The sequence below is a fragment of the uncultured Roseicyclus sp. genome (assembly GCF_937892565.1).
Taxonomy (GTDB): domain Bacteria; phylum Pseudomonadota; class Alphaproteobacteria; order Rhodobacterales; family Rhodobacteraceae; genus Roseicyclus.
This window is the reverse complement of sequence record NZ_CALAHQ010000010.1, coordinates 1-51,252: the sequence shown is the minus strand read 5'-3', so window position 1 is coordinate 51,252 and position 51,252 is coordinate 1. Positions and strand designations below refer to the sequence as shown.

Sequence of the window (51,252 nt, the reverse complement as noted above, 5' to 3'; positions counted from 1 at the left end):
TCGGTGGCGCCAAGTTGCTCAAATCGGGCGAAGTCTGTCTTGATATCAAGAGTGTCTCGGATGCAGATCGGTTGTGCGAGGTTCTGAACGCTCGCCTGGATCAGAAGGCCTGATGCCATGTCTCTCTTCTCCAAACTCTTCGGCGGCAGCGGCAAACCGGCCAAGGACCCCGAGATCTACAAGGATTTCCGCATCTTCCCCGAACCGCAATCGGACGCGGGCGGATTCTCCATTGCGGCCCGCATCGAGAAAGAGATCGGCGGTGAGACACAGATCCACCACCTGCTCCGCGCCGATACCGTGCAATCGGCCGAAGATGCCGAGGCCTTGTCGATCCGCAAGGCCAAGCAATTGATCGACGAACAGGGCGAACGCCTGTTTGGCTAAGGGCGCACCCTACCCCTTCAACCGATCCAGCATCGCCGCTGCTGCCGCATCGGGGGTCAGCGCGCCTGCGGCGACCTGACTGGCCATGGCGGTCATTGCCGCTTTCACCTCCGGGTCGCGATGGAGCCGCGCCAAAAGACCTTCGCGCACCTCGACCTCGAACCAATGCGCCGCCTGTTCGGCACGGCGGCGGTCCCACCAGCCGCTGTCCTTGCGCCAGCGCGCCAGCGCCTGCATCTCATCCCAGGCCTGTGCGATGCCGTCACCTGTCACCGCCGAAACGGGCAGCGCCTTGGGGAACCCCTCGGGGTCTTGCGGGCGTTTCCTGAGCAACCGCAGCGCGCCCGCGTAATCGGCGACCGTGCGGATCGCGGCCGCTTTCAGATCGCCATCGGCCTTGTTGACCAGGATCAGGTCGGCCATCTCCATGATGCCGCGCTTGACGCCCTGCAATTCGTCGCCGCCTGCGGGGGCCAGAAGCAGCACGAAAAGATCGCAGATCTCGGCCACCATGGTCTCGGACTGGCCGACGCCCACGGTCTCGACCAGCACAACGTCAAAGCCCGCCGCCTCGCACAGCGCCACCGCTTCGCGCGTGCGGCGCGCCACCCCGCCCAGATGGCTGGAAGACGGCGAAGGGCGGATGAAGGCCGCGGGTTCACGGCTGAGCAATTCCATCCGCGTCTTGTCGCCCAGGATCGAGCCGCCCGAGCGCGCCGAGGAGGGATCGACCGCCAGAACGGCCACCTTGAGGCCCGCGCCCACCAGCGCCATGCCGAAGCCTTCGATAAAGGTGGATTTGCCCACGCCCGGCGTGCCCGACAACCCGATGCGCAGCGCTTGGCGGCCGTGACCGCGCAAGGCCACGATCAGCGCGGTCGCCTGTGCGCGGTGATCGGGCCGCGTGCTTTCGACCAGCGTGACCGCACGGGCCAACGCGCGGCGTTCACCCGCCAGAATGCGGGGGGCCAGATCATCGCCGCCTTGTGCCTGTGCCGCCATCGCCAAGCTCGCTTTCTTATCCGCCACCCCGGTTGCCCGATGTTGGACTATCTGCCCCTGCAAAGCGCGGCATGTCCAGTGCAAGCGCCCGGCTTTGGTGTTGACGCTGATGGGCGCTGCACCGCATGTGGCGGCGATCAGGCCAGAACCACGGGATTGCGCGCGCCTTGCCCTTGCCCATCGACGATATCCTGCCCGCACTCTGCGCGGCCCTCGCGGCCGAGGGTCGCGCCGTGTTGCAGGCCCCGCCTGGGGCGGGCAAGACCACGGGCGTGCCGCTTGCGCTTTTGGGCCAGATCGCAGGGCGCATCGTGATGCTGGAGCCGCGCCGTCTGGCCGCGCGGGCAGCGGCCGAGCGGATGGCCCAGATGCTGGGCGAGGCCGTGGGCCAGACCGTGGGCTACCGTATCCGGGGCGAGAGCGCGGTCAGTTCTGCCACCCGGATCGAGGTGGTGACCGAGGGTATCCTGACGCGGATGCTGCAAGACGCCCCCGATCTGCCCGGCGTGGGCTGCGTGATCTTCGACGAGTTTCACGAACGCTCCCTCAATGCCGATCTGGGACTTGCGCTGGCATGGGAGGTGCGCACCGCGCTGCGCCCGGATCTGTGTCTTGTGGTGATGTCGGCCACCCTTGACGCGGCCCCCGTGGCCGCGATGCTGGGGGATGCACCCTTGCTCAGCTCCGAGGGCCGCGCCTATCGGGTCGAGACGCGGCACCTCGATCACCCCGTGCCCAGGGATCGGCGCTTCGAAGATGCCGCGTGCGACCTGATCTTGCACGCATTGCACGAGGCACAGGGCGGCTGTCTGGTATTCTTGCCCGGTGAGGGCGAGATCCGGCGCACCGCAGCGCGCGTGTCGGGGCGTCTGCCCGATGATGTGGCGCTTCACATGCTCTACGGCGCCATGCCCTTTGCCGATCAGCGCGCCGCCATCGCGCCCGCGCTGTCGGGGCGCAAGCTGGTTCTGGCCACGGCCATCGCCGAAACCTCGCTCACCATCGAGGATGTCCGCATCGTCGTCGATACGGGCCGGGCGCGGCGGGCGCGCTTTGATCCCGGATCGGGGATGTCACGGCTGGTGACCGAGCCCGTCAGCCGCGCCGAGGCCGACCAGCGGCGCGGCCGCGCAGGCCGTGTGGCGCCGGGCCTGTGTTACCGGATGTGGACCAAAGGCGCCGAGGGCGCGCTGCCCGCCTTTGCCCCGCCGGAAATCGCTGCGGCCGATCTGGCGGGGCTGGCGCTGGAACTGGCGCTCTGGGGTGGCGGCGGGGCCGAGGGGCTGGCCTTTCTGACCGCCCCGCCCGAGGGTGCGCTGACCGAGGCCCGCGCGCTTTTGGCCGATCTGGGGGCGCTCGATGCGGCGGGGCGGATCACCGATCACGGCCGCGCGCTGGCGCGTGTGCCGCTGCATCCGCGGCTGGCGCATATGCTGACCCAAGGCGGGCCGGGCAGCGCGCGGTTGGCGGCCCTGCTGGCCGAGCGCGACCCGCTGCGCGACCGGGGCGTCGATCTGGCGCTGCGACTGCGGGCGCTGAAGGATCCGGGCGGCATGGGCGCCGATCGCGGCACCATCGCCCGCATCCGGGACGAGGCCCGGCGGCTCCAGCGCCATGAAGCGGGCGCGGCACTCAGCCCCGGGGCGCAAGCGGCGCTGGCCTATCCCGACCGGGTGGGTCTGCGCCGCGACGGCGATGCGCCCCGCTATGTGCTGTCGGGCGGCAAGGGCGCGGTGATGCCCGAAGGCGACGGGCTGGCGGGCCACCGGTTGATCGTGGCCACGGATCTGGATGGCGACCCGCGCGAGGCGCGCATCCGTCAGGCCGTGGCCCTGAGCGAGGCGGAACTGCGCACGCTCTATGCCGGGCAGATCGCATGGCGCGATCTGTGCCATTGGTCGCGGCGCCATCGCCGGATCGAAGCACGCCAACAGGAATGTTTCGGCGCACTGGTGCTGGCCGAACGGCTGTGGCGGGATGCCCCGCCCGAGGCGGTGGCCGCCGCGCTGATCGAGGGGATCCGCGATCTGGGGCTCGACTGCCTTGGGTGGAATGCGCGGGCACGGCTGTTGCGGGCGCGCCTTGCGGTATCGGGTCTGGCCGATGTTGCGGATGCAGCCTTGCTGGGCCAGCTTGAGGACTGGGCCGCACCCTATCTGTCACAGGCACGCAGCGCCGCCGATCTGGGCCGCTTCGATCCGCATGATGCGCTGTTGGCTTGGATTGGGCATGGCGCCCTGCAAGAGCTGGACCGGCTTGCCCCCGCCACATGGCAAAGCCCGCTGGCGCGCGCCATCCCCATCGATTATTCTGGTACCGTGCCCGAGGTGGCGCTGCGCCTGCAAGAGGTGTTCGGCACCACGACCCACCCAAGGATCGGCCCCGATCGGGTACCGCTCAAGATGATCTTGCTGTCACCCGGCGGCCACCCCTTGCAGGTCACGACGGATTTGCCGGGGTTCTGGGACGGGTCCTATGCCGATGTCCGCAAGGAGATGCGCGCGCGCTACCCGCGCCATCCCTGGCCCGATGATCCGCGCGCGGCCGATCCCACCTTGCGGGCCAAGCCGCGGGGGCGTTAGGCCGAAAGCATGGGGGCGCTGCCCCCGCCCGTTCCGGGCCCCCCCGGAGTATTTGCGAAACGAAGAGGGACGATCGATGCACGAGGGGTCCATTCCGCTGATAAGCGAGCTGGTGCTGCTGGGCGGCGGCCATGCCCATGCGCTGGTGCTCAGGCGCTGGGGGATGGCCCCGGTGCCGGGCGTGCGGCTGACGCTGATCAACCCCGGCCCAACCGCGCCCTACACGGGCATGCTGCCCGGGCATGTGGCCGGGCATTACGCGCGCGATGCGCTGGACATTGATCTGGTGCGTTTGGCGCGCTTTGCGGGGGCGCGGCTGGTGCTGGGGGCGGTGGACCGGATCGATCCTGTCGCGCGGGCTTTGTCGGTGCCGGGGCGCGCGCCCATCGGCTATGACCTTTTGTCGATCGATATCGGCGTGACATCCGACATGGCGGGGCTGCCGGGCTTTGCCGAGCATGGCATCGCCGCCAAGCCGCTGGGGCGGTTTGCCGAGGCTTGGGATGGCTATTGCGCAAGATCGGGTCCGGCCCGCATCGCGGTGATCGGCGGCGGCGTCGCGGGTGTGGAACTGGCGCTGGCCTGTGCGCACCGGATGCACGCGCTGGGCCGCGCGGCGGAAGTGGCGGTGATCGACCGGGGCGCGATCCTTGGTGGCTGGCCGGGGCGCAAGCGGCTGTTGCGGGCAATGGCGGCCCATGGCATCGCGCGGATCGAGGGTGCCGCGCCCGTGGCGGTGACGCCCGATGCGGTGGTGCTGGCCGACGGGCGGCGCGTGGCATCGGATTTCACCATCGGGGCGGCGGGGGCGGTGCCGCATGGCTGGCTGGCCACGTGCGGCATGGCGATGCAGGATGGCTATCTGGTCGTGGATGATCAGCTCAGATCGGTCAGCCACCCCGAGGTCTATGGCGCGGGCGATTGCGTGCATCTGCGCGACAGCCCCCGCCCCAAGGCCGGGGTCTTTGCCGTGCGCGCGGCCCCGGTTCTGGCGTGGAACCTGAGGGCGGATCTGACCGGCCGGCAGCGGCGGGTCTTTCGGCCGCAACGCGATTTCCTCAAGCTCGTGTCGCTGGGCGGGCGCGATGCGCTGGCCGAAAAGGCGGGCCTGACCTGGTCGGGCCCGGCCATGTGGCGCTGGAAGGATCGCATCGATGCCCGCTTCATGGACCGGCTCAAGCATCTGCCCGCAATGGCGCAACCCCGCCCGCCCGCCGGGGCCGCGCGCGGTTTGGCCACGGAAATGGCCGGACCCGCCCCATGCGGCGGCTGCGGGGCCAAGCTGGGCGCGGGGGCGCTGGGCACCATTCTGGGCGGGCGACCGGGCGATGATGCGGCTGTGGTGACGGTGGGTGGCTTGCGCCAAGTGATGTCTACCGACCATTTGCGCGGCTTTGCGCTCGATCCGGTGCTGGTGGCGCGCGCGGCCGCCATTCATGCGATGGGCGATATCTGGGCGATGGGCGCAAGGCCGCAAGTGGCGCTGGCCACGGTTATCTTGCCGCGCATGGCCGCCCGGCTGCAAGGCGCATGGCTGGCCGAGGTGATGACGGCCGCGCGCGACATCTTCGCCGCCGAAGGCGCCGAGATCGTGGGCGGCCATTCCTCGATGGGAACAGAGGTGACGCTGGGCTTTGCGGTCACGGGCGTGCTGGACCGCGACCCCGTCACACTGGCCGGCGCAAGGCCCGGCGATGCGCTGATCCTGAGCCGGGGGATCGGCACGGGCGTGGTGCTGGCGGCCGAGATGCAGATGCGCGCCACCGGCCCCGAGGTGGCCGCGACCTGGGCGCAGATGACCACGCCCCAGGGGGCGGCTTCGGCCATCCTTGCGCCTCATGCCCATGCGATGACCGATGTGACGGGCTTTGGGCTGGCGGGCCATCTTGGCAATATCTGTGCCGCCTCGGGCGTCGGGGCCGAGGTTCGGCTGGACGCCCTGCCGCTGTTGCCCGGCGCGCTGCGGCTGTCGGCGGCGGGGCTGCGCTCGACGCTTTTTGCCCAGAACCGCGCCGCGCTGGCGGGCCGTGTCACAGCCCCCGAGACAGCGCAGGCGGCGCTGATCTTTGATCCGCAGACCGCCGGCGGCTTGCTGGCCGCGGTCCCCCGGCAAGAGGCCGAAAAGATCGTGGCGGCGCTTTGCAGGGCGGGCTTTGCTGCGGCCTGCATCGGGCATGTCACCAAAACGGCCATGATCCGCTTTGACTGATCAGGCGCCCCGGCCCGTCCGCGATGACGGCCGTCATGGCGCAAGGGTGCGATGATGGCCATCTGTCACGATGGGCCAGGTGCCGACCACAGGCATGCCCACTGGACAGCGCGGGTGTGACGCCTAGACTTGACGCAACACGGAAAACACAGATGCATAGGGTCGCGCCATGAGCAAGTTCGGAACAAGCCAGCCCATCACCCGGCTGGAGGATCGCCGCTTCCTGACCGGGCAGGGCCGCTATGTCGATGATATCGCCCCCGAGGGGTCGCTGGTTGGCTATGTGCTGCGCAGCGCCGAGGCCCATGGCACGATCACCGCGCTCGATGTCGATGCCGCGCGACAGGCGCCCGGTGTGCATCTGGTCCTGACCGCAACCGATCTGGCCCGGGCCGGGCTGACGAACGCCATGCGCTTTTCCGTGGTCAAGACAACCGACGGATCGAAACCCGCCACCCCCGCGCGTCCCGTTCTGGCCGAAGGGCGGGTGCGCTTTGTCGGCGACCCGGTGGCCTTTGTTGTGGCCGACAGCCTGACGCAGGCCAAGGATGCGGCCGAATTGATCGCGCTCGAGATCGACAGCCTGCCCGTCAAGCTGGACCTTGCGCCGGGGGGCGCAACGATCCACCCCGAGGCGCCCGACAATCTGGTCTATGATTTCACCATGGGCGAACTGGACGCGACGCGGGCCGCGCTGGCGGGTGCCGCCCATGTCGTCACCCACACCAGCCACGACAACCGCATCATCGTGGGCAGCCTCGAGCCGCGCGGCTGCTATGCCGAATGGGATGGCGCGCGGTTGCATCTGGCCTTCAACGGGCAAGGCGTCTGGGGCGCCAAGGGCGATCTGATCCTCTGGTTCGGCCTGTCGCCCGAGGCGGTGCGCGTGACCAACCCCGATGTGGGCGGCGGGTTCGGCATGAAGGCGATGGGATATCCCGAGCATTTCCTTGTCGCCCATGCCGCCCGCAGCCTGGGCCGCCCGGTGCGCTGGATGTCGGACCGGACCGAGGCGATGCTGTCGGACAATGCGGGCCGTGATCTCGATGTGACCACCACGCTGGGGTTCGACGCCGATCTGCGGCTGGTGGCGTTTCAGACCGACAGCCTTTCCAACATGGGGGCCTATGTCTCGCAATTCGGCCAGAACATCCAATCCGCGCTCTATTCCAAGGTGCTGACCGGCACCTATGACGTGCAGACCTATCATTTCCGCAATCGCGGCGTCTTTACCAACACCACTCAGGTCGATGCCTATCGCGGCGCGGGCCGCCCCGAGGCGATCTATGCGCTGGAGCGCGCGATGGATTTCGCGGCGCGGCAATTGGGTGTCGATCCGCTGGAGCTACGCCGGCGCAACTTCATCGCACGCGATGCCTTTCCCTATCGCAGCGCCACGGGCGAGCTTTACGATGTGGGCGATTTCCACCGCGTTCTGGCGCGCGCGGCCCATGAGGCCGATCTGACCGGGTTTGACGGGCGCAAGGCCGCATCGATGGCGCAGGGCAAGCTGCGGGGGCTGGGGCTGTGCTACTACATCGAAAGCATTCTGGGCGACCCGGCCGAAACCGCCACGATCGAGATCACCCAGACAGGCGCGCGCGTCTATGTCGGCACCCAGTCGAACGGACAGGGGCATGAAACGGTCTATGCCCAGCTGTTGCATGATCAGACGGGCCTGCCGCTGGATGCGATCGAGATCGTGCAAGGCGACAGCGATCAGATCGGCAATGGCGGCGGCACCGGCGGATCGCGGTCGGTCACCGTGCAGGGCATGGCGATGCGGGCCACGGCCGAGACGCTGATTGCACAGCTTTGTGCCTTTCTCGATCGGGACATGGACCAGACCGACACCATGTTCGATGCCGCAGAGGGCGTGTTCCGCGCGCCGGGGTCCAATGTGGTCGTCACGCTGCTGGAGGCCGCCGCGCGCGCCCACGCCGCCGGACAAAGCGCGCTGACAAAAGCGACCGAAACCCGCACCCTGCCCGGCCGGTCCTATCCCAATGGCTGCCACATCGCGGAAATCGAGATCGACCGCGACACCGGCGCCACCCGCGTCGCGCGCTACACGGTGGTCGATGATTTCGGCAATCTGATGAACCCCCGTCTGGCCGAGGGGCAGGTGCATGGCGGCATCGCGCAGGGCATTGGTCAGGCCATCAGCGAGCATGTCGTCTATGACGAGACGGGCCAGCTTCTGACCGCAAGCTTCATGGATTACGGCATGCCGCGCGCCGATGATGTGCCCTTCATCGCCTTTCATACCGAATCCGTGCCCTCGACCGCCAATCCGCTCGGCATGAAGGGCTGCGGCGAAGCGGGCACGGTGGGCGCGCTGGCCGCTGTCGCCAATGCGGTGCAGGATGCGCTCTGGCCACTGGGGATCCGGCAGGTCGACATGCCCTTCACGCCCGCGCGCGTCTGGTCCTATCTCCAGCAGGGGGAGGCGATTGCCGCTCAGTAGCCGCCTTGGTCGCTGGCTTTCGGGCCGTCACGGCGCGCCGCGCCGCCCGCCCCCCCATCGCGCGCCCGCCACCCATGTGGTGCTGATCGATGGCACCATGTCGACGCTGGCCCATGGGCAGGAAACCAACATCGGCCTGAGCTATCGGCTGTTGCGGGACCTTCCCGAAAGCGCGCCCGTGACGCTCTATTACGAACCGGGCATCCAGTGGCGCGGCTGGCGGCGCGGGGCCGAGGTGATCGCGGGCCGGGGGCTGAACGGCCAGATCGCGCGGGCCTATCTGTTTCTGGCGCGCAATTATCGGCCGGGCGATTGCGTGATGGCGATGGGCTATTCGCGCGGGGCCTTGGCGGTGCAGGCCCTTGTCGGGCTGATCGAACGGCAGGGCCTTTTGCGACCTGCACAGATCACGCCCGAGACACTGGAGCGGGTCCAAAAGCTTGACCGCGACGCGCCCGGCAGCCCGGCGGCCCATGCGCTGAAGGCGGCGCTGTGTCACCCCAGCGTGCCGATCGGGTTTCTGGGCGCCTATGACATGGTGCGCGCGGGGGCGGGGCATGTGCGGGGGTTTTTGCGCGGGGGGCCGACGCCCGGCCCGTCGACACGGATCGCACGGCATGCCTTGGCGCTGGATGAAACCCGCGACGCCTATGCCCCGGTTCTGTGGGAAACGCACCCGGATCAGGTCGTCACGGGCAGTGTGGAGCAAATGTGGTTTCGGGGCAGCCACGGCGATGTCGGCGGCCAGCTTGGCGCATATCGTCGGGCGCGCCCTTTGGCGAACATCCCGCTGGTCTGGATGCTGTCAGAGGCTGAATCCGCAGGCCTGCCGCTGCCGGTGCATTGGCGCCACCGCTTCGTCACCGATGCCCATGCGCCCGGGATCGGGATGAACTCGGGCCTGGGCAAGCTGTTCTGGCTGCGCCACCGCCGCCCGGTGGGAAAGGATCCATCCGAACAGTTTCACCCCAGCGTGGCGGCATCGGCCCGGCAGCGCAGCGGTCAGTCGAACACAGGCCCGGGGTAGCCGACACCGGTCAGAAACAGCCCGTCGGGCGGCGCCACCGGCCCACAGGCCGCACGGTCCGCCGCGCGGAGCGCCGCGCCGACATCCCCGGGCGCCCAGGCCCCGGCGCCCACACGTTCCAGCGTGCCCACGATCGAGCGCACCTGATTGTGCAGAAACGACCGCGCCCGCAGATGAAAGCGGATCTCGCGCCCATGGGGCAAGGCGACGTCTTCGACGCTCACCTCATCGAGGGTCTTGACCGGGCTGGCCGCTTGGCACAGCGCCGCACGAAAGGTGGTGAAATCATGGCGTCCGACCAGATGGCGGGCGGCAACACGCATGGCATCGGCATCCAGATCATGGCGCAGATGCCACGCCTGACCGCGCTGATGGACCAAGGGCGCGCGGCGGCAGATCACGCGATAGGTGTAACGCCGTTCAATGGCCGAAAAGCGCGCGTGCCACGCATCGGGCACCCGCGCACAGGCCACAACGGCCACAGGTGCAGGCTTGAGATGCCAGTTCAGCGCCTCGGACAGGCGAAACGGCGCCCAGTCGCGGGCCATGTCGCAATGGGCCACCTGGCCTGTGGCATGCACGCCCGCATCGGTGCGCCCCGCCGCCGCAACCGCAGGCAGATCAGGCTCAAGCGCGGCCAAGGCCGCCTCCAGCGCGCCCTGGACCGAAGCCTGGCCCGATTGCCGCTGCCATCCCGCAAAGGGGGCGCCGTCATATTCCAGTTTCATCGCATAGCGGGGCATGGCGGCGACATAGGCGCAAAGCCCCCTGCCCGCCAAGGGAAAACACGCGCGCCTTGCCCCTCGCAATGGATGCGCGCGATGCATAGTGTGATACCAAAGCGGCAAATAAGGACGCGGGCCTTGGTCATTGGAACGGTTGCAGACAGTGTGGGCCGCGGGATCGAAAGCGCCGCACAAGGCGTCTCGGCGCTGTTTTTCGAGCCGGTGATCCGGCTTGGCGTCACGGGATTGGCCCGGTCGGGCAAGACGGTCTTCATCACCTCGCTGGTGGCCAATCTGCTTGAGCGCGGGCGCATGCCGGGGCTGGTGGCCGCGGGTTCGGGCCGGATCGAGGCGGCCTATCTGCAACCCCAGCCCGATGACACCGTGCCGCGCTTTGATTTCGAGACACATCTGGCCGCGCTGACGGGACCCGATCCCCATTGGCCCGACAGCACACGCGCGGTATCGGAATTGCGGCTGTCGCTGCGGGTCAGGCCCAAGGGGCTTTTGGCCGGGCTGTCGGGGCCGCGCACCGTGCATCTGGATATCGTGGATTACCCCGGCGAATGGCTTTTGGATCTGGCCTTGCTGGATCAATCCTTTGCCACATGGTCAGATGCGGCGCTGGCTGCGGCCGCCACCCGGCCCGAGGGGGCCGCGTTTTGCAAGACGCTTGCCGATCTGGACCCGCGCACCGCTTTGGATGAGCCCACAGCAGCCGCGCTTGCGCGCGGCTGGACCCGCTACCTTCAGGCCGCGCGCATCGCAGGCTATGCCGATTGCACCCCGGGCCGCTTCCTGTTGCCCGGCGATCTGGACGGCAGCCCGGCCTTGACCTTTGCGCCGCTGCCACAAGGCCCTGCCCCGCGCGGATCGCTGGCGCGCGAATTCGCCCGCCGCTTCGAGGCCTACAAGGCACAGGTGGTCAAGCCGTTTTTCAAGGCGCATTTCGCCCGCATCGACCGGCAGGTCGTGCTGGTCGATGTGCTGGGCGCAATCCATTCCGGGCCCAGCGCGCTGGAGGATCTGCGCCATGCCATGGCGGGCATCCTTGGCGCGTTCAGACCGGGGCGCAAGGGCGGTTTGGCGGGGCTTTTGGGACAAAGGCGGGTAGACCGGATCTTGTTTGCCGCCACCAAGGCCGACCATCTGCACCACAGCCAGCATGACAGGCTGGCCGCGATCATGGCGGCGCTGGTGACCGAGGCACGCCGACGCGCCGATTTTGCGGGCGCAAGGACCCAAGCCATGGCGATCGCCGCCCTCAGGGCCACGGTCGAGGAAAGCCGCCGGGTCGATGGCCAGCCGCGCGATCTGGTGCGCGGGCGTCTGTTGGAAGGCGGCGCGCAAGTGGCGCTGCATCCGGGCGATCTTCCCGAAGATCCGGCGGCCTTGCTGGCGCCCGCACGGGCCGGGGCAAAAGCATGGCTCGATGGCGATTACGGCGTGATGCGGTTTGCCCCGGCGCCACTGTCGCTTAAACCCGGTGATGGCCCGCCCCATATCCGGCTTGACCGCGCGGCCGAGTTTGTGCTGGGGGACAAGCTGTGACAGCGCGACAAGGCAGAGCGACAACCCTGCCCAGTCTGGCTGTTTGGCGGGCTTTGCCCAGTCTGGAGGTTTGGGGGGCTTTGCCCCCCGGCCCCTGCGGCGCCCCTCCGGGGATGTTTCAAGACCACAAAAACAAGGGACGCCGCGATGACTGAGCGCAAGGGACCGGTGCTGATCAAGATCGACAGCCCCGATCCGGTGATGCCGCATGAGGCCCCAAGCCCCCCGGATGCGCCTTTTGCGCAAGGGGGGCCTGCCATGCAGCGGATGGCACGGCTGGGCGCGCGGCGGCCCAACCGCTTGGCGCGGATCTTCTGGGCGGCGGCGGGGGCGCTGATTGCGCTGGTGCTCAGCCTTGCCGCTTGGGATTTCGTGACAGCACTTTTGTCGGCGCGCCCGACACTGGGATGGATCGCGGCAGGTCTGGTGGCGCTGGTCCTGATCACGTTGATCGGGCTTGGCTTGCGCGAATTGGCGGCATTCGCCCGCCTTGGGCGGCTCGATGATCTGCGCCGGGCAACCGAAGGCGCGCTTGCCTCGGGCGAGCTTGCCGCCGCGCGCGCCGTGGTGGACCGGCTGGATGCCGTCTATCGCGGGCGGGCGGAATTGGCGCTGGCGCGTGCCGAACTGGCCGGGCGGCGGCACGAGGTGTTCGAAGCGCAGGCGCTCTTGGCCCTAGCCGAGGCACGGCTGCTGGCACCGCTCGATGGGGCCGCGCGCGCCGAAATCGAGGCAGCCGTGCGGCAGGTGGCAACCGTCACCGCGCTGGTGCCCATCGCGCTGGCAGATGTGGTGGTGGCGCTCAGCGCGAATATCCGCATGATCCGACGCATTGCCGAAATCTATGGCGGGCGTTCGGGCGCCCTTGGGGCTTGGCGACTGCTCAGGGCGGTGCTGACACATCTTGTGGCAACCGGGGCGCTTGCCATCGGCGATGATCTGATCGGGTCGGTGGCGGGGGGGTCGGTTTTGTCCAAGATCTCGCGGCGCTTCGGCGAGGGGGTGGTCAATGCCGCGCTGACCGCCCGCGTGGGCGTGGCCGCGATGGAGGTGTGCCGCCCCATGCCCTTTGGACCGGGACAAAAACCCGGTGTCACGGCACTGTTGCGCCGCGCGCTGACCGGGCTGTTCGGGCAAGCCACAGGCTGAGCGGCGCGTGATGTCGCGGTGACATGCCCGTGACATCCGCGCGCGGCCGGGGCACAGTCACGTCATGACACCACCCCATGCAGATCGGCCACTTCTTGGCATCGTGCTGATGCTGGGCTTTTGTCTGATGATCCCGTTTTCGGATGCGCTGGCAAAGATGCTGGGGGCCGTCTTTCCGCTGCTGCAACTGATCCTTGTGCGTTTCATCGCGCAAGCGGGGCTGTTGCTGCCCTTGGCGATATGGCGCGGCGCGGTGATTTTTCCCTCGGTCCGGGTGGTGCGGCTGGCGGCGCTGCGCAGCATGCTGCAGATCTGCGGCATCGCGATGATGTTCAGCGCGCTCAGGGTCCTGCCTCTGGCCGATGCGGTGGCGATTGCCTTTGTCATGCCCTTCATCATGCTGATCCTTGGGCATCATGTCCTGGGCGAAGAGGTGGGCCCGAGGCGCATGATCGCCTGTTCGGTGGGCTTTGCGGGAACGCTGATGGTGGTGCAACCCAGCTTTGCCGCCGTGGGGTGGCCCGCGCTTTTACCGCTGGGGGTGGCGGTGATCTTTGCCCTTTTCATGTTGGTCACCCGCCAGATCGCCAAGGATATCGACCCCATCGCCCTGCAGGGGCTGGGGGGCATCATCGGCTTGCCGATCCTTGTGCCGCTTTTGCTGTTGCCCCAGATCGGCGCAAACCCGCCGCTGACCGGCTGGATCGCCCCACCGGATCTGGGCGCGCTGTGGCTTTTGGTGGCGCTGGGGATCACCGGATCGCTGGGGCATCTGCTGATGAGTTGGTCATTGCGCTTTGCACCCGCCGCCACATTGGCCCCGATGCAATATCTGGAAATCCCGATGGCAGCGCTGGTGGGTCTGGTGCTTTTCGGCGAATTTCCCGATGGCTTGGCGCTGATGGGCATCGCCGTAACCATCGCGGCGGGGCTCTACATCGTGCTGCGCGAACGCGGATTGAGCCGCAAGGCCGCGCGCGGTTGACCAAACGCAAGGCGCGCGACGGGGCGGCACCCTAGCCTTGGGTCATGGAACACGAACATGGCCACAGCCCGGCCGAGATCGCGGCCCGGATCGGGGCGCCCGCCGGGCGCGGCCATTTGCGCGACATCGTCTATGGCGGCATCGATGGGGCGGTGACGACCTTTGCCATCGTCGCGGGTGTCGCTGGGGCGGGGTTGTCGACGGGGGTGATCCTTGCGCTGGGGGTGGCGAACCTTTTGGCCGACGGGTTTTCGATGGCGGCCGGCAATTATTCCGGCACCAAGGCCGAACGCGACGACACACGGCGGTTGGCCCGGGTCGAACGACGCCAGCTTGCCCTTGACCCACAAGGCGAGCGGCGCGAAATCCGCGAGATCTTGCGCCGAAAGGGTTTGCGCGGCGATGTGCTGGACCGGGCGGCCGACCAGATCGCAAGCGATGAGACAGCGGCCGTGGCCTTGATGCTGACCGATGAATACGGGCTTGCTCCGGTCGAGCCGCGGCCCTTGCGGGCGGCGATGGCGACATTCGGGGCCTTTGTCGCGGCAGGATCGGTGCCGCTTGCGCCCTTTGTTCTGGCGCTACCCGGGGCCTTTGGCCTGGCGGCCGGCATGACATGTGCGGTGTTTTTCGGCATCGGTGCCGCAAAAAGCCTTTGGTCCGAGGCACCGTGGTGGCGGTCGGGGCTGGAAACGCTGGCCATCGGCGGGGCGGCGGCGGGGGTGGCTTATGGGGTTGGCGTGTTTTTCGCGGTTTAGCGCCCCCTTTACCCGGCTGGGGCGCAGGCCTATACCCCCGGGCATGACGCATCACATCGCCATCGTCATTCGAATTACGGGCCCGGCGCTCTGATCCAATGAGCCGCCGGGTTGACAGGTGCTTGAGCCATCGCACCGCCACCGCTATTGCCCCCATGAGCCGACAGATAGGGAGCGCCGGATATGTGCGCCGATACGCCTAACGTTGATTACAAAGACACGCTGAACCTGCCGCGGACCGAGTTTCCGATGCGCGCGGGCTTGCCGCAGCGCGAACCGGGCTGGCTGGCCCGCTGGGAAGCGCTGGGCATCTACGAACGCCTGCGCGAAAAGCAGGGCCGCCCACCCTTTACGCTCCATGACGGCCCCCCCTACGCCAACGGGCATCTTCACATCGGGCATGCGCTGAACAAGATCCTCAAGGACATGGTCGTGCGATCCCAGCAGATGTCGGGCTTTGATGCGCGCTACATCCCGGGTTGGGATTGTCACGGTCTGCCCATCGAATGGAAGATCGAGGAACAGTATCGCGCGGCGGGCAAGAACAAGGACGCGGTCGATGTGGTGGCCTTTCGGCAGGAATGCCGGAAATTCGCCGAAGGCTGGATCGACGTGCAGCGCGCCGAATTCAAGCGACTGGGCATCACCGGCACATGGGACAGGCCCTATCTGACCATGGATTTCCACGCCGAGCGCGTGATCGCGGCGGAATTCATGACCTTTTTGATGAATGGCGCGCTCTATCAGGGATCAAAACCCGTGATGTGGTCGCCCGTCGAAAAGACCGCGCTGGCCGAGGCCGAGGTGGAATATCACGACCGTCAGACCGATGCGGTCTGGGTGCCGTTCCGCGTGGTGCCTGCCAGCGAAAAGATGGCGCTTCTGGATGGCGAGCCCACGGCCTTCAACGACGCGCTGCACATGATGGCGGCAAGCGATCTGGACCGTGCCAAGGTGGTGATCTGGACCACCACGCCCTGGACCCTGCCGCAAAACCGCGCGATCTGTTTCGGGCCCGAGATCGCCTATGGTCTTTATGAGATCACCGGCACACCCAGCGAAAGCTGGGCCAAGACGGGCGATCTGTACCTGATCGCCGACAAGCTGGCCGAGGATGCGCTGGGCGCCATGCGGCTGGAGCCGTCGATGCATCGCCGCCTGCGGGGTGTGACGGCGGGCGAGTTGGCGGCACTGAGCTGTGCCCACCCGCTGCGCGGTGCCGAAGGGGCCAATGGCGAATGGGATTTCGACGTGCCGCTGTTGCCCGGCGATCATGTCACCGATGACGCAGGCACGGGCTTTGTCCATACCGCACCCTCCCATGGCGACGATGATTTCGAAATCGGTCGCAAGCATGGGCTGGCGATGACCTGGAACATCCTCGATGATTCGTCCTTCCGCCCCGATCTGCCGTTTTTCGCGGGCGCTCGGATCATCAAGGAAGATGGCAAGCCCGGCGGCGCCAACAAGGCGGTGATCGACAAGCTGGTCGAATTGGGCGGGCTTCTGGCGCGCCGCCGCATCACGATTTCCGATGCCCATAGCTGGCGGTCCAAAGCACCTGTGATCCGGTTGAACCGCCCGCAATGGTTCGCAGCCATCGACAGGCCGCTGGCGGATGGCAAGGGCCAGTATGGCGACACGATCAGGGCCCGTGCGCTGACCTCGATCGACAAGCTGGTGCAATGGACGCCCCAGACCGGGCGCAACCGGCTGTATTCGATGATCGAGGCGCGGCCCGATTGGGTGCTGTCGCGCCAGCGCGCCTGGGGCGTGCCGCTGACCTGTTTCACGAAAAAGGGTGCGGCACCGACCGACGCCGATTTCCTGCTGCGCGATCCGGCGGTGAACGCCCGTATCCTTGACGCATTCGAGGCGGAAGGCGCGGATGCATGGTATCAACCCGGCGCCAAGGCGCGGTTCCTGGGCGGGCTGCACGACCCCGACGCCTATGAGCAGGTGTTCGACATTCTCGATGTGTGGTTCGACAGCGGCTCAACCCATGCCTTTGTGCTGCGCGACAGGCCCGATGGATCGGCCGACGGCATCGCCGATCTGTACCTCGAAGGCACCGACCAGCACCGTGGCTGGTTCCATTCCTCGATGCTGCAAGCCTGTGGCACCATCGGACGCGCGCCCTATCGGGGTGTGCTGACGCATGGCTTCACGCTGGATGAAAAGGGCATGAAAATGTCCAAATCCATCGGCAACACCGTCGCCCCGCAAGAGGTGATCGACCAGTATGGCGCCGATATCTTGCGGCTTTGGGTGGCGCAGTCCGACTATACCGTCGATCTGCGCATCGGGCCCGAGATCCTCAAAGGCGTGGCCGACAGCTACCGCCGCCTGCGCAACACGATGCGCTTTCTCTTGGGCTCGCTTGGGGATGTCACGGCAGCCGACCGGGTCGCACCCGAACAGATGCCCGATTTGGAACGCTGGGTCTTGCACCGGCTTTCGGAACTGGATGACATCGTGCGCAAAGGTTACGCCTCCTACGATTTCCAGGGTGTTTTCCAGGCGCTGTTCAACTTTGCCACCACGGATCTGTCAGCCTTTTATTTCGACATCCGCAAGGACGCGCTCTATTGCGACGGCGACACGCCCCGCCGCCGCGCCGCGCGCACCGTGCTGGAGATGGTGTTTGAGCGGCTGACGACATGGCTTGCCCCGGTGCTGGTCTTTACCATGGAGGAGGTCTGGCTGGAACGGCATCCGGGCGATGGATCCAGCGTGCATCTTCAGGATTTCCCGGAAACCCCGGCGGGTTGGCGCGATGCGGCGCTGGCGGCGAAATGGGCCGACATCCGGCGCGTGCGTCGCATCGTGACCGCCGCATTGGAAATCCAGCGGCAAGACAAGGTCATCGGCGCAAGCCTCGAGGCAGCGCCGATCTTGCAGGTGGCCGACCCCGCACTGGCCGAGACGCTTCAGGGCCTCGACATGGCCGATCTGTGCATCACCAGCGATCTGCATGTGGTGACGACGGAGCCCCAGACGGATGCCTTCCGCCTCGACGATCCGGGCATCGGCGTGGTGTTTCAAAAGGCCCAGGGCGAGAAATGCCAGCGCTGCTGGAAAATCCTTCCCGATGTAGGCCAGCACAGCCATCCGGGCGTCTGCGGGCGCTGCGACAGCGCGCTTGGCTAGGTCAAGGGGGGCGGCCCAAAGCCGCCCTTCGCATGTTCGCACAAAGCCTTGCGCCTTGGGATTGCGGCGCGGGCGCGTTAGCTTGTTCTCACAGATGCGCAGGAGGCTCCAATGTCAGAACCCGAAACCTATACACCCCCCAAGGTCTGGGTCTGGGACAAGGAAAACGGCGGCAAATGGGCCGGGCTGAACCGCCCCATCGCGGGGGCAACCCATGACAAGGATCTGCCTGTGGGCAGCCATCCGTTCCAGCTTTACTCCATGGGCACGCCCAACGGGGTCAAGGTCACGGTGATGTTCGAGGAACTTCTGGCTGCCGGGCATGATGCCGAATATGACGCGTGGCTCATCCGGATCGGCAATGGCGATCAATTCGGCTCGGGCTTTGTGGCGGTGAACCCCAATTCCAAGATCCCGGCGCTACTCGACCGCTCGGGCGGGCATCCCGTGCGGGTGTTTGAATCCGGTGCGATCCTGTTGCATCTGGCCGAAAAATTCGGCGCTTTTCTGGGCCGCCCCGAAGACCGCCCAGAACTGCTTTCGTGGCTGATGTGGCAGATGGGCAGCGCGCCCTATCTGGGGGGTGGGTTCGGGCATTTCTATGCCTATGCACCCTTTCCGATGGAATACCCGATCAACCGCTTCGCGATGGAGACCAAGCGCCAGATGGATGTGCTGAACCGCCATCTGGACGGGCGCGACTGGGTGCTGGGCGATCAGATGAGCATTGCCGATATCGCGATCTGCCCGTGGTATGGGCGGCTGGCCTTGGGTGAAGCCTATGATGCGGGCGAATTCCTGTCGGTGCAGGACTACCCCAATGTCATTGCTTGGGCCGAACGGTTTTTTGCACGACCGGCTGTCGCGCGCGGGCGGATGGTGAACCGCACCTTCGGGCCGCCCGAATTGCAATTGTGGGAACGCCACGACGCCCGCGATTTCGACACACAGACACAAGACAAGCTTCAGCCCAAGGGCTGAAGCCGGGGCGAAAAACCCGGGTTTTTCGCCCGGGAAAACTCGAGTTTTCCCGGGCGTTTTCCTTGAGGAAAACGCCCCTCCCTTACTTCCAAAATCAGATCAATCCACAGACTTATCCACAGAAAACGGTGGATTCCATATCACTTTTGCATCATCAGCCCACATCTCGCCTTCTGCACGGTCAAAGCGCAGATGGGCGATGGCCTGCCCGCCAGATTGCGTGAACAAGGCCCCCACAGCCTTGTCGCCCGCCATGATCTCGGTGCCGGGGGCGGCCCTGCCCTCGACGGAGACGGTGACCAGACCCTTGCGCAATTCGGTCTTGTGCTTCATGCGCGCCGTCACCTCCTGACCGACATAACAGCCCTTGCGATGATCGACGCCGCCCATCCGGTCAAATCCGCATTCCAGGATGTAGCTCTCATCGGGGATCAACTCGATGCCTGCCTCGGGGATGCAGGCGGCAACGCGCAGCGCATCCCAATCGGTCACAGGCGCATCCCCCGCCATCCCGTAGCCGCGCCAGCCAAGGCTGGGGTGGCGCGGATCGGCAAAGGCCCCCTCGGGCGCGTCGCCCACGCCACGCACGACCGGCAGCGCGCTGTCTTCGATCGTCACATCGGCGCGCAGCCGATACATCATCAGACGCCGCGCCAGACCCCCGGCCAGATCGGCCTTCACATCAAGCAAGATGTCTTCGCCGCGATTGAGCAAGAAGAAATCCGCCAGATATTTCCCCTGCGGGCTCAGCAGCGCGCTGTAGCGCAGCCCCTCGCCCGGTGCGCCCACGTCGCGGGTGACCAGACCATGCAGGAACTTCACCCGATCCGCACCGGTGATCGTCAACACCACGCGATCTGTCGCCTGTTCGCCCTGCATCATCGCCTCCCGCTGTGTCATAGCCCAGAGCTAATGCTTATGGGCGCCCGCGCCAAGCGCGGCGGTGTGATTGACCCTGCCCAAGGCGCGCTTTACCACTGGCGCAACCGTGTCAAAGGATTACCCCCCATGAGCCTTGCCAATGGCCGTCACTACCTTGCCATCCCCGGCCCCTCGGTGATGCCCGACCGGGTGTTGCAGGCGATGCATCGTCCCGCGCCCAATATCTACACCGGCGAACTGGTCGACCTGACCCACAGCCTTGTGCCCGATCTGAAAGCCATCGCGCGCACCCGGCACCATGTGGCGATGTATATCGCCAATGGCCACGGTGCATGGGAGGCCGCGCTGGCCAACACGCTGTCGCGGGGCGATCACATCTTGATCCTTGCCACCGGGCGATTCTGCATTGGCTGGGGCGAGATGGCGCGCGCGATGGGGGTCAGCTGCGATGTGATCGATTTTGGCCAGCGGGCCGATATCGACATGGCGCGCGTGGCCGAGGCGCTGGCCGCTGACACCGCGCATCGCATCAAGGCCGTGCTGGCGGTGCAGGTCGATACCTCGACCAGCGTGCGCAATGATATCCCCGCGCTGCGCGCCACATTGGACGCGGCCGGGCATCCGGCGCTGTTGTTTTCCGACAATATCGCCTGTCTGGCCTGCGACGCGTTCCACATGGATGATTGGGGCGTCGATGTGATGGTGACGGGCAGCCAGAAGGGGCTGATGACACCCCCGGGCATGGCTTTCGTGTTTTTCAACGACAAGGCGGACCGCGCGCGCGAGACCGCGGATCTGGCGACATCCTATTGGGACTGGCGGCCGCGCATGGCGCCCGATGAATATTACAAGTTCTTCAACGGCACAGCCCCCACCCATCACCTCTACGGACTGCGCGAAGCGCTCGACATGATCGCGGAGGAGGGGCTGGACACTGTCTGGCACCGCCACGCCACGCTGGCGCGCGCGGTCTGGGCGGCGCTGGAGACATGGGGTCAAGCGGGGCCCGTCCGCCCCAACATCGCCGACCCGGCCAAGCGCAGCCATGCGGTGACGACCGCCAATTTCGGCCCCGGCAACGGCTTGCGCTTGCGCGACTGGATGACGGCCAATGCAGGCGTCACGCTGGGCATCCCGCTGGGCGGGGTCGAGGGGGCGGATGGCCGCAAAGAGGATTTCCTGCGCATCGGCCATATGGGGCATGTGAACGCCCATATGGTCTTGGGCGTTCTGGCCAATCTTCAGGCCGGCATGGCCGCGCTGCAGATTCCGCATGGGTCAGGCGGGCTTGACGCCGCCGTGCGCGTCATCGCCGAAGGCTAGGGCGCGCTCAGAACCCGTTGCGCGCCAGCCAGTCGCGCATCCACGCGATCTCGGTTTCCTGGGCGGCGATGATCTGTTGGGCGAGTTCGCGCACCTCTGCGTCGGCGCCATGTTCGAGAACGACACGGGCCATGGCCACCGCCCCTTCGTGATGGGGGATCATGCCGCGGATGAAATCGGCGTCCGCATTGCCGCTATAGGCAATGTCCATGTCGCGGTGCATCGCGTCATTGACCGCACGAAACGCATCTTCCGCGGGTCCGCTCGAGGCGGTGGGCATGGCATGGCCGGCATGGCCGCCATGCTGGGAATGATCCATCTGGGCCAAGGCGACGGTGGCGCCCAGTGCGATCAGGGCGGCTGTGGCAAAGATCTGTTTTGCGGAGCGTATCATGCGGCTATCCTTCTGAAAGGTCCAAGCCTTCCAGCCTTCCAGCAGATGGAAGGCAACTCACGAAACGGTGAGCGCGGCCTCGGCCAAGGCCAGCGGCAAGGCGGCGGCAAAGGCCGCCAGATCGGCGGATGTGCCGGCCGAAACGCGGATGCAGCGGTCCTGCGGCGGGGTAAAGGGCATGCGCACGAACACCCCGCGCGCCACCAGCCCCGTCAGAACCGCCCGCGCAAACGCGCCGTCACGACCGCAATCGATGGTCACGAAATTCGTCGCCGACGGCAGCGGCGTCAGCCCGTGGTCGCGCGCGATGGCCGCGATGACATCACGCGCGGCGGCGATGCGGGCGACGGTCGCGCGCAGATGATCCTGGTCGCCCAGCGCGGCCAAAGCGCCGGCCTGCGCGACGCGGCCCATCCCGAAATGATGGCGGATCTTGTTGAAGGCATGGGCAAAATCGGCATGCGCCAAGCCATATCCCACGCGCAGCCCGGCAAGGCCATAGGCCTTGGAAAAGGTCCGCAGCCGAATGACGCGCGGATGGGTCATGTCGAGCGGCGGGATGACACCCACGGGTGCGGTGTCGGAATAGGCCTCGTCCAGCGCCAGCACCGCGCCTGCGGGCAGGGCATCGATCATCGCCTGCACGCTGGCGGCATCGTGCCAACTGCCCATCGGATTGTCGGGATTGGCGAGATAGATCAGTTTCGCGTCAACCTCTGCCGCCTTGGCCAAGAGCGCATCGGGGTCCTCATGATCGCCGCGATAAGCCACCTTGTGCAGCGCGCCGCCAAAGCCCGTCACATGGTAGTTGAAGGTCGGATAGGCCCCGTCCGAGGTGACGACCCCGTCGCCCGGCCCGATCAGCAGCCGCACCAGATAGCCCAAAAGCCCGTCGATCCCTTCGCCGACCACGACATTGGCAGGGCTCACGCCATGATGGGACGCGATTGCCCGGCGCAGATCGAACAGCTCCGGGTCGCCATACATCCACGCCTCGGCGGCGGCGGCCTGCATGGCGGCGACAGCGCGGGGGCTGGGGCCGAACACGCTTTCATTGGCGCCCATCCGCGCCACAAAGGGCGCGCCGCGCGCCCGTTCCTGTGCCTCGGGGCCCACAAAGGGCACCGAGGCGGGCAAGCTGTCGACAAGGGGGGTGTAACGCGGCTGGGTCATGCCCGATCTGAAAGCGGAAATTCCGACCCCGCGCAAGGCCCCTGCTGGAGGTGCCGCAACTGACGCATTGCCCAGCCGCCCCGGGATTGGTAGCAAATCCTGACCAATCCGGCCCGGCACCGGATCAGCCTCGTGGAAGGGAGCCCCGCGTCATGCCCGTGATCACCGAGATCGAAGACCTCAAGCGGATCTACAAGCGCCGCGTGCCCAAGATGTTCTACGATTACGCCGAAACCGGCAGCTGGACCCAGCAGACCTTTGCCGACAACTGTTCCGATTTCGACGAGATCCGCCTGCGCCAGCGCGTGGCGGTGGACATGGCGGGCCGATCGACCGCATCGCGGATGGCGGGGCAGGATGTGGCCATGCCGGTGGCGCTGGCGCCGGTCGGCCTGTGCGGCATGCAATCGGCCGATGGTGAGATCAAGGCCGCGCGCGCAGCAGAAAAGTTCGGTGTGCCCTTTACGCTGTCCACCATGTCGATCTGTTCGATCGAGGATGTGGCCAGCCACACCACCAAGCCCTTCTGGTTTCAGGTCTATACGCTCAAGGACGACGACTTCATGAAGCGGCTCTTTGCGCGGGCCAAGGATGCGAATTGCTCTGCGCTGGTGATCACGGTCGATCTTCAGATCATGGGCCAGCGGCACAAGGATCTGAAGAACGGCCTGTCCGCCCCGCCCAAGCTGACGCCCAGATCGATCCTCAACCTTGCGACCAAGGTGCCATGGGGTCTTGAGATGCTGCAGACCAAGCGCCGCTTTTTCGGCAATATCGTGGGCCATGCCAAGGGCGTGACCGATCCCACATCGCTGGGCAGCTGGACCGCCGAAGCCTTTGACCCCTCGCTTGATTGGGAGCGCATCAGGCAATTCCGCAGCTGGTGGGACGGCCCCGTGATCCTCAAGGGCATTCTCGACCCCGAGGATGCGAAAAAGGCACTGGCCGTGGGGGCCGATGCCATCGTGGTGTCCAATCATGGCGGCCGCCAGCTTGACGGGGCGCTGTCATCCATTCGCATGCTGCCCCAGATCATGGATGCGGTGGGCGACAAGATCGAGGTGCATCTCGACAGCGGCATCCGCTCGGGGCAAGACGTGCTCAAGGCGCTGGCCCTTGGGGCGAAGGGCACGATGATCGGGCGGGCCTTTGTCTATGGCTTGGGTGCGATGGGCGAGGCGGGCGTGACCCGCGCGTTGCAAGTGATCCACAAGGAACTTGACACCACCATGGCGCTGTGTGGCGAACGCAAGGTGGCCGATCTGGGGCGCCATAACCTGCTTTTGCCCAAGGATTTCTCGACCCGCTGGGCGTGATCGCGCGCGGTGGCCGCCAGCAGGCATTAACCAATTGACTAAAATTGGATGGTTCTCGCGGGGGGGTGCCCTTATCGTTGGTGTGTAGAATCCGACGGCGCAAAAGCCCCCTTGCGGGAGAATCCCGGTCAAACGACCCAAGGAACCGGGATGACCCAGGATGATGACACCAACGCGCTGTTTCAGCGTGTGCTTGAGGCGCTGACACGCGCCGGGGGCAATGAAACCAAGCTCCTGGCGCTTTTGACCGAGCTTCCCGATGGCACCCGTGCCACAGCGCTGATCCGGGCCTTGCTGATCGCGGATGCCAGCCTGCGCGCCACCTTTGCGGCAAGCGCGATCGCCCAACGCGACAGCGCCGCCATCGGGCGCGCCGCGCTGGTTCTGGCGGAATGCGCCGACCGGATCGAAGCCGAGATGCCCGCTCACCGCCAGCCTGTGCGTTTGGGTGAATTGGTTCTGGCCCGCAGATCCGGTTGACCGCAAGCTCTGGAAGGGGCTCGGGGGCGTTTGCCCCTCGCGCCCGCCGGATGCGCGCGGTAGGGTTGCCGGCATGAGCGTGACCGCACCCGCCATCGCCTTTTCCGATGATCAGGCCCAAGCCCATGACCGCATCGCCGAGGCGCTGCGCGGCATCGGTGTGGACCTCGACAACGAGACCCTCACCCCCGCCGCCGAGGGCCCGGCCCGCGTCATGGCAGTGGTGGGCAAGGCGGGTTCGGGAAAGACGCTGCTGCTGGCCGAACTGGTGCGCGTGCTGAAAGCGACCGGTATCGACATCGTGTCGGGCGACTGGGAAGGGCGCAGGCGCAAGGATCGGCGCACCCTTGCGGTGCTGGCCCCCACCAACAAGGCCGCCAGCGTTCTGCGCGGTCGCGGCGTGCCGGCCACCACGATCCACCGGGTTCTTTACACCCCCGTCTATGACCCGGAATACGAGAAAGTCGCCGAATGGCTGGCCGGCCAAGGCGAACGGCCCGTGATCGCCGCGCTCAGCGATGCCGCGATGGACCGCGCCAAACAGGTCTATGACGCCACCACATCCGTGCCCGCAGCCCTTGCATCGGCGGGGTTGCGGGGGTCTGATTTCATCACCGGCTGGAAGCGCCGCGAAGATCCGCTTGATATCGGCTTGATCGACGAATCCTCGATGCTCGATGACCGCCAGTTCGACGATCTGCGCGAGATCTTTCCCTTTCTCGTGCTGTTTGGCGACCCGGCCCAGCTGGCCCCTGTGAACCAATCGGGCCAGATGGTCTTTGACAAGATCACGGGCGATGATCGGCTCGATCTGGCGCGGATCCACCGCCAGGAGGCGGGCAATCCGATCCTCGATCTGGCCCATGCCCTGGCCGATCCCGATCTGAGCTTCGAAGGGTTCGAGCGCATGGTCGAAGACGCCGCCCGCAGCGATCCGCGCGTCGAGATCGCGGGCCGCGCCGATGCCGATCTGATGGCGCGCAGCCCGGTGCTGGTCTGGCGCAACGCCACGCGCATCCGGCTGATCACCGCGTTCCGCGCCGCCCATGGCGCGCCCGAGGATCAGTTGATCCCGGGCGAGCCGCTGATCTGTGACGGCATAGAATTGCCCCTGAAACATCGCAAGCGGCGCATCGATCTTGAGGCGCGCGGCCTGATCAAGGGCGCGCCGGTCATCTATCTGGGCCCCGGATCGCGCCCCGGCTTTTCGCGCCTGCATGTGCTGGGTGCTGAAAGCCCGCGCTTTTCGGCGGCCTCGATCATCAAGATCGAAAAGCCCGACGAAGAGGAACCGTTCCTGCCCTATGCCGCCCGCATGGGTGCCGCTTTCTTGCATGGCGCGGCGGTGACGATCCACAAGGCGCAAGGCAGCCAATGGAACGCGGTGCAGGTCTTTGCCCCCGATCTTTATGCCGCCGCACGCGCGGGCCGGATGGAAGCGGGACAGGCGCTGTGGAAGCGGCTGGCCTATGTCGCCATCACGCGCGCCGAAGACAAGCTGATCTGGGTTACCCGCTATGCGCTGGCCCGCCCCAAGGAACCGCTTGGCATCGACGATCTGCCGGCGCCCAAAACCACCCTGAGCCTGGAGGCCGAGGAATGACACAGACGATCATCGTGACAGGCGCCAGTTCGGGCATCGGGCACGCGGTGGCCGAACGCATGCTGGCAGCAGGCTGGACCGTGGGCCTGGCCGCGCGGCGCGCCGACCGGCTGGCCGCGATCGCCGCCCCCCATGGTGCGCGCGCCGTTGTGTTGCCGCTTGATGTCAGCGATGCCGATGCGGTGGCCGACCGCTTTGCCGGGTTTGCCAGAGATCACGGCCGACTGGATGTCTTGTTCAACAATGCAGGCATCTTTACCCCCACAGCCCCGCTCGATGAAATCGACCCGGCCGACTGGCGCCGCGCGGTCGAGGTCAACCTGACCGGCATGTTCCTGTGCGCGCGCGCGGCCTTTGGCCTGATGCGCCGTCAAGCGCCACAGGGCGGGCGCATCATCAACAATGGCTCGGTTTCGGCGCATGTGCCGCGCGCGGGTGCCGCCCCTTATACGGCAACCAAACACGCCATCACCGGGCTGACCAAACAGATCGCGCTCGATGGCCGCCCCTTTGACATCGCAGGCAGCCAGATCGACATCGGCAATGCCGAAACCGACCTTTTGCGCGATGCCGCCCAACAGGCCATGGCGCGCGGCGATGCGCCGCCCCATGTGATGGATGTGGCCCATGTGGCCGATTGTGTGCATCACATGGCCAGCTTGCCGCTGTCGGCCAACATCCTGTTTCAGACCGTGATGGCGACGAAAATGCCTTTTGTGGGCCGGGGCTGAGGCTGTGGCTGCGTCTGTGCGGCAGCAAGCGTCATCAGCCAGCGCCGGGCGGTCAGACCCGCTGAACAAGCGGCGATGGGAACAACCCCTCAGCGCCTGATGGCGCGAAACAGGGCCGAGGCCATCCAACCCGCCGCAATGGCGATGAACAGCGACAAAAGCCCGTAGACCAGGGGCCGCTCATGGGCGAGGGTGTAGATCATCCGCTCCAAGCCCACTTTGCGCACCGGGATCGTCTGCTCATAGACATCCACCACCGCCCCCCCCCGGGTCAGGAAGATGCGCGTGACATATTCGCCTTCGGTCAGGTTGGCGGGCAGCCGGATGGAGGTGTCAAACAAGGTCTGCTCGCGAAACCGCACGGCGCCTTCGGTCAGCTGATAGGCCGCATCCTGTGTGCGGATGCGAATCAGCGCAGCATTGAACACATCCTGATCGGTCCGACCGGTGCCCACTGCGCGGATCGCACGCGCCAAGGTGATGCGATGGCGCAGATCCTCGGTCTGGCTCAGGATGGCGTCCAAGGGTCCGGTGCTGGAGACCGCATAAAAGGTTGGCGCCTCGTTGATCCGCGTGGCATCGGTGTTCACCCAGATGCCAAATCGGCGCTCCTTGCGCCGCACGGTCACCGCGCGGCTGGGGCCTTGGACGGTGACGATCACCTCCATCGGCGCGCTGCCCGGAGGCGGTTCTTCCCGGCGGACCGCGCCATAGATCAAGATCTCGGAGCCCGCGAAATTCGTGGTGATGGAAATCGCCTCCTGGCTCAGGCCCGCCACCACCTGCTCGGCCTTGAGCGGTGTGGCCAGCGCAAGGGCGACAGCGACAAGGCCCAGCACCCGCAGCATCAGTGCCCGGCCCCGTCAAACGCGATGCCATAAAGCTCGGCCGGCATGACCAGCAGGTCAAAGGCCAGCTTGCCGCAAACCGCCAGAACCATCACGGCCAGCAAGATGCGCAGCTGTTCGGCCTTGAGCTTGACGCCGATGGCCGCCCCGATCTGTGCCCCGATCACGCCCCCCACCAAAAGCAGCACCGCCAGCACCATGTCAACGGTGTAATTGGTCGTGGCATGCAACAAGGTGGCAATTCCGGTGACAAAGATGATCTGGAACAGCGAGGTGCCCACCACCACCTTGGTCGGCATGCCCAGCAGATAGATCATCGCAGGCACCATGATGAACCCGCCGCCCACCCCCATGATCGCGGCCAAAAGCCCGACAAACACGCCGACCGCAATCGGCGGGATCACCGAGATATAAAGCCCCGAGGTCCGAAACCGCATCTTGAAGGGCAGCTTGTCCATCCAGGTGCGATGGCGGCGCACAGGCGTGGCCACCCCGCCCGACGCACGCGCCCGCCGGATCGCGCGCAGGCTTTCGAAAAACATCAGCGTGCCGATGATGCCCAGAAACACGACATAGCACAGCTTGACCAGCAGATCGACCTGACCGATGGCGGTCAGCGCGGCAAACACCTGCACCCCGATGGCCGCCCCGACGACGCCCCCCAGCATCAAGACCGTGCCCATCCTCAGATCGACGGTCTTGCGCTTGAGATGGGCCAGAACCCCGGAAAACGACGAGGCGACGATCTGATTGGCCTCGGTCGCCACGGCGACGGCGGGGGGGATGCCGATGAAAAACAACAGCGGCGTCATCAGAAACCCGCCGCCCACCCCGAACATGCCCGACAAGATGCCGACGATGCCGCCAAGCCCAAGCAGCAGAAAGGCGTTCACGCTGACTTCGGCGATGGGCAGATAGATTTGCATGACAGTGCGGCCAGTTGCCCTGTGTTCACGCCAGCCTTAGCGCGCGAACTGCGCCAAGGCCAGACGTGACATAAACCGCCCGCCTGCGACGGATCAAAACAGGCGGACGGCGCAAGCGCGGTATCAGATCACCATCACGTCCAGCGGCGGAAAGCCGTTGAAGCCAACCGATGCGTAAGACGAGGTATAGGCCCCGCAATTGCGGATGATCACCTTGTCGCCCGCCCTGAGCGCCAAGGGCAACGACACCGGGCGCTTTTCATAAAGCACATCCGCGCTGTCGCAAGACGGGCCTGCCAGAATGCAGGGGCCCGTGGCTTCGCCATCATGGGGCGTGATGAATTGGTAGCGGATCGCCTCATCCATGGTTTCGGCAAGGCCCGAAAACTTGCCGATATCCAGATAGACCCAGCGATGCAGATCATCCTCGGACTTTTTGGCCACCAACAACACCTCGGCCGCGATCATGCCGGCCTCGGCGACCATGCCGCGACCGGGTTCCGCCATGATGCGGATGCCTGCGGGAAAGCGCGCGTTGACTTGCGCCATCACCGCTGCGGCATAAGCCGTCGGGTGCGGGATCGCGTCGCCATAGAAGGCCGGGAAACCACCGCCGATGTTGAGCACATCAAGATCAAAGCCCGCGTCGGTGGCTGCATCCCAGACCGCCGCCACCTGATCAAGCGTATCAGACCACATCGCCGGATCGCGCGTTTGCGAGCCGACATGAAAGCTGACCCCAGCCGGACGCAGGCCCAGACCGCGCGCTTGCGCCATGAGCTTGAGCGCGGTGTCGCGCGTCGTGCCGAACTTGCGCGTCAGCGGCCAATCGGCGCCCGACGCTTCGACCAGCAGGCGGATATAGACCGACGCGCCCGGCGCATGGGCGGCGATCTTGGCGATTTCCTCGGCCGCATCGGCGGCAAACAGCGTGATGCCCGCGCGGTGCGCAAAGGCGATGTCGGCGGCACGCTTGATGGTGTTGCCGTAGGAAATCGTGTCGGGCTGTGCGCCTTTGCTCAGGCACAGTTCAATCTCGCCCCGCGACGCGGCGTCGAATTTGGAGCCAAGCGCGACCAGCCGCTCGATGATCTCGGGGGCGGGGTTGGCCTTGACGGCATAATGGATGTCGGCTGCGCCCAAACCCTCGGCCAGCGCGCGATACTGCGTCTCGACGCGGTCGATCTCGATCACCAGCGTCGGGCGATCAAAACGGTTGGAGGCGATGAAGCCTTCGAGGCGGGCCGAAGGAATAGGAAAAGAGGCCGAGAAATCGGCGAACGTAGCGGTCATGGTCATCTCCGACAGACAGAGGGCCGAATGAGGCCCGCAAACTTCCAAGGGAGACGTTACCGTCGCTACGTAACTGCGATGGTTATGCCGGCAGGCCGGAGTACCACCCGTGACAGAGGCGCGTGCGTTGGCGTCTTGGGCCGGGCATATGCGGCTGTTTCCCCCCCCATGCAAGATAATTTTTTGCGTCAGGAAGTGATTTTTTGCTTGAGCCGTTGAGGGGTCGCAAAAGCGTGTTTTCAGGGGCGATCAGGCGCCGTGGCTGCGGTCATAACCGTTGATCGGCGCAGGCGCCCATGACCGTGTCAGATCACAATCAAACACCTCGACCAACAGCGGGAAACACGGCGCGCTGTCCGAGGAATGCTCGGACCCGCAATCGCCCCCCGGACAGGCCGACAAGGCCCCAACAAGATCGATTTCAGCCAATATATCAAGATGATCACCCGGACGCACGGGCGAGGCTTTCATGAAATATTGCCCGGTGTCACGGGTAAATCCCGTGCACATGAACACGTTGAGCACATCATGAATGTGCCGTTCGGCGTCGGACAGGGAAAGACCCGTTTCGGCGGCCAAGGCGCGCGTCAGGTTGGAATGGCAGCACTGGTGATATTGGCCACCATCCGACAACAGGCAATGCGTGTAGGGATCGCAGCGCGTGCCGATCACGTCATGAACCGCCCCCCCGAAATCGTCGATCCCATACCAATCGAGGCTGTCGGCCACCACGCTGGCCATCGGGCGCAAATGTGGCAGGCTCGACCACAAACGATCCCCGGTCGTCACATGGGTGCCGTGCAAGGCGCGGGTTTTCCCCGAAAAGAATCGCTCGGACAGATCATGCGCATGCCACAGGTTCAGATCGCCCACCTGCGGTCCTTCGACGGAACGGATGCGGATCACCTGCCCGGCGCGGGCGCGAAAACAGCGCGCTTGGCGGGGCGGAATGGTGACGCTGTCGCGCAAGATCAAGCCGCTGCGCGCGCCCGCGATCACCGCATCGGGCAGGCCGGGCAAAGTGGCGACCGGGTAGCAGACCACGGGCGCTATCGCGCGGCGGGCGGCGGCATCCACGGGCAGGGGCGATTCTTTCGGGCGGCGATTGGGCATCTGGGGTCCCCCTTTGGGCGGCGCGACACTGACGCGCGGTCGGGCGATAGCATATCCCCGGCACGCAGGATGCGAAAAGCCCCCAAGACAGCACCTTGAACCAGGGCTTTGGCGCGGGGCGCGGTCGAACGCCCTGCGCACAGCCGGTCTGCGCCGGCGCGCAGGGACACGCGCCGCTGCCTGCGCAATACTGACCCCAGATCAGGAGAGTCGACCATGAACCCAACCCATCCCAGCCCCACGGGCGCCCTTATCGGCCATGTGCATCTAAAGGTATCGGATCTGGAAAGATCCATTGCCTTTTACCGCGATGTCATCGGCTTGCAGGTGCAGCAGCGCTACGGCGAACAGGCGGCATTCCTGTCCTTTGACGGCTACCACCACCATCTGGGCCTGAACACCTGGCACAGCGCGGGCGGGCCACGCCCGGCCCCCGAGGCCACGGGGCTGTATCACACCGCCTTTCTCTTTCCAGACCGGGGGGCTTTGGCGCAAGCGTTGCGCCGGGTGCTTGCGGCCGGTGTGGCGTTGGATGGGGCGGCCGATCATGGCGTGTCCGAGGCGATCTATCTCAGCGACCCCGATGGCAATGGCATCGAACTCTATCGCGACCGTGCGCCCGAGGATTGGCCGCGCGACGCCGATGGACAGTTGCAGATGATCAATGCACGGCTGGATCTGGCCGGACTTCTGGCGCTGGCCTGACGCGGCAGACCGCCCAGCCGCCCGGCGCCTCGTGCGAAGCGGTGGACAGAGCCGCGCACAGGCGTCATGCTGGGCTGCCGATACAGGGAAAACCGATGCGCAAATTCCTCGTGGTGTTGGACGACACCCGCGAATGTCTGAACGCGATGCGCTTTGCCGCAATGCGCGCCGCCCATACCCAGGGCGGGGTCGAGATCTTGTCGATCATCCCGCCCGATGAGTTCAACCACTGGATCGGCGTGGCCGAAATGATGCGTGCCGAAGCGCGCGAGCGAATCGAGGCGCATTTCAACGTCTTCGCCAAATGGATGCGTGACCGCCAGGGGGTCGATCCCAGCCTTGTCATCCGCGAGGGTGAGCCGGTGGCGGAAATCCTCGACCATATCCGCACCTCGCCCGAGATCGGGGTGCTGGTGCTGGGGGCCGCGGCCGGCAAGGGGGGGCCGGGGCCGCTGGTGACCGCGATGGTGCGTCAGGCGGGCACCCTGCCCGTGCCCATCACCATCGTTCCGGTCGAGCTGAGCAAGGAACAGCTGGAAAGCATCACCTGAACCTGAACCCGGTCCGGTTTAGAATCGTTCCAAAACTTGACACTGGCCGGTCTGACCCGCATATCTGACGAAACCGATGGGATTACGCGCATGTTCATCCAGACCGAATCCACCCCCAACCCGGCGACGCTGAAATTCCTGCCCGGCCAGACCGTGCTGGATATGGGCACCGCCGATTTCCCCAATCCCGACGCCGCCGGGAAATCGCCGCTTGCCGCGCGTATCTTTGGCGTGGCGGGCGTGACCGGCGTGTTCTTCGGAACCGATTTCGTCACCGTGACCAAGGCGGAAGCCACCGCCTGGGACCACATCAAGCCGGCCATTCTTGGCGCCATCATGGAGCATTATCAATCGGGTGCCCCGGTGATGGAGGGCGAGGGCGGGGCCTCGGGCGGTCATGCCGAGCACAGCGGCGAAGACGCAGAGATCGTGGGCCAGATCAAGACGCTGCTTGATACCCGCGTGCGGCCCGCCGTCGCCCAGGATGGTGGCGACATCACCTTTCACGGGTTCGACCGGGGGGTGGTCTATCTGCACATGAAGGGTGCTTGTGCGGGGTGCCCGTCCAGCACGCTGACGCTGAAGATGGGGATCGAGAATTTGCTGCGCCACTACATCCCCGAGGTTCTCGAGGTGCGCCCCGTCAACCTGTGATGGCCGCTTCCAAGCCCCTGATCCTGGCTTTCGACACCTCGGCCGCGCATTGCGCGGCCGCTGTTTTGTCGGGCGAGACGATACTGGCCCATGCCCATGAGGCCATGGAAAAGGGTCAGGGCGAACGTCTGATGCTGGTGCTTGCCGAGGTGGTGGCGGCAAGCGGCGCGTGCCTGGCCGATCTGGATGCCATCGGGGTGGGTGTGGGGCCCGGCAATTTCACCGGCATTCGCATTGCGGTGTCGGCCGCGCGCGGTCTGGCGCTTGGGCTGGGCATTCCCGCTGTGGGCGTCAGCACGCTCGAGGCGCTGGCCCATGATCTGCCGCGCCCGATCACCGTGATCGCGGATGCGCGCCGAGGCGAGGTTTATGTGCAGGCGTTCGATGGCGCAGGCGCGGGTGATCCGCTGTTGCTGACGCCGGGTGATCTGCCCCATCTGATCGCTGGCGGCGCTGTCACCGGATCGGGCGCGGGCATGGCGGTGGCGACGCTGCCGGGGCTGGTGGTTTTGCCCCCTGCCCTGCCGCTGGCCGAAGCGATTGCGCGGATCGCGGCGCTTCGCTGGCGCGACACGGATCTGCCGCGCCCTGCGCCCATGTATCTACGCGCCGCCGATGCCGCCCCCGCGCGCACGGCCGGGCCGATGATCTTGCCCTCATGACACCCGCCCGGATGGCGCAGATTCACGCCGCGGCCTTTGCAGGCCATGGCCAGATCTGGTCAGAGGCCGACATCGCCGCGATGCTGGCGCGCCCCGTGATCCATGCCGTCAGCCTTGGGTCTGAGGGCTTTGCACTGGTGCAGATCGTGGCGCCCGAGGCGGAACTGCTGACCATCGCCATCGACCCGCACACACAGGGAAAAGGGCATGGCGCGGCGCTGTTGCGTCAGGTGATGGATGCCGCGCTGGCCGCGGGTGCTCAGGATCTGTTTCTGGAGGTGGCAGCCGACAATGCCCGGGCGCTGGCGCTCTATGGGCGGGCGGGGTTTGTGCGAACCGGCCTGAGGCGCGGATATTACGCGCGCCCCGGATCGGCCTTTGTGGATGCCCTGACGTTGCGCCGGGTGCTGAGCGCCCAAAAACCCGGCAGCGGCGCAAACAGTTGACGTTGCGGCATCAATTTCGACGCTTGCAGCAGACAGAATCCAGTTGACCCAGTGATCGCCCTTTGCCCTTATTCAGAAGGGGTTCGCTTCCAGACCTTGCAGATAATCGTGACCAGCGGGCAAGATGATGCGCCGCGGATCATTTCAACCGGGAGATACACAATGACCATGAAGACCATGCTGATGGGCGCCGCTGCTGGCTTGGCCCTGTCCGCCTCGGGCGCGCTGGCCGACGGGCCGGCGATCATTTTCGACCTTGGTGGCAAATTCGACGGCTCCTTCAACGAGGCGGCCTTCAACGGCGCCGAGCTTTGGGCCTCTGAAACCGGGGGCACCTACAGCGAGATCGAACTGACCTCGGACGCACAGCGCGAACAGGCGATGCGCCGTCTGGCCGAAGCGGGTTCGAACCCGATCGTGATGGCAGGCTTCAGCCAAGCAACCGCCTTGTCGGTCGTGGCGCCCGATTACCCCGACACCAAATTTGTCATCATCGACGGCGTGGTCGATGCGCCCAATGTGCGCTCGGTCATCTTCTCGGAACATGAAGGCTCCTACTTGGTCGGCATGCTGGCCGCGATGGCCTCCGAAGCGGGGATTGTCGGCTTTGTCGGCGGCATGGATATTCCGCTGATCTCGCGCTTTGGCTGCGGCTATGCGCAAGGCGCGGCTGCGGTGAACCCTGCGGTCACCGTCATCGCCAACATGACCGGCACGACGCCCTCCGCATGGAACGATCCGGTGCGCGGGGGCGAATTGACCCGCGGCCAGATCGCCCAAGGTGCTGATGTGGTCTATGCCGCTGCCGGCGGCACAGGTTTTGGTGTGCTTCAGGTCGCAGCCGACGAGGGCATCCTCTCGATCGGTGTGGACAGCAACCAGAACCACCTTCACCCCGGCTCGGTCTTGACCTCGATGCTCAAGCGGGTCGACGTGGCCGTGCATGACGCCTTTACCACCGGCCCCGAAGTGGTGACCGGCGTCCATGTCTTCGGTCTGGCTGAAGAGGGCGTGGGCTACGCGCTTGACGACAACAACGCCGCGCTGATCACCGCCGAGATGCAGGCCGCCGTCGATACCGCGCGTGCTGCCATCATCGCGGGCGAGATCAAGGTGCACAATTTCACCGATGACGGCACCTGCCCCGTGCAGATGCAGTAATCGCATGGCGGTTTGAAACCGGCGCGGGCCGTGGTGGCATGATCACCGCGGCCCGTTGCCCATCGGACCCGCACGGGGGAGCAAGCCAGCCCATGACAGACGCGCCCGCCATCGAACTCAGGGGCATTTCCAAATCCTTTGGCCCGGTTCTGGCCAACCGCGACATTTCCATGTCGGTCGCGCGGGGCACGATACATGGCATCGTCGGCGAAAACGGCGCGGGGAAATCGACGCTGATGTCGATCCTCTATGGCTTTTACAAAGCCGACGCGGGCGAAATATTCATCAATGGCACTGCTACCGCCATCCCCGACAGCCAAGCCGCGATCCGCGCGGGCATCGGAATGGTGCACCAGCATTTCAAGCTGGTCGAGAATTTTACCGTCGTCGAAAACGTGATCCTTGGGGCCGAAAACGGCGCGATGCTACGCCCTTCGATCGCCAGGGCGCGCAAGCTCTTGGCGGAGTTGTCCGAGGAATATGGCCTCAAGGTCGACCCCGATGCCGTGATCGAAGACCTGAGCGTGGGACACCAGCAGCGGGTCGAAATCCTCAAGCAGCTTTATCGCCATGCCGATATCCTGATCCTCGATGAACCCACGGGCGTCTTGACGCCCGCCGAGGCCGATCAACTGTTCCGCATCCTCGAACGGCTCCGCGCCGAGGGCAAGACCATCCTCCTGATCACCCACAAGCTGCGCGAGATCATGGAGATCACCGACACCGTCAGCGTGATGCGCCGCGGCGAGATGACCAATACCGTCAGGACCGCAGACACATCGCCCGCAGAGCTGGCCGAGATGATGGTGGGCCGCAAAGTGCTGTTGCAGGTCGACAAGACACCCGCCACCCCCGGCGAGGTTGTGCTGAAGGTCAGCGATCTGCGCGTGCGCCGCGGCGGGGTCGAACGGCTCAAGGGGGTGTCCCTTGAGATCCGGCGCGGCGAGATCCTTGGCATCGCCGGCGTCGCAGGCAATGGGCAGACCGAGCTTCTGGAGGTGCTGGGCGGCATGATCACGGCCAGCGGTGGGGCGGTCAGCCTGTTTGGCAGCGGGCTTGATATCACCCGATCAGCGGCCAACGGGCAAAGCCGCCGCGCCATGGGCATCGGCCATGTCCCCGAAGACCGTCAGACCGAGGGGCTGATCATGGGCTTCGAGGCATGGGAAAACGTGGCCTTTGGCTATCACCATGATCCGAAATACAATGTCGGGCCGTTGATGGATCACGCCGCGATCAAGGCCGACTGTGTTGACAAGATGGCGCGCTATGATGTGCGCCCGCCCAATCCGCGCCTGCCCGCGCGCAGTTTTTCAGGCGGCAATCAGCAAAAGATCGTGGTCGCCCGAGAAATGGACCGCGCGCCCGATCTGCTTTTGGTGGGCCAGCCCACGCGCGGCGTCGATATCGGGGCCATCGAATTCATCCATCGCCAGATCATCGCCCTGCGCGATCAGGGCAAGGCGATCTTGCTGATCAGCGTCGAGCTGGACGAGATCATGGGCCTGTCCGACCGCATTGCGGTGATGTTTGACGGGCGCATCATGGGCGAACGCCTGCCAGATCAGACCGACCAGCACGAACTTGGCCTGTTGATGGCGGGCGTGACCGAGGGGGCGGCCTGAGATGGACCGGATGCCGAAATGGGCCGACGTCGTCTTGATCCCGCTGATCAGCGTGGTTCTGGCGTTCATGGTGTCGGGGCTGGTGGTGGCGATCATCGGCGAAAGCCCGTTGCGCGCCATGCAGATCATGCTGCGGGGCGCCTTTGGGTCGGCCTATGGCTGGGGCTACACGCTCTATTACGCCACGAACTTCATCTTTACCGGGCTGGCGGTGGCCGTCGCCTTTCACGCGCGGCTGTTCAACATCGGGGGCGAAGGTCAGGCGGCGCTGGGCGGGCTTGGGGTGGCGGTGATCTTGCTGGCGGTGGATTGGCCGCACTGGTCGCTGGCGCTGGCCGCCGCGATGGGCTTTGCGATGCTGTTTTCCGCCGCATGGGCGGCCGTGCCAGCCTATCTTCAGGCCCGGCGCGGCAGCCATATCGTGATCACCACGATCATGTTCAACTACATCGCCTCGGCGCTGCTGGTGTATCTTCTGGTCAATGTCTTTCGCGTCGAAGGCTCGATGGCGCCCGAAAGCGCCAGCTTTGCCGCGACCACCCATCTGCCCAATGCCGCCGATTTCGCGGGCGGGCTTGGCTTTCGCGGGTCGACACCGCTCAACATCTCGATCTTTCTGGCGCTGATCGCCTGTGTGCTGGTGTGGCTTTTGATCTGGCGCACGCGTCTGGGCTATGAAATCCGGTCGTTTGGCCATTCCGAAACGGCCGCCGTCTATGCCGGGATCAACCCGACCAGGATCATCATGATCACCATGCTGATCTCGGGCGCGCTGGCGGGCATGATGGCCGTGAACGTCGTGATGGGCGAAGCCGAGCGTCTGGTCCTCGATTTCGTCGAAGGCGCGGGGTTCGTGGGCATCGCGGTGGCGCTGATGGGCCGGTCGCATCCGGTGGGTGTGGTGCTGGCCGCGCTTTTGTTTGGCGCGCTCTATCAGGGCGGGGCCGAATTGCAGTTCGAAATGCCCGCCATCAGCCGCGAGATGATCGTGGTCATCCAGGCCTTGGTGATCTTGTTCACCGGGGCGCTGGACAACATGGTGCGCATGCCCGTGCAAAGCATTTTCCTGTCGCTCAAGCGCCGCCGTGACAATGCCGCGCGCCCCAACCCGGCGGAGTGACGCGATGGAATTCCTGACCATCTTGCAAATCCTCGACAGCACGGTGCGGCTGGCCACACCGCTGTTGCTGGCCTGTCTGGCCGGGCTCTATTCCGAACGGGCGGGGGTGTTTGATATCGGGCTCGAAGGAAAGATGCTGGTCGCGGCGTTTTTCGCGGCCGCGATTGCCTATACCTCGGGGTCGGTCTGGGTCGGGCTTTTGGCCGGGGTGGCGGCGTCGATGGTGCTGGCGGTGCTGCACGGGATCGCCTCCATCACCTTTCGGGGCAATCAGCTGATTTCCGGGGTGGCGATCAATTTTCTGGCCGCAGGGCTGGCCGTGGTGATCGCACAGACCTGGTTCGCCCAAGGCGGGCGCACCCCGCAGCTTCCATCGGATGCGCGCTTTGGCAACATCGTGCTGCCGGGCGCGGAATCGACCATTCGCGGCATCGCACAACAAGGCCCCTTGGGTCAGGTCTATTCCGAATTGATCTCGGGTCATTCGATACTGGTCTATCTGGCGCTGGCAATGGTGCCGCTGACATGGTGGGTGCTCTATCGCACGCGCTTTGGCTTGCGGTTGCGCGCGGTGGGCGAAAACCCCGCCGCTGTCGATACGGCGGGCATTTCGGTGGTGGGCTTGCGCTTTGCGGCCGTGATGATCGCAGGCGTCTTGTGCGGCATCGCGGGGGCATATCTGTCGACCGCGCTGTCGGCGGGCTTTGTCAAGGACATGAGCGCAGGGCGCGGTTTCATTGCGCTGGCCGCGCTGATCTTTGCCAAGTGGCGCCCATGGTATGCGCTGTCGGCCTGTCTGCTGTTTGGCTTTTTCGATGCGGTGGGCAATCGCTATCAGAACATCCAACTGGGCGAATTCGTCGTGCCGGTGCAGTTCATGCAGGCCTTGCCCTATATTCTGGTGGTGATCGTGCTGGCGGGCCTTGTGGGCAAGGCCATTCCGCCGCGCGCAGGGGGGGAGCCCTATGTCAAGGAACGCTGACGCACTTGCCGCACTGATTCGTGAGCGCGCCGGCGCCGCGCCGCCCGCCTATGGCATGGTGCTGGGATCGGGGCTGGGCCACATCGCGGAAACGGTCGACGGCGTGGCGATCGACTATGCCGAGCTGCCGGGCTTTCCCCATGCGGGCGTGTCAGGGCACACGCCCAAGCTGGTGATCGGCACGCTCGAAGGCCAGCGCGTCGCCATTTTCGGGGGCCGCGCGCATTACTATGAAAGCGGTCGGGGCGACGCGATGCGCCTGCCGCTGGAGGTGCTGAAGGCGCTGGGGGGCGAACGGCTGATCCTGACCAATGCGGCCGGATCGATGCACCCCGACCTGAACCCCGGCGATCTGATGCTGTTGTCGGATCATATCAATTTCTCGGGCCTGAACCCGCTGATCGGCGAGAAAACCGATGCCCGCTTTGTGCCGATGACAAAAGCCCATGACCCTGCGATGCGGTCAGCCCTGAAAGCGGCCGCCAAGGCCGAAGACATCCCGCTGATGGAGGGCGTCTATGCATGGTATTCCGGCCCCTCGTTCGAGACCCCGGCCGAAATCCGCGCCATCCGCATCCTTGGGGCCGATGCAGTCGGCATGTCCACCGTGCCCGAGGTGATATTGGCACGGTTTCTGGGCCTGCGCGTGGCGGCGATCTCGACCATCACCAACAAGGCGGCGGGGCTGTCGGACGAACAGATCAGCCATGAGCACACCAAAGCCATGGCGCCCTTGGGCGCGGCCAAGCTCGAACGCATCCTGCGCCGCATGCTGCGCGGCTGAGGGGGGGGCGGAAAACACGTGTTTTCCGCACGGGAAAACCCGGGTTTTCCCGGCCCGGAAACAGGCGTTTTCAAGTGGCAAAGCCGCCGCCGCACGCGTGGCTCAGGCGAAAGCCGCTTCCAGCGCGATCTCGACCATGTCGGAAAAGCTTGATTGCCGGTCGGCAGAGGACAATTCCTCGTGCGTGATCAGATGGTCCGAGATGGTCAGAACCGCCAGGGCGCGCACCCGGTAGCGGGCGGCAAGGATGTAAAGCTCGGCCGCTTCCATCTCGACGGCCAGAACACCGTGGCGCTGCAACTGTTCGGTCAGATCGGCGCGTTCATCATAGAACACATCCGAGGAATAGATGCCGCCCACATGGGTCGGCACCCCCCGCCGCTGGGCCGCGGCTTGTGCGGCCGCAAGCAGCCCGAAATCGGCACAAGGCGCGAAATTCAGGTCACGGAAAATGCCCCGCGATGGGGTCGACAGCGATGAACAACTCATGGCCAGAACGATATCGCGCACCGCGATGTCGGACTGCATCGCGCCGGCCGATCCGATCCGGATCAAGGTCTTGGCGCCGTAATCGCGGATCAGCTCATTGGCATAGATGGACAGGCTGGGCATGCCCATGCCGGACCCGTGTATTGTGACGCGGTGCCCGCGCCACAATCCGGTATAGCCCAGCATTCCCCGCACCTGATTTACACAAACAGGGCTATCCAGAAACCGCCGGGCGGCCCATTCGGCACGCAACGGATCACCCGGTAACAAGATCGTCTCGGCGATCTCGCCCGGCTTTGCGCCGATATGGACGGTCATGCCCTCAGATGGCCAGAGAGGCCATGGGCTTGCCCGCAGCAAGCGCGGCCTTCACCCAAGCGGGTTGACGGCCACGGCCCGACCATGTCTGCGACGGGTCATCGGGGTTGGCGTATTTCGCAACGCCCTTGGCCGTGGTCCGTATGACGGGTTTCGCACCCAACAACTCTTCAACCGTAAAGCCATGCTCTTTGGCGACGGCGCGCACGGCTGCAAGCGCATCCGACCGGCGCTTTTTTTTGTATCCCTTGATCGCAGCTTCGACTTCTTTTTGATAAGCCTGCAATTCAGAAAGGCTCATGTTGTCGATATTCTTGGCCATTTAAACGGTCCCTTGGCTTGAAAAACACATCACCGTTGCCCGATAACATGAAAAAAGGCAAGCGGCGATAAAAAAGGGATGGCCTTGCACGCAAGATGCGGTGTCACTGGGCCGCTGTTTGCATCGTGTCGGCCAATGCCACGATATCCATCATGATGCGGTTCAATTCGAAATCCTTGGGCGTGTAGACCCGCGCCACGCCAAAGGCTTTCAGCTTTACGGCATCTTCATCCGGAATGATCCCGCCGACCATGACGGGAATATGGTCCAATCCCGCGGCGCGCAGACGGGCCATGACGTCTTCGATCAAGGGGACATGGCTCCCCGACAAAATCGAAAGCCCGATGACATGTGCGCCCTGTGCGCGGGCGGCGGCGACAATTTCCTCGGGCGTCAGGCGGATACCTTCATAGGTGATGTCCATGCCGCAATCGCGTGCCCGAAAGGCGATTTGTTCGGCGCCGTTGGAATGACCATCCAACCCGGGCTTGCCCACCAGAAACTTCAACCGCTGGCCCAGACGGTCGCTGACCGCATCAACGGCCGCGCGGAGATCGTCCAGCCCTTCGGTCTTGTTCGACATGGATTTCGACACCCCTGTGGGCCCGCGATATTCGCCATGCACCGCACGCATCACACCGGCCCATTCGCCGGTCGTGACGCCGGCCTTGGCGGCTGCGATCGAGGCGGGCATCACATTGCGCCCTGCGCGTGCAGCGGCGCGCAGATCGGCCAGAGCGGCCAAGACAGCCGCCCCATCGCGACCGGCGCGCCATGCCTGCAAGCGGCCGATCTGATCGGCTTCGACCGCGGGGTCGACCACCATGATGCCACCATCTTCACCCATCAACGGCGAGGGTTCGGTCGCGGTGTAGCGGTTCACGCCCACCACCACGGTTTCGCCCCGTTCGATCCGATTGACCCGGTCGGCATTGCTTTCGACCAGACGCGCCTTCATGTAGTCGATGGCCGCAATCGCGCCGCCCATCGCATCAAGATTGGCCAATTCCGCCCGCGCGCCTGCCTTGAGTTCGGCAACCTTGGCATCCACGACCGGGTTGCCATCGAAAAGATCGCCATATTCCAAAAGGTCGGTTTCAAAGGCCATGATCTGCTGCATCCGCATCGACCATTGCTGATCCCATGGGCGCGGCAGGCCCAGCGCCTCATTCCAGGCGGGCAATTGCACCGCACGGGCCCGCGCTTTTTTCGACAGCGTGACCGCGAGCATTTCGATCAAGATGCGGTACACGTTGTTTTCGGGCTGCTGCTCGGTCAGGCCAAGGGAATTGACCTGAACACCATAGCGGAAACGGCGGTATTTCGGATCGATGACACCATAGCGCGTCTCGCAGATCTCATCCCACAGATCGACAAATGCGCGCATCTTGCACATCTCGGTGACAAAGCGGATGCCCGCATTCACGAAAAACGAGATGCGGCCGACCAGCACCGAAAAATCCCCGGCCGGAACCCGCGGGCGCAATTCGTCGAGCACCGAAATCGCTGTCGCCAAGGCAAAGGCCAGTTCCTGTTCGGGCGTCGCGCCCGCCTCTTGCAGATGATAGGAACACACATTCATCGGGTTCCATTTCGGCACATGGACATAGCAGTATTCCGCCACATCCGCGATCATCGCCAAGCTTGGCTTGGGTGGGCAGATGTAGGTGCCGCGGCTGAGATATTCCTTGATCAGATCATTTTGAACCGTGCCCTGCAATTGGGTGATATCGGCCCCCTGTTGCTCGGCCACCGCGATATAGAGCGCCAAAAGCCATGGCGCGGTCGCGTTGATCGTCATCGAGGTGTTCATCTGCTCGAGCGGGATCTGATCGAACAGCGTCGCCATGTCGCCCAAGTGACAGATCGGCACGCCGACCTTTCCCACCTCGCCCCGTGCCAGCACATGATCGCTGTCATATCCCGTCTGGGTGGGCAGATCGAAGGCCACCGAAAGCCCCGTCTGCCCCTTGGCCAGATTGCCGCGATACAGCGCATTGGATGCCTTGGCGGTCGAATGACCGGCATAGGTGCGAATCAGCCACGGGGCTTCACGATGTGGGGCGGTCATGGGCGGCTCCTGCGCGGCATTCGGCAATAAGATTTCGTAATGCGGGGTATATTGACAATATTATGACCTTGTCAATTCGCTGCGACGCGGCGCGACACCCGAGCGACCCGGCACCCGATGGCTGCAACTGCCCTCTGGCCCCGATGCGCGGTGCAAGGTAGCGTGCCTGTCATGCTGCGATATCTATTCACCCGCGCCTTGTCTCTTGGGCTCAGCCTGATTCTGGCGAGCGTGGTGATCTTTGCCCTGATCGAGGTGATCCCTGGCGATCCGGCCAGCTACATGATGGGTCTGAACGCGACCGAAGAAAACCTTGCCGCGCTCAGGGCCGAGCTGGGCCTCGAAGGGTCCGGGCTTGACCGCTACCTGTCGTGGGTCGGCGGCATGCTGACGGGGGATTTCGGCATCTCCTACACCTATCGCGTGCCGGTGGCCGATCTGGTTGTGGACCGTATCTGGGTCTCGCTGCCGCTTGCGCTCTATGCGCTGACACTCTCGACGCTGATCGCTCTTCCCATCGGCATCCTTGCGGCGGCACGGCGTGGGACATGGGCCGATCACGGCATGATGGGGGTGACACAGCTGGGCATTGCGGTGCCGAATTTCTGGTTTGCGATGCTGTTGGTGCTGCTCTTCGCCGTGAGCCTGCGGTGGTTTTCGGCGGGGGGATTTCCCGGATGGTCCGACCCCCTTGCCGCGATCAAGGCGCTGACCCTTCCGGCGGTGGCACTCGCGCTGCCACAGGCGTCGATCCTGGCGCGTGTCATGCGTTCGTCGCTTCTGGACACGCTCGATCACGACTATATCCGCACCGCGCGGGCCAAGGGCCTCACGCGCTCACAGGTCATCGGCCGCCATGCGCTCAGGAACGCGTTGATCCCCGTCTTGACGATCATCGGGTTGCAATTTTCGTTCCTGATTGCGGGCGCCATCATCATCGAGAATGTGTTCTTCCTGCCGGGCCTTGGGCGGCTGATCTTTCAAGGGATCACCCAGCGCGACCTGATCGTGGTGGAATCGGTGACCATGCTTCTGGTCTTTGGCGTGATCCTGGTCACCTTTGTGATCGATCTGGCCTATGCGCTGGTCGACCCAAGGCTGCGCCGCAAATGAGACGGCTTCCCCTTGCCCTGATCATCGGTTCCGGAGTGTCGGGCCTGTTCTTGCTTGCGGCGCTGATCTCGCTGGTCTGGGTCCCGCATGCCGTTGATGGCGTGGCCATCGCCAACCGCCTGCAATCGCCCTCCGATCTGCACCCCTTGGGCACCGACCATCTGGGGCGCGACCTTTTGTCGATGCTGATGGTGGGGGCGCAGACCTCGATCGCGGTGGCACTGTTGGCGGTCGGAATAGGCATCGCCGTCGGAGTGCCGCTCGGGCTGGCGGCAAGCGCCAAGCGCGGCGGCTGGCTGGACGAGGTGATCATGCGGACCAATGACCTGATCTTCGCCTTCCCCTCGCTGGTCATCGCCATCCTGATCACCGCGCGCTATGGGCCATCGGCCACCAATGCGATCCTGGCCATCGGCATCTTCAACATCCCCGTTTTCGCCCGCGTGGCGCGTGGGGCGGCATTGCCGCTTTGGACCCTCGACTACATCCTTGCCGCGCGCACTGCAGGAAAGGGCCAGTTCCGTATCGCGGGCGACCATATCTTGCCCAACATCACCAATCTGCTGATCGTGCAGGCGACGATCCAGTTTTCGCTGGGTATTCTGGCCGAAGCGGCGCTGTCCTATGTCGGGCTTGGCGCACAACCGCCCGTGCCAAGCTGGGGCCGGATGCTGGCCGAAGCGCAGACCATGATCTACACCCATCCCATGCTGGCGGTTCTGCCGGGGCTGGCGATCGTGGGCATGGTTCTGGGCCTCAATCTTTTGGGCGATGGGCTGCGCGATGGGCTAGACCCACGGCTGCGGCGGGGGCGGACATGATTTTTCGTACGAAAAATCACATCGTGCGAATTTTCGTACGAAAATTCGGGAGCCGCGCATGATCGAGATTGCCGGGCTATCGCTGGCCATTCATGGCACCCCCATCCTGCGCGATGTCTCGTTTGGCATCGGCGCCGGCGAGATCTTCGGGCTGGTCGGCGAAAGCGGTTCGGGCAAATCCCTGACGGCGCTGGCCCTTATGGGGCTCTTGCCGCATGGTGCGCGCGTGACCGGGGCGGCAAGGCTGGGCAATAGCGATCTGCTGGCCCTGACAGAGCCCCAACTGTGCCGCATCCGGGGCAACCAGATCGGGATGATCTTTCAAGAACCGATGACGGCGCTCAACCCGGTGCAGACGATCGGACATCAGGTGGCCGAAACGCTGGTGATCCATGGTCGTGCAACCCGCGCCGCGGCGCTTGGCATTGCACGCGACCGGCTCGACCGGGTGGGTTTGTCGGCGATCCCGCTCGACCGCTACCCCCATGAGCTGTCGGGCGGTCAGCGTCAGCGCGTCTGCATTGCGGCGGCCATCGCGCGGAACCCGCGCCTGCTGATCGCCGACGAACCCACCACCGCCCTTGATGTCACCACGCAAGCGCAGATTCTTGCGCTGCTGAAACGGCTGGTCGCCGAAGATGGCATGGCTTTGCTTCTGATCACCCATGACCTTGCCGTGGTGTCGGACATGGCCCACCGCATCGGCGTGATGCAGGCCGGTGAGATCGTGGAAACCGGGCCCACCCAAACCGTGCTGGCCCAGCGCCGTCACCCCTATACGGCGGCGCTTTTCGCGGCCTCGGCCCATCGCCCCGACCGCAAGGCACAGCCGACGCCCGAGCCGCTTCTGGTGCTGGATGCCGTCACGCGCCACTATCCCGGTCCGCGGCACGGCCTGCGGCGGGGCCCGGCCCATGTGGCGGTGAAAGATGTCAGCTTCACCTTGCACACGGGCGAAAGCCTTGGGCTGGTGGGCGAAAGTGGCTGTGGCAAATCCACCCTGACGCGGGCGATCCTCGGGCTGGACCCGATCCAGAGCGGCAGTATCCGGCTTTTTGGCCATTCCATCGGGCCGGGCATGCCGACCGATTTGCGTGCGGACCTTCAGGGCGTCTTCCAGGACCCCTACGGCAGCTTCAACCCCCGTTGGCGGGTCGACCGAATTGTGGCCGAACCCTTTCACCTGATGGCCAAGGCCCCCCAGGGGGCAACACGGCGCGACCGGGTCGCCGAGGCGCTGACAGCGGTTCGTCTTTCGCCCGATGACATGCTGAAATACCCCCATGAATTTTCGGGCGGACAGCGTCAGCGCATCGCGATTGCGCGCGCGCTGATCACGCGGCCCAGAATACTGGTTCTGGACGAAGCGGTTTCGGCTCTCGATGTCTCTGTGCGCGCGCGCATCCTTGATCTTCTGGCCGAATTGCAGGGGGAATTCGGTCTGTCCTATCTGTTCATCAGCCATGATCTGACGGTGGTGCGCGCCATCACGGACCGGGTGATGGTGATGCACGCGGGTGAGATCGTGGAACAGGGCCCCACCGCCACCGTGTTCGACGCGCCCACCCACCCCTATACGCGCCAACTGCTGGACGCAGCCCCGCGGCTGCTTGACATGGAAAGGGCACCCTCATGACGCCTTGGTTCGACCCGTCGCGTGTTTTCATCGGGGGCCACTGGCAGGCCCCCGCCACGGGCGAAACGCTGCCGGCGATCGATCCCTCGACCGGGCAGGAGATCGCCCGCATCGCCCGCGGCACCGCCGCCGACATCGACGCCGCGGTCAGGGCCGCACAAGGCGCGCTGGCGGGCGAATGGGGTGCCTTGCCCGCTTACGCCCGGGGCCGGATGCTGGCGCGGCTGGGCCAGCTTGTGCTGGACCACACCGAAGCGCTGACCGCGATGGAGGCTGCCGATGTCGGCAAGCCCCTGACACAGGCGCGGGCCGACGTCATCGCGTTGGCGCGGTATTGCGAATTCTACGCCGGTGCCGCCGACAAGCTGATGGGCGAAACGATCCCGTTCCAGAACGGCTTTACTGTCTACACCCTGCGTGAACCCCACGGCGTCACGGGCCATATCGTGCCATGGAATTATCCGATGCAGATCATCGGCCGATCGGTTGGCGCGGCGCTGGCGGCGGGCAATGCCTGCGTGCTGAAACCCGCCGAAGAGGCCTGTCTGACCGCCCTGGCCTTTGCCGATCTGGCGCGTCAGGCGGGTCTGCCGGCGGGTGCGCTGAACGTGGTGCCGGGTCTTGGGCTTGAGGCAGGTGCAGCACTGACCGCCCATCCGGGCATCGGCCATATCTCGTTCACCGGGTCGGTGGCCACCGGCCGCAAGGTGCAGGCGGCGGCGGCCGAAAACGTCGTGCCCGTCACGCTGGAACTGGGCGGCAAATCCCCGCAACTGGTGTTCGCCGATGCCGATCTGGATGCGGCTCTTCCCTATCTGGTCACTGCGGGCATCCAGAATGCGGGCCAGACCTGTTCGGCATCCTCGCGCATCCTTGTGCAACGATCGCTTTACGGGGCGCTGTGCGAACGGATGGCTGCTGCGTATCGTGGCCTGACCGTCGGGCCCGCCAGTGCCGATCTGCGCATGGGCCCTCTGATTTCGGCCCGCCAGAAAGACATCGTGGAGCGCTATCTTGCCATGGCCGACCCCGCCCATATCCTTGCGCGCGGCCAGCTTGCCGCCGACCTGCCGCCCGGCGGCCATTACATCGCCCCGACCCTGATCGCGGGCCCCAGCCCTGACCACCCGCTGGCACAGGAAGAAATCTTTGGCCCGGTGCAGATCATCTTGCCCTTCGAAGATGAAGATGACGCCATCCGCATCGCCAATGGCACGCCCTATGGCCTTGTCGCATCCGTCTGGAGCCGCGACGGGGGCCGCCAGATGCGGCTGGCCAAACGGCTGCGCGCGGGGCAGGTGTTTCTCAACAATTACGGCGCGGCGGGGGGCGTGGAACTGCCCTTCGGCGGCACGGGCCTGTCGGGGCATGGCCGCGAAAAGGGGTTCGAGGCGCTTTACGCCATGACCACCCTCAAGACGGTGGCGGCGCTCCACGGCTAAGGGCCGAGGGCCCGACGGGACCGGCGCAAAAGGCGCCGCTTCCATCTGATCGGGGCCTGCATTAGGCTTGCGTCATGCGGATGACGGAGCGGCCCATGAGCCTTGGAAAATTCCCCACCTTCTTTGTGCTTCTGGGGATTGCCGCGCTGTCGGCGGCTGTCTTTGGCGCCTTGCACAATCAGTTGAGCTACGCGGTCGGCCCCGACTATTTCCACAAGATCAAATTCCCCCAATTCGGCATCCCGGCCGACATCTCGCCACGGCTGGGCGCGGCTCTGGTCGGGGCACAGGCCAGTTGGTGGATGGGGGCGCTGGTGGGGTTGCCCGCCTTTGCGCTGGGGCTTTTCAGCGTGCCCAACGCGCGCAGCTATCTGGCCGCCGGGATCGGGGCGATCGGGCTGGTGATCGTGCTGGCCACATCGGCGGCTTTGGCTGGACTGATCGGGGGGCTGATCGCCGATACCACGGGCCTGCTGGATCAAGCGCTCAGCCTGCCCGATGGCGTGGCGCGCTCTGATTTCCTGCGGGCGGGCTTCATGCATGACGCGGCCTATGTCGCGGGTGCATTGGGCGCGCTTCTGGCGATCTGGCCGATGCGGCGCGCGCGCGCAGTCGATCTGCGCCGGGCGGGTTGAGGCGATGGAAACGCTGCGCCGCCCCGTCGCCCCCCGCGATTGCGATATCCTCGGCCATATGAATGTCGCGGCCTATATCGAAGCGGTGTCGGATGCGATGTTTGGCATTCAAACCGCGGCGGGTCTTGATCGCGGCGCGCTTGCCGCCACACAACGGTCCTTTGTCGCGGCTCACATTGCGGCCGATTACCGGGCCGAAATGCTGGCCGGCGAGGTGTTCACCATCAACAGCCATGTCCTGCATGTCGGCACCAAATCCGCCCGCTTTGGCCATCGCATGACCCGCCTGAGCGATGGGGCGACGGTGTTTCAGGCCGAGAATGTCTCGGTCTTCTTCGATCTGATGACGCGGCGCGCCGTGGCGATCCCCGATGATCTGCGCCACGCACTGAACCGCTTGAGGGAGGCACAACCCGATGAGACTTGACGGCAAGACCGCCATCGTGACGGGCGCGGCATCAGGATTTGGCGCAGGCATCGCGCGCATCTTTGCCCGCGAAGGCGCAAGCGTGATGGTGGCCGACATCAACACACCCGCAGCCCGGACCATCGCCGCCGAGATCGGCGGGATCGCCCATGGCGTCGATGTGGCCAACGCGGCTTCGGTCGCCGCCATGGTCAAGGCCGCGCGCGACGCATGGGGCCGCATCGACATCTTGGTCAACAATGCAGGCATCACCCATCTTCCCAAACCGATGGAGGAAGTGACCGAGGAAGAATTCGACCGCGTGCTCGCCGTCAACGCCAAATCCGTCTATCTGACCGCGCGCGAGATCGTGCCGGGGATGAAGGCGGCGGGCGCGGGGGCCATCCTCAACATCGCCTCCACTGCGGGGCTGTCGCCCCGGCCGCGTCTGAACTGGTACAACGCCTCAAAGGGCTGGATGATCACCGCGACCAAGACCATGGCGGTTGAGCTGGCCCCCTTTGGTGTCCGCGTCAACGCGCTTTGCCCCGTGGCGGGTGAAACCCCGCTTCTGGCCAGCTTCATGGGCGAAGACACGCCCGAGATGCGGGCGAAATTCCTGTCCACCATCCCGCTTGGCCGCTTTTCCACGCCACAAGACATGGGCGAGGCCGCGGCCTTTCTGTGCTCGGATGCGGCAAGCATGATCACCGGGGTGGCGATGGAGGTCGATGGGGGCCGGTGCATATGACCGGCTGGACCCGCCATGATCTGCCTGCCGACATCATCGTGCATGCGGGCGATTTCATGAACCAACCCGCGGCCTATGCCGCCATCCTTGCGGCCTGTCCTGCGCTGGACCTGACCCATGTTGAGGTGATCCATGGCGCGCCACGGTTGCGGCTGGCGGCGCGGTTCGATCCTGCCGCCGCCGCCACCATCGAAACCGCAGCCCTTGGCCAGAATACCGTGATCTTGATCCTTCCCGCGGCCTATCAGGGTCTTGAGTGCCCGCTGCCCGATCGCCCCGACCTGCCCCGGCTCGGGCTCTGGCGCGGGCGCATCCCGCATCTGGTCGCCGACAGGGGTGCGCCATGATCCGCCCCGGGCCGCGCAATCTGATCACCGATGTGGCGGGGCTGGCGGTGGGCCATGCCAGCGATGCGCGGATCAAGACCGGCGCCACCGTTCTGGTCGGCGCGCGCCCCTTTGTCGCCGCCGTTCATGTCATGGGCGGCGCACCCGGCACGCGCGAGACCGACCTTCTGGCCCCCGACAAGCTGGTGCAGGAAGCCGACGCGCTGGTCCTGTCGGGGGGATCGGCCTTTGGGCTTGATGCCGCATCGGGCGTGGCCGATGCCCTGCGCACACGGGGTCGCGGCTTTGTCGTGGGCGATCAGACCGTGCCGATCGTGCCGGGCGCGATCTTGTTCGACCTGATCAATGGCGGTGACAAGGCATGGGGCGAAAACCCCTACAAGACCTTGGGCGCGGTCGCGCTGGACAACGCGGCGGCCGATTTTGCGCTGGGATCGGTTGGCGCGGGCACCGGCGCGCTGATTGCCGACCTCAAGGGGGGCCTTGGCTCTGCCTCGGCGCAATGGGGGGGCTATACCGTCGGCGCGCTGGTCGCGGTCAATGCGCTGGGGCGCGTGACGGTGGGCGACGGGCCGCACTTCTGGGCCGCCCCTCATGAGATGGGCCGCGAATTCGGCGGGCTTGGCCCGGCATCGGGCTTTGATCCCGGCGCGGTTCCCCCGGTCAAGGGCGGCGCAGGGCGCAACACCACCATCGCGATCGTGGCCACCGATGCCGCGCTGACCCAGGCACAGGCCACGCGGATGGCCATAGCCGCCCATGACGGCATGGCGCGCGCGATCTGGCCCAGCCACACGCCGATGGATGGCGATCTGGTCTTTGCCGCCGCCACCGGGGCACGGGCGCTTGGCGATGACACGGCGGTGCCCTTGATGCTGGGCCATATGGCGGCGCTGTGCCTGTCGCGGGCGATTGCGCGCGGCGTCTTTGCCGCCACCCCCGCCCCGGGCGACGTGCAGCCCACATGGGGCGCGCGTTTCGGGTAGGGGCGCAAGGCCACGACATGCGCAAAAGGCAGCGGATGGCAGGGGCCTGCCGCTGCCAAGGCTGATACGACGCGATTTGGGATGCCAAGCTCCGCATGACCCAAGGCTTGCCGCGGGTGGGGCACGCAAGCGGCCATCCGGTGCCCGGTTGGGGCATGTGTGCCACATGC

47 protein-coding genes are annotated in these 51,252 nt (G+C 65.6%); 35 read left to right on the top strand and 12 right to left on the bottom strand.

Features of this window, described 5'->3' with window-relative positions; all coding sequences use genetic code 11:
- The first annotated feature begins 117 nt into the window (after positions 1-117).
- A complete protein-coding gene (locus Q0094_RS01855) occupies positions 118-387 on the top strand; it encodes an HlyU family transcriptional regulator (RefSeq protein WP_297614659.1) in 270 nt (89 codons plus the stop codon).
- Between the two features lie 9 nt (positions 388-396).
- On the opposite strand, the gene meaB is transcribed toward Q0094_RS01855, so the two are convergent.
- Positions 397-1,389, bottom strand: a complete 993-nt coding sequence (gene meaB / locus Q0094_RS01850) for a methylmalonyl Co-A mutase-associated GTPase MeaB (RefSeq protein ID WP_297614665.1) — start codon at positions 1,387-1,389, stop codon at positions 397-399.
- 125 nt (positions 1,390-1,514) lie between these two features.
- On the opposite strand from meaB, the gene hrpB reads away from it, so the two are divergent.
- From hrpB to Q0094_RS01830, 4 genes are all read left to right on the top strand, one after another.
- Positions 1,515-3,971: an ATP-dependent helicase HrpB gene (gene hrpB / locus Q0094_RS01845; RefSeq protein ID WP_297614658.1), complete on the top strand. Its 2,457-nt coding sequence runs from the start codon at positions 1,515-1,517 to the stop codon at positions 3,969-3,971.
- Positions 3,972-4,047: 76 nt separating this feature from the next.
- Positions 4,048-6,180, top strand: coding sequence for a selenide, water dikinase SelD (selD, locus tag Q0094_RS01840; RefSeq protein ID WP_297614656.1), 2,133 nt, complete (start codon positions 4,048-4,050; stop codon positions 6,178-6,180).
- 169 nt (positions 6,181-6,349) lie between these two features.
- A complete protein-coding gene (locus tag Q0094_RS01835) occupies positions 6,350-8,647 on the top strand; it encodes a xanthine dehydrogenase family protein molybdopterin-binding subunit (protein WP_297614654.1) in 2,298 nt (765 codons plus the stop codon).
- On the top strand, positions 8,634-9,674 hold the full coding sequence (locus Q0094_RS01830; protein WP_297614652.1) for a DUF2235 domain-containing protein: 1,041 nt from the start codon (positions 8,634-8,636) through the stop codon (positions 9,672-9,674). Before Q0094_RS01835 ends, Q0094_RS01830 begins: the two co-directional genes overlap by 14 nt.
- Here the strand turns inward: Q0094_RS01830 and truA are convergent.
- Positions 9,650-10,417 carry a tRNA pseudouridine(38-40) synthase TruA gene (gene truA / locus Q0094_RS01825; protein WP_297614650.1) on the bottom strand — a complete coding sequence of 256 codons (768 nt, stop codon included), beginning with the start codon at positions 10,415-10,417 and terminating at the stop codon, positions 9,650-9,652. The genes Q0094_RS01830 and truA overlap by 25 nt on opposite strands.
- A 120-nt stretch (positions 10,418-10,537) precedes the next feature.
- Here truA and Q0094_RS01820 point away from each other — a divergent pair, with 120 nt between their 5' ends.
- From Q0094_RS01820 to yghU, 6 genes are all read left to right on the top strand, one after another.
- On the top strand, positions 10,538-11,950 hold the full coding sequence (locus Q0094_RS01820; protein ID WP_297614648.1) for a YcjX family protein: 1,413 nt from the start codon (positions 10,538-10,540) through the stop codon (positions 11,948-11,950).
- Between the two features lie 147 nt (positions 11,951-12,097).
- The gene (locus Q0094_RS01815; RefSeq protein ID WP_297614646.1) at positions 12,098-13,099 is read left to right on the top strand and encodes a YcjF family protein; all 1,002 of its coding nucleotides are present in this window, start codon (positions 12,098-12,100) and stop codon (positions 13,097-13,099) included.
- A gap of 64 nt (positions 13,100-13,163) precedes the next feature.
- Positions 13,164-14,084 (top strand): DMT family transporter, encoded by a 921-nt coding sequence (locus Q0094_RS01810; protein WP_297614644.1) that lies wholly within the window; start codon positions 13,164-13,166, stop codon positions 14,082-14,084.
- Between the two features lie 44 nt (positions 14,085-14,128).
- On the top strand, positions 14,129-14,842 hold the full coding sequence (locus tag Q0094_RS01805) for a VIT1/CCC1 transporter family protein (RefSeq protein ID WP_297614642.1): 714 nt from the start codon (positions 14,129-14,131) through the stop codon (positions 14,840-14,842).
- Between the two features lie 183 nt (positions 14,843-15,025).
- Positions 15,026-17,992: an isoleucine--tRNA ligase gene (gene ileS, locus Q0094_RS01800; RefSeq protein ID WP_297614640.1), complete on the top strand. Its 2,967-nt coding sequence runs from the start codon at positions 15,026-15,028 to the stop codon at positions 17,990-17,992.
- A 111-nt stretch (positions 17,993-18,103) separates the two neighbouring features.
- The gene (yghU, locus tag Q0094_RS01795; RefSeq protein ID WP_297614638.1) at positions 18,104-18,973 is read left to right on the top strand and encodes a glutathione-dependent disulfide-bond oxidoreductase; all 870 of its coding nucleotides are present in this window, start codon (positions 18,104-18,106) and stop codon (positions 18,971-18,973) included.
- Positions 18,974-19,072: 99 nt separating this feature from the next.
- Here yghU and Q0094_RS01790 read toward each other — a convergent pair whose 3' ends face one another.
- Positions 19,073-19,852: a folate-binding protein gene (locus tag Q0094_RS01790; RefSeq protein ID WP_297614663.1), complete on the bottom strand. Its 780-nt coding sequence runs from the start codon at positions 19,850-19,852 to the stop codon at positions 19,073-19,075.
- 129 nt (positions 19,853-19,981) lie between these two features.
- Between Q0094_RS01790 and Q0094_RS01785 the strand changes: the two genes are divergently transcribed.
- On the top strand, positions 19,982-21,178 hold the full coding sequence (locus tag Q0094_RS01785; protein ID WP_297614636.1) for an aminotransferase class V-fold PLP-dependent enzyme: 1,197 nt from the start codon (positions 19,982-19,984) through the stop codon (positions 21,176-21,178).
- A gap of 7 nt (positions 21,179-21,185) precedes the next feature.
- On the opposite strand, the gene Q0094_RS01780 is transcribed toward Q0094_RS01785, so the two are convergent.
- Together Q0094_RS01780 and Q0094_RS01775 are read right to left on the bottom strand one after the other, a co-directional pair.
- On the bottom strand, positions 21,186-21,572 hold the full coding sequence (locus Q0094_RS01780; protein ID WP_297614634.1) for a DUF305 domain-containing protein: 387 nt from the start codon (positions 21,570-21,572) through the stop codon (positions 21,186-21,188).
- Between the two features lie 57 nt (positions 21,573-21,629).
- Complete coding sequence (locus tag Q0094_RS01775; RefSeq protein ID WP_297614632.1) at positions 21,630-22,745, bottom strand: pyridoxal phosphate-dependent aminotransferase; 1,116 nt, start codon at positions 22,743-22,745, stop codon at positions 21,630-21,632.
- A 152-nt stretch (positions 22,746-22,897) separates the two neighbouring features.
- Here Q0094_RS01775 and Q0094_RS01770 point away from each other — a divergent pair, with 152 nt between their 5' ends.
- From Q0094_RS01770 to Q0094_RS01755, 4 genes are all read left to right on the top strand, one after another.
- Positions 22,898-24,061 carry an alpha-hydroxy acid oxidase gene (locus Q0094_RS01770; protein WP_297614630.1) on the top strand — a complete coding sequence of 388 codons (1,164 nt, stop codon included), beginning with the start codon at positions 22,898-22,900 and terminating at the stop codon, positions 24,059-24,061.
- Between the two features lie 150 nt (positions 24,062-24,211).
- Entirely contained in the window at positions 24,212-24,541 is a 330-nt protein-coding gene (locus Q0094_RS01765) for a hypothetical protein (protein ID WP_297614628.1), read from the top strand.
- 73 nt (positions 24,542-24,614) lie between these two features.
- Positions 24,615-26,144, top strand: coding sequence for an AAA family ATPase (locus Q0094_RS01760; protein WP_297614626.1), 1,530 nt, complete (start codon positions 24,615-24,617; stop codon positions 26,142-26,144).
- The gene (locus Q0094_RS01755) at positions 26,141-26,875 is read left to right on the top strand and encodes an SDR family oxidoreductase (RefSeq protein WP_297614624.1); all 735 of its coding nucleotides are present in this window, start codon (positions 26,141-26,143) and stop codon (positions 26,873-26,875) included. The genes Q0094_RS01760 and Q0094_RS01755 overlap by 4 nt, the downstream gene beginning before the upstream one ends.
- Positions 26,876-26,964: 89 nt before the next feature.
- On the opposite strand, the gene Q0094_RS01750 is transcribed toward Q0094_RS01755, so the two are convergent.
- From Q0094_RS01750 to Q0094_RS01735, 4 genes are all read right to left on the bottom strand, one after another.
- Positions 26,965-27,723 carry a TIGR02186 family protein gene (locus tag Q0094_RS01750; RefSeq protein WP_297614621.1) on the bottom strand — a complete coding sequence of 253 codons (759 nt, stop codon included), beginning with the start codon at positions 27,721-27,723 and terminating at the stop codon, positions 26,965-26,967.
- Positions 27,723-28,649, bottom strand: coding sequence for a sulfite exporter TauE/SafE family protein (locus tag Q0094_RS01745; protein WP_297614619.1), 927 nt, complete (start codon positions 28,647-28,649; stop codon positions 27,723-27,725). Before Q0094_RS01745 ends, Q0094_RS01750 begins: the two co-directional genes overlap by 1 nt.
- Before the next feature lie 123 nt (positions 28,650-28,772).
- Positions 28,773-29,942, bottom strand: a complete 1,170-nt coding sequence (locus Q0094_RS01740) for a type III PLP-dependent enzyme (protein WP_297614617.1) — start codon at positions 29,940-29,942, stop codon at positions 28,773-28,775.
- Between the two features lie 249 nt (positions 29,943-30,191).
- Entirely contained in the window at positions 30,192-31,055 is an 864-nt protein-coding gene (locus Q0094_RS01735) for a DUF1989 domain-containing protein (RefSeq protein WP_297614615.1), read from the bottom strand.
- Between the two features lie 216 nt (positions 31,056-31,271).
- Between Q0094_RS01735 and Q0094_RS01730 the strand changes: the two genes are divergently transcribed.
- From Q0094_RS01730 to Q0094_RS01685, 10 genes are all read left to right on the top strand, one after another.
- Positions 31,272-31,760: a VOC family protein gene (locus tag Q0094_RS01730; RefSeq protein WP_297614613.1), complete on the top strand. Its 489-nt coding sequence runs from the start codon at positions 31,272-31,274 to the stop codon at positions 31,758-31,760.
- Positions 31,761-31,855: 95 nt separating this feature from the next.
- Positions 31,856-32,311, top strand: coding sequence for a universal stress protein (locus Q0094_RS01725; protein WP_297614611.1), 456 nt, complete (start codon positions 31,856-31,858; stop codon positions 32,309-32,311).
- A gap of 90 nt (positions 32,312-32,401) precedes the next feature.
- Positions 32,402-32,965 carry a NifU family protein gene (locus tag Q0094_RS01720; protein ID WP_297614609.1) on the top strand — a complete coding sequence of 188 codons (564 nt, stop codon included), beginning with the start codon at positions 32,402-32,404 and terminating at the stop codon, positions 32,963-32,965.
- Positions 32,965-33,627 carry a tRNA (adenosine(37)-N6)-threonylcarbamoyltransferase complex dimerization subunit type 1 TsaB gene (tsaB, locus tag Q0094_RS01715; protein WP_297614607.1) on the top strand — a complete coding sequence of 221 codons (663 nt, stop codon included), beginning with the start codon at positions 32,965-32,967 and terminating at the stop codon, positions 33,625-33,627. The genes Q0094_RS01720 and tsaB overlap by 1 nt, the downstream gene beginning before the upstream one ends.
- Before the next feature lie 11 nt (positions 33,628-33,638).
- Complete coding sequence (locus tag Q0094_RS01710) at positions 33,639-34,073, top strand: GNAT family N-acetyltransferase (RefSeq protein ID WP_297614605.1); 435 nt, start codon at positions 33,639-33,641, stop codon at positions 34,071-34,073.
- 162 nt (positions 34,074-34,235) lie between these two features.
- On the top strand, positions 34,236-35,234 hold the full coding sequence (locus Q0094_RS01705) for a BMP family ABC transporter substrate-binding protein (protein ID WP_297614603.1): 999 nt from the start codon (positions 34,236-34,238) through the stop codon (positions 35,232-35,234).
- A 92-nt stretch (positions 35,235-35,326) separates the two neighbouring features.
- Entirely contained in the window at positions 35,327-36,859 is a 1,533-nt protein-coding gene (locus Q0094_RS01700) for an ABC transporter ATP-binding protein (RefSeq protein WP_297614600.1), read from the top strand.
- Position 36,860: 1 nt separating this feature from the next.
- Entirely contained in the window at positions 36,861-37,979 is a 1,119-nt protein-coding gene (locus Q0094_RS01695; RefSeq protein ID WP_297614598.1) for an ABC transporter permease, read from the top strand.
- 4 nt (positions 37,980-37,983) lie between these two features.
- The gene (locus tag Q0094_RS01690) at positions 37,984-38,961 is read left to right on the top strand and encodes an ABC transporter permease (protein ID WP_297614596.1); all 978 of its coding nucleotides are present in this window, start codon (positions 37,984-37,986) and stop codon (positions 38,959-38,961) included.
- Positions 38,945-39,745 (top strand): purine-nucleoside phosphorylase, encoded by an 801-nt coding sequence (locus Q0094_RS01685; RefSeq protein ID WP_297614594.1) that lies wholly within the window; start codon positions 38,945-38,947, stop codon positions 39,743-39,745. Before Q0094_RS01690 ends, Q0094_RS01685 begins: the two co-directional genes overlap by 17 nt.
- A gap of 102 nt (positions 39,746-39,847) precedes the next feature.
- On the opposite strand, the gene deoD is transcribed toward Q0094_RS01685, so the two are convergent.
- From deoD to Q0094_RS01670, 3 genes are all read right to left on the bottom strand, one after another.
- Positions 39,848-40,552 carry a purine-nucleoside phosphorylase gene (deoD, locus tag Q0094_RS01680; RefSeq protein WP_297614592.1) on the bottom strand — a complete coding sequence of 235 codons (705 nt, stop codon included), beginning with the start codon at positions 40,550-40,552 and terminating at the stop codon, positions 39,848-39,850.
- Between the two features lie 4 nt (positions 40,553-40,556).
- On the bottom strand, positions 40,557-40,874 hold the full coding sequence (locus Q0094_RS01675; RefSeq protein ID WP_297614589.1) for an H-NS histone family protein: 318 nt from the start codon (positions 40,872-40,874) through the stop codon (positions 40,557-40,559).
- A 103-nt stretch (positions 40,875-40,977) separates the two neighbouring features.
- Positions 40,978-42,945 carry a protein meaA gene (locus Q0094_RS01670; RefSeq protein ID WP_297614587.1) on the bottom strand — a complete coding sequence of 656 codons (1,968 nt, stop codon included), beginning with the start codon at positions 42,943-42,945 and terminating at the stop codon, positions 40,978-40,980.
- 171 nt (positions 42,946-43,116) lie between these two features.
- Between Q0094_RS01670 and Q0094_RS01665 the strand changes: the two genes are divergently transcribed.
- From Q0094_RS01665 to Q0094_RS01625, 9 genes are all read left to right on the top strand, one after another.
- Positions 43,117-44,058, top strand: coding sequence for an ABC transporter permease (locus Q0094_RS01665; protein ID WP_297614585.1), 942 nt, complete (start codon positions 43,117-43,119; stop codon positions 44,056-44,058).
- Positions 44,055-44,879: an ABC transporter permease gene (locus Q0094_RS01660; RefSeq protein ID WP_297614583.1), complete on the top strand. Its 825-nt coding sequence runs from the start codon at positions 44,055-44,057 to the stop codon at positions 44,877-44,879. The genes Q0094_RS01665 and Q0094_RS01660 overlap by 4 nt, the downstream gene beginning before the upstream one ends.
- A 58-nt stretch (positions 44,880-44,937) precedes the next feature.
- Complete coding sequence (locus Q0094_RS01655) at positions 44,938-46,515, top strand: ABC transporter ATP-binding protein (protein WP_297614581.1); 1,578 nt, start codon at positions 44,938-44,940, stop codon at positions 46,513-46,515.
- Positions 46,512-47,957, top strand: a complete 1,446-nt coding sequence (locus Q0094_RS01650; RefSeq protein ID WP_297614579.1) for an aldehyde dehydrogenase family protein — start codon at positions 46,512-46,514, stop codon at positions 47,955-47,957. The genes Q0094_RS01655 and Q0094_RS01650 overlap by 4 nt, the downstream gene beginning before the upstream one ends.
- Before the next feature lie 95 nt (positions 47,958-48,052).
- A complete protein-coding gene (locus Q0094_RS01645; RefSeq protein ID WP_297614577.1) occupies positions 48,053-48,592 on the top strand; it encodes a hypothetical protein in 540 nt (179 codons plus the stop codon).
- Positions 48,593-48,596: 4 nt separating this feature from the next.
- Positions 48,597-49,019, top strand: a complete 423-nt coding sequence (locus tag Q0094_RS01640) for a thioesterase family protein (protein WP_297614575.1) — start codon at positions 48,597-48,599, stop codon at positions 49,017-49,019.
- Positions 49,009-49,749: an SDR family oxidoreductase gene (locus tag Q0094_RS01635; RefSeq protein WP_297614573.1), complete on the top strand. Its 741-nt coding sequence runs from the start codon at positions 49,009-49,011 to the stop codon at positions 49,747-49,749. Before Q0094_RS01640 ends, Q0094_RS01635 begins: the two co-directional genes overlap by 11 nt.
- On the top strand, positions 49,746-50,096 hold the full coding sequence (locus Q0094_RS01630) for a hypothetical protein (protein ID WP_297614571.1): 351 nt from the start codon (positions 49,746-49,748) through the stop codon (positions 50,094-50,096). Before Q0094_RS01635 ends, Q0094_RS01630 begins: the two co-directional genes overlap by 4 nt.
- The gene (locus tag Q0094_RS01625; RefSeq protein WP_297614661.1) at positions 50,096-51,082 is read left to right on the top strand and encodes a P1 family peptidase; all 987 of its coding nucleotides are present in this window, start codon (positions 50,096-50,098) and stop codon (positions 51,080-51,082) included. The genes Q0094_RS01630 and Q0094_RS01625 overlap by 1 nt, the downstream gene beginning before the upstream one ends.
- The last annotated feature ends 170 nt before the right edge of the window (positions 51,083-51,252 follow it).

Coding starts and splice junctions, on each gene's coding strand:
- Q0094_RS01855 (WP_297614659.1), top strand. CDS start 118: ATGTCTCTCTTCTCCAAACTCTTCGGCGGCAGCGGCAAACCGGCCAAG.
- meaB (WP_297614665.1), bottom strand. CDS start 1,389: ATGGCGGCACAGGCACAAGGCGGCGATGATCTGGCCCCCCGCATTCTG.
- hrpB (WP_297614658.1), top strand. CDS start 1,515: ATGTGGCGGCGATCAGGCCAGAACCACGGGATTGCGCGCGCCTTGCCC.
- selD (WP_297614656.1), top strand. CDS start 4,048: ATGCACGAGGGGTCCATTCCGCTGATAAGCGAGCTGGTGCTGCTGGGC.
- Q0094_RS01835 (WP_297614654.1), top strand. CDS start 6,350: ATGAGCAAGTTCGGAACAAGCCAGCCCATCACCCGGCTGGAGGATCGC.
- truA (WP_297614650.1), bottom strand. CDS start 10,417: ATGCCCCGCTATGCGATGAAACTGGAATATGACGGCGCCCCCTTTGCG.
- Q0094_RS01815 (WP_297614646.1), top strand. CDS start 12,098: ATGACTGAGCGCAAGGGACCGGTGCTGATCAAGATCGACAGCCCCGAT.
- Q0094_RS01810 (WP_297614644.1), top strand. CDS start 13,164: ATGACACCACCCCATGCAGATCGGCCACTTCTTGGCATCGTGCTGATG.
- Q0094_RS01805 (WP_297614642.1), top strand. CDS start 14,129: ATGGAACACGAACATGGCCACAGCCCGGCCGAGATCGCGGCCCGGATC.
- ileS (WP_297614640.1), top strand. CDS start 15,026: ATGTGCGCCGATACGCCTAACGTTGATTACAAAGACACGCTGAACCTG.
- yghU (WP_297614638.1), top strand. CDS start 18,104: ATGTCAGAACCCGAAACCTATACACCCCCCAAGGTCTGGGTCTGGGAC.
- Q0094_RS01790 (WP_297614663.1), bottom strand. CDS start 19,852: ATGCAGGGCGAACAGGCGACAGATCGCGTGGTGTTGACGATCACCGGT.
- Q0094_RS01785 (WP_297614636.1), top strand. CDS start 19,982: ATGAGCCTTGCCAATGGCCGTCACTACCTTGCCATCCCCGGCCCCTCG.
- Q0094_RS01780 (WP_297614634.1), bottom strand. CDS start 21,572: ATGATACGCTCCGCAAAACAGATCTTTGCCACAGCCGCCCTGATCGCA.
- Q0094_RS01775 (WP_297614632.1), bottom strand. CDS start 22,745: ATGACCCAGCCGCGTTACACCCCCCTTGTCGACAGCTTGCCCGCCTCG.
- Q0094_RS01770 (WP_297614630.1), top strand. CDS start 22,898: ATGCCCGTGATCACCGAGATCGAAGACCTCAAGCGGATCTACAAGCGC.
- Q0094_RS01765 (WP_297614628.1), top strand. CDS start 24,212: ATGACCCAGGATGATGACACCAACGCGCTGTTTCAGCGTGTGCTTGAG.
- Q0094_RS01760 (WP_297614626.1), top strand. CDS start 24,615: ATGAGCGTGACCGCACCCGCCATCGCCTTTTCCGATGATCAGGCCCAA.
- Q0094_RS01755 (WP_297614624.1), top strand. CDS start 26,141: ATGACACAGACGATCATCGTGACAGGCGCCAGTTCGGGCATCGGGCAC.
- Q0094_RS01750 (WP_297614621.1), bottom strand. CDS start 27,723: ATGCTGCGGGTGCTGGGCCTTGTCGCTGTCGCCCTTGCGCTGGCCACA.
- Q0094_RS01745 (WP_297614619.1), bottom strand. CDS start 28,649: ATGCAAATCTATCTGCCCATCGCCGAAGTCAGCGTGAACGCCTTTCTG.
- Q0094_RS01740 (WP_297614617.1), bottom strand. CDS start 29,942: ATGACCGCTACGTTCGCCGATTTCTCGGCCTCTTTTCCTATTCCTTCG.
- Q0094_RS01735 (WP_297614615.1), bottom strand. CDS start 31,055: ATGCCCAATCGCCGCCCGAAAGAATCGCCCCTGCCCGTGGATGCCGCC.
- Q0094_RS01730 (WP_297614613.1), top strand. CDS start 31,272: ATGAACCCAACCCATCCCAGCCCCACGGGCGCCCTTATCGGCCATGTG.
- Q0094_RS01725 (WP_297614611.1), top strand. CDS start 31,856: ATGCGCAAATTCCTCGTGGTGTTGGACGACACCCGCGAATGTCTGAAC.
- Q0094_RS01720 (WP_297614609.1), top strand. CDS start 32,402: ATGTTCATCCAGACCGAATCCACCCCCAACCCGGCGACGCTGAAATTC.
- tsaB (WP_297614607.1), top strand. CDS start 32,965: ATGGCCGCTTCCAAGCCCCTGATCCTGGCTTTCGACACCTCGGCCGCG.
- Q0094_RS01710 (WP_297614605.1), top strand. CDS start 33,639: ATGGCGCAGATTCACGCCGCGGCCTTTGCAGGCCATGGCCAGATCTGG.
- Q0094_RS01705 (WP_297614603.1), top strand. CDS start 34,236: ATGACCATGAAGACCATGCTGATGGGCGCCGCTGCTGGCTTGGCCCTG.
- Q0094_RS01700 (WP_297614600.1), top strand. CDS start 35,327: ATGACAGACGCGCCCGCCATCGAACTCAGGGGCATTTCCAAATCCTTT.
- Q0094_RS01695 (WP_297614598.1), top strand. CDS start 36,861: ATGGACCGGATGCCGAAATGGGCCGACGTCGTCTTGATCCCGCTGATC.
- Q0094_RS01690 (WP_297614596.1), top strand. CDS start 37,984: ATGGAATTCCTGACCATCTTGCAAATCCTCGACAGCACGGTGCGGCTG.
- Q0094_RS01685 (WP_297614594.1), top strand. CDS start 38,945: ATGTCAAGGAACGCTGACGCACTTGCCGCACTGATTCGTGAGCGCGCC.
- deoD (WP_297614592.1), bottom strand. CDS start 40,552: ATGACCGTCCATATCGGCGCAAAGCCGGGCGAGATCGCCGAGACGATC.
- Q0094_RS01675 (WP_297614589.1), bottom strand. CDS start 40,874: ATGGCCAAGAATATCGACAACATGAGCCTTTCTGAATTGCAGGCTTAT.
- Q0094_RS01670 (WP_297614587.1), bottom strand. CDS start 42,945: ATGACCGCCCCACATCGTGAAGCCCCGTGGCTGATTCGCACCTATGCC.
- Q0094_RS01665 (WP_297614585.1), top strand. CDS start 43,117: ATGCTGCGATATCTATTCACCCGCGCCTTGTCTCTTGGGCTCAGCCTG.
- Q0094_RS01660 (WP_297614583.1), top strand. CDS start 44,055: ATGAGACGGCTTCCCCTTGCCCTGATCATCGGTTCCGGAGTGTCGGGC.
- Q0094_RS01655 (WP_297614581.1), top strand. CDS start 44,938: ATGATCGAGATTGCCGGGCTATCGCTGGCCATTCATGGCACCCCCATC.
- Q0094_RS01650 (WP_297614579.1), top strand. CDS start 46,512: ATGACGCCTTGGTTCGACCCGTCGCGTGTTTTCATCGGGGGCCACTGG.
- Q0094_RS01645 (WP_297614577.1), top strand. CDS start 48,053: ATGAGCCTTGGAAAATTCCCCACCTTCTTTGTGCTTCTGGGGATTGCC.
- Q0094_RS01640 (WP_297614575.1), top strand. CDS start 48,597: ATGGAAACGCTGCGCCGCCCCGTCGCCCCCCGCGATTGCGATATCCTC.
- Q0094_RS01635 (WP_297614573.1), top strand. CDS start 49,009: ATGAGACTTGACGGCAAGACCGCCATCGTGACGGGCGCGGCATCAGGA.
- Q0094_RS01630 (WP_297614571.1), top strand. CDS start 49,746: ATGACCGGCTGGACCCGCCATGATCTGCCTGCCGACATCATCGTGCAT.